The following is a 57671-nucleotide window of genomic DNA, read 5'->3' as shown; positions in this document are numbered from 1 at the left end:
ACCATTGCACGCATGCTGAGTGGCGAAAAACCTTCCGACTCTTCTTTGGTTACTGCAAGAGAGATGATTGCAGGATAAATTTCTTTTCCAACTTATTATTTACGGTTGCAACAACGCACTGCCAAACAAATGATCAAATTTCTGGCAATGGATGAGTGCATATTTGTACTGCGAAAAATCAGCAGCACCCGAAATACTATAAAGCTGATTACCGCTTGTTGATTTAAGTAAACCCAAATCAATAAAGTTGATCGGCTGCACTTCTTTTGATAAATATACGTGCAGATCAGGGCCACTGGAAATATTCACGTTTTGTAACGCTAACGTAAGCGCTCCAGTTGCAGTGCGAAGAATTCTGACTTGTCCGCTTACTGTACCCCATGGTCCGTTGTTGAATGTACCCGTCAATAAAATCGTTTGTCCAACTGAATCAATTGAATCCATTCCGGGAACGGCAGATGTTTCATTGTTCTTTTTACAGGAAATCAATAATAAAATTGTGATAACAAGAATTGTAAGTGATTTCATTTTTTTCTGCTTTTAAAAATGATAGGCTACACCAATACCAGCATTGTTTGCTTTGTTGCGGAAACGATCAACGATTGTTCCATCAGGTGCTGTTTGCTTTACATTGGTTGTTTTATACTCCACAAACATGAATTGATACACCGCTTTTACACTCCATTTATCATTCAGATTGTAGTAAACAAAAAACTCTGAGTTAAGCGAACCGAGATCGAGATCACCTGTAAGTAATAAATTAAATGGAGCCGGTTTAGCAGCCGGTTCGGTGGTGGTGGTTCCATTGCTTGTAAAAACAGCACTGCCGGTGCGTCCAACAGTAAAACCGATGAGATCAATATTAAAACCGGCATACCAACGATTACTGAGATGATAACCGAAGTTGGCTGATAGATTGAGTGAATTGGTGAACGGTCGCTGAACAGTAAGTGTATCCCAGTTTTCTGTTCGCTGTCCAGAAACAACTACAAGAAATGGAACACTGGAAGAACGGGCCACGTTTGCAGGTGCTGTCCAGAAATCTTTTTTAATGCCGAAGTAAGCTGTATTTCGCAGTCCAAGCCCTAATTCAAATTTTCGCTTCTTCCCTACCCGCCAATTATACACATACGAAGCAGCCAATGTTTGCTGTGAGGCACCAATGGTGGCAGAAAAATCAGCAAACCGATGTACACGTGGTACTTCTTTTTTCTCTTGTGCCTGTACAACAGTAACACACAGAACTATAACAATTACCGTTATCCATCTCATACCTGATCTGTTTAGCATACAACAAAACTATTTGGAGCCATGTAAGTGTTTTGTCTCTGATACGACATTGATCAAGAAATTGTGTTAAAAATCTTCTAACACATTTACTTAAATACAGCAGTTGGAAAAATGCAACTGTTTACACCGCTCCACTATATGTACGTGATTTTGCAGATTTGAGATGGCATATAAAAAGACTGAAGTAAGATCAATGAAATATCTGCATAAAAAAAGAGCGAAGTTTTCACTTCACTCTTTTATCTGTCGGGAAGACAGGATTCGAACCTGCGACCCCCTGGTCCCAAACCAGGTGCGCTACCGGCCTGCGCTACTTCCCGATCCTGATTGCCTTTCGGCAATTTCCCTATTGGGGTTGCAAAAATAGTTGTCTGTAGCTAAAGTGCCAAAAAAACAAATCCCGGATTTCAAGATTGAATCCGGGATCAAGTATTTTTTTGAATTTCTTTATTACATGGCGGCTAATTGCACTTTTTGCTGCAGCTCCAACACACTTTCTTTGAACATACTGTCAGTATCCATCAGATCCTTTACCGTTTGGCAGGAATGGATAACAGTTGTATGATCACGACCGCCAAAATGTTCACCAATGGTTTTGAGTGAATTTTTGGTAAAGGTCTTTGCTAAATACATGGTGATCTGGCGGGCCTGTACAATTTCACGCTTGCGTGTTTTTTGTAAAAGCTTCTCGTATGGCACGTCGAAATAATCGCACACCATTTTCTGAATGGCATCGATGGTAATTTCTTTAGATGATGTTTTGACGAAATTCTTCAACACTTTTTTAGCAAGATCCAGATCGATCTCCTTTTTATTAAGCGAGGATTGTGCCAATAATGAAATAAGGGCACCTTCCAGCTCACGAATATTCGTATTGATGTTGTAAGCAATGTATTTCACCACATCTTTGTGCATTTCCAGACCATCATTCTTCATTTTCTTTTCCAGGATCTCAATACGGGTTTCGTAATCCGGCATTTGAAGATCTGCACTTAAACCCCAACGGAAACGACTGAGCAAACGCTCCTGTACTCCTTCAAGATCTTTTGGTGGCTTATCAGATGAAAGGATCAACTGTTTTCCGCTTTGGTGCAGGTGATTGAAAATGGCAAAGAAAGCATCCTGTGATTTTTCTGCACGATTGAAGAACTGAACGTCATCAATGATCAACACATCTACCAACTGGTAAAAATGAATAAAATCGTTGATAGCATTGTTCCGGCTATGATCAACAAACTGGTTGATGAATTTTTCGGAGCTCACATACAACACCACTTTATTTGGATGCTGACGCTTTACCTCGTTCCCTACTGCTTGTGCAAGATGTGTTTTACCCAATCCAACTCCACCATAAATAACTAAAGGATTAAAAGAGGTAGCACCGGGTTTATCAGCAACTGTTTTACCGGCTCTGCGTGCAACACGGTTACAATCGCCTTCAATAAAAGAATCAAACGTATAATTTGGATTCAGCTGCGGATCGATCTGCACCTTCTTCAAGCCCGGTATTACAAACGGGTTCTTGACGGGGTTACTTATTACCAGCGGAAAATCCATTTCGTTATTTGTATAAGTTTTATAACCATGACCAGGAACATCCATGGTAATGGGTTGATTATTGTTATTACCGCTATCCATCATAATGCGGTATTCCAGGTTTGCATCTTTACCTAATTCACGTTTCAATGTTTTCGCAAGCAGCGTTACGTAATGTTCTTCCAGGTATTCAAAAAAGAATTGACTGGGCACCTGGATGGTAAGGATCTTATTCTTTAACTCAACAGGTTTGATTGGCTCAAACCATGTTTTAAAATGTTGCCATTCTACTATATCCTTAATGATGGTTAAACAACTTTTCCATACTTGATCAGCCGTTTTCGTCATTGTTCCAAAAGCAGTTTATATAATGAGTTAATAATGTTCCTGTTTTATCTCTCTGGTAATTTTCTAGAATGAGATTCATAATAGAAAATCTTAGTGGGGAGAGCGAATATCAACACTTTTTGTGGAAAAAAAAATTTTTTATTCACCTGTTTTTTTACCTATTAAAAGCGATTTCGCACCCGACAGATTATTCTGCTTATATCGCAGAAATTCATAATCCAACCGGCCCAGCTGAATACCACCCCAACCCACCTGATTGATCAATATATCGCCGCCATTTTTATTTTTCACTAACACTGGTTCATTTAAGAACGTATGTGTATGACCACCAATGATGAGATCAACATGTTCTGTTTCCTTTGCAAGGATCATATCACAAATACGATTTGCATTTTCACGGTATTGATATCCTAAATGCGACAAACAAATGACCATATCACAACCCTTTTCACGTTTCAACATTGCAGCTGTTTGATTCAGTTGCTGTATAGGGTCAAGATATTTTGTGCTGCCAAATAAATTATCCGGCACTAATCCCTTCATTTCAATACCTACACCAGTAACGCCAATCTTCAATTTTCCTTTCTTAAATATTTTATAAGGAAGCGATTTATTTTCCATGGCTGTTCCGGTAAAGTCGTAATTACATAATAAAACCGGAAACGAAGTTTTTGCCAACTGCGTAGCAAAATTTTCAAGCCCTGCATCAAAGTCATGATTTCCCATGGTACAGGCATCGTAACCCATTTGTTGCATCGCTTTCATTTCCGGCTCACCTTTGTATAAATTGAAGTAAGGTGTACCCTGAAAAATATCGCCCGCATCTAGCAAAAGCACATGCTGTTCTTTTGCCCTGATATCATTGATCATTTTTGCTCTCGCTGCCACACCACCTAACCCTTGGTTGCGGCTGCCATCCATTGGAAACGGATCAAGACGGCTGTGTACATCATTTGTATGCAGGATCACCAACCGCTGAACAGCAACATCTTCTGCTTCAACATATCTACCTGCTATCAATGCAGCCGTTGTAAATACCGATTGCTGTATAAATCTTCTTCTATTGAGCATTCGTTACTCTGTTTTGAATCGTCATTGTAATGGGTTTACCCTCTTTTCCAAACGATGTGAAATATTCAATTAAGGCATCCCTGAACAGGAATCCGTTATTCAACTGTGGGATAGTTCGCAGCATTGCACAATCATCTCCTCCATTTGCAACATAATCAGAGTTGGCGATGGTGTAAACAGCATTCAAATCCAATACCTTTCCGCCGATCATTATATTTTCAGCCTTTTTATTTTTGATCTGCATTGTAATCCCCGATACCGGCCATCCGCCTCTTCCGGCTACATGATCAAGAAATTCTTTCAAAACAGTGCCTTTCAATTTTTGCAATACAATAATATTATCAAAGGGCATCATCTCAAATACCTTGCCCCGGGTAATTGTTCCTGCTTTAACAGATGGAATACGAATACCTCCATAATTCACAAATGACGCATCAATGGTAGTTTTGTAATACTTCTCGCCAATCACTTTCATAGCATCAGCCATCAGGTTACCCAATGTACTTTCGGGCTGACGCTTGTCAACATCAACTGCTAATTGAGCAATCACCGCATTCATGCTGCTGTTCACACTGTCCGCATACGGCTGCAACATTACTTGTAAAAAAGAATCCTTCTGGAGATTGAGTACCTGGTAATCTTTATACTGCACCGATGAAGCACGGTACACTGGATTACAGGCGAAAAGAAATGCAACATTTATTGCAAGAATATAATGGGTAATTCTATTATTCATTTAAAGGGAGTAACTGATGAAAGGTAACTGTTTTTGTATGCACAAAAAAAATGTTTTTTAGTGATGAAATACATAATTTATTACTCCCTGTTTTGAGGTTATCTTTGCAAATAATCAACTGTTTTTAGGTTAACTGCCTGACACACATGCAACAACAAATCGCACTCCGTCTTCTGCCCTCCGAGGCAACAGATTCCATTCTTATTGCTGAGAAAATTGCAGCATCTGCCACAGTTCATGTTAACACTGTAAACGGATTTCATATTCTCAAACAGTCCATTGATGCACGAAGCAGGCAGCCGTGGGTAAATCTTACAGTAAAAGCTTTTATAAACGAACCGGTTCAAGAAAGAGAAACCACCTCTTTTACATTTCAGGATGTACATGCAGCTCCTGAGCAAGTAATTGTGGTTGGCGCAGGTCCGGCAGGTTTATTCGCTGCACTTCGTTTAATTGAATCGGGTATTAAACCAATTGTGATTGAACGGGGAAAAGATGTAAGGGCACGGCGTAGAGACCTTGCTGTCTTAAATAAAGAAGGCGAAGTAAATCCTGAAAGTAATTATTGTTTTGGCGAAGGTGGTGCCGGAACTTACAGCGACGGAAAGCTATATACACGCAGCAGTAAACGTGGAAGCATCGATCGTATTCTTCAATTATTTGTACGTTTTGGAGCAGAGGAAAAAATTCTGTACCAAAGTCATCCACATATCGGCACCAATAAACTTCCACATATCATTACCGCTATGCGGGAATTTATTTTGAGTTGTGGAGGCGAAATTCATTTCGAAACAAAGCTGACCAATTTTATTGTTGAGAAGAATGAATTGAAAGGAATTCAAGTGAATTCAAACTCGGTACTGCATGCAGATGCAGTGATCCTCGCAACCGGGCATAGTGCAAGAGATATTTTTGAATTGCTGCATCAAAATAACATACTGATCGAAGCCAAACCATTTGCGTTGGGCGTACGGATCGAACATCCGCAAGCGTTGATCGATTCCATTCAATACCGCTGCCCGTTACGTGATGAATTTCTTCCGCCCGCTTCTTATAGTTTAGTTGAACAGGTACAAGGAAAAGGTGTGTTTAGTTTTTGCATGTGCCCCGGTGGTATTATTGCGCCGGCTGCTACTTCGCCCGGCGAATTAGTGGTGAATGGATGGAGCCCTTCTAAACGAAACAATGCATTTGCCAACAGTGGAATGGTGGTAACTGTGGATGTAAAAGATGCAGTTGCGTACTTTAAAAAACAAAACACAAACCCCAGCGTACAAATAGATGACAACGATCCGTTGCTGCTGATGAAATTTCAGCAAGCAATTGAACAAAAAGCATTTACTGCAGGTGGTGGTAAATTTGTTGCGCCGGCACAACGCATGGTTGATCTGTTTGAAAAGAAAACATCTTCATCGCTTCCTGATTGTTCTTACCTGCCAGGTATTACAAGCACATCATTAGCTGCTGTGTTGCCTGATTTTATTTTTGAAGATCTCCGGTTAGCCTTTCAGGCTTTTGGAAAAAAAAAACGTGGCTATTTTACCAATGAAGCAATTGCTGTTGCCACTGAATCACGAACATCCTCCCCTGTTCGTATTCCACGTGATGCTGACAGTTTACAACATCCGCAGATCAAAGGTCTTTACCCATGTGGCGAAGGTGCGGGTTATGCAGGCGGTATTGTAAGCGCAGCAATGGACGGAGAACGGGTGGCCAATTTGATTGCTGTGCAGCTCGCCGTTCAGCCCTAATTCATGCATGATAAATTTTCAATGACTATCTTGTAACAAATCAACATTTCAGCACTCTAATACTGCGTATGAGTAAAATTTTGGAAGTTCAGAACCTGAAGAAATACTTCTCTTCACAAAAAGCTGTTGACGATATCAGCTTCAGCATTCAGCAAGGATCCATCTTTGGTTTGTTAGGGCCAAACGGTGCCGGTAAAACCACATTGATCCGTATGATCACCGGTATTTTTTATCCGGATGCCGGATCCATTCAACTGAATGGCAGAAAATTCAACCCGGTAGATGATGTGATCAACATCGGTTATATGCCGGAAGAACGTGGGCTCTATAAAAAAATGAAAGTGGGTGAACAGGCCATGTACCTGGCACAATTAAAAGGCATGAGCAAACAGGATGCTTTTGTAAAAGTGAAGGAGTGGTTCGAAAAATTTGAGATGGGAAGTTGGTGGAACAAAAAAGTAGAAGACCTGTCGAAAGGTATGGGACAAAAACTTCAGTTTGTTACCACTGTTTTGCACGAACCCAAGCTGGTGATCCTTGATGAACCGTTCAGTGGATTGGATCCGGTGAACAGTAATCTAATTAAAGATGAAATTTTCAACCTTGCACAAAAAGGAACCACCATCATTTTCAGTACGCACCGTATGGAACAGGTGGAGGAGATCTGCGACCATATTGTGCTGGTAAATAAAGGTGAGAAGATCCTCGACGGTAGTGTAAAAGAAATCAAACAACAATTCAAACAACACATTTTTAAAGCAGAAGTAGAACAACTGCCTGCTAATCTGCAACACCCATCGTTCTCTATTGCAGAACAAAAAGGAAATAACCTTACACTAAAGATCAACCAAGGTTATCAGTCAAACGATATTTTGTTGCATTTCATTAATCAGCAAAGTGTGATCGTTGCTTACCATGAAATTCTTCCTTCGTTGAATGAAATATTTATTCGTTTGGTGGAAGGAACACCAACCGCACGCCAATTTCAAACTGTTACTGCTTAATACCATATTATATGAACAAGATCTGGATCATCATTAAACGGGAATACATTACCAGAGTGCGCAACAAAACATTTTTGCTGTCTACTTTTCTGTTTCCCCTGCTCATTTTTGCACTCATCTTTGGTGGTGCATTTATTGGTGCAAACGGAACCGAACAACGCAAAATTGCAGTGAACGATGAAAGTGGCCTGTATAAAAATAATTTCAAAGAAGGCTCTGCTGTTACATTCGGTTATGCCGATGATGTGACAAGAATGAATTATAAAGACAAAGGATTTGAAGGAATTCTTGTTGTTTATTCTGCTGATAAGAAAGCACCTGATTCCGTTCGTCTTTATACCGAAAAACAACTTGGGTTAGCAACGGATGAAGCAATCAAAAATCAAATACAAAAGATCAATGAAGACCGTTTGCTGATGGAAAAAGGTGTTACAAGAAACACGCTGGACTCCATTAAAGAACAAAGTAAAAATTCTTCCTCACTTAACTACCGGTCGTATCAGGTAAAAGGCGAAGAGATAAAAGAAGACAATAAAATGCTTGCTCTGGCAATAGGTTATGCAAGTGGTTTCATCATCTATATTGTTCTGTTCATTTACGGTGCAGCCGTAATGCGTGGTGTAATGGAAGAAAAAACAAACCGTATTGCCGAAGTAATGGTGAGCAGTGTAAAACCATTCCAGTTGATGCTAGGCAAGATCATTGGTATTGCAGCGGTTGGTTTAACGCAACTTTTTTTATGGATCATACTCATCATCATTCTCTCTTCACTGAGCAGTCTTCTCATTGGGCCGGAAGCATTGGAACAGGCGCAGAAGATGAATGAATCAATGCCTGGCATGGCACAGAATAATACGATGGCGCTAAAAATATTGCAGGCAAAAACAACGGTGTTTAGTGCAAACTGGGCACTCATTATTCCTTGCTTTATTTTCTACTTCCTGTTTGGATATTTGTTTTATGCATCCTTATTTGCTGCAGTTGGTAGCGTGGTAAATGAAGATCCGCAGGAAGCACAGTCGTTGATGTTACCAATTACGATGCCGATCATTCTTGGAATTTTTATTATGATGAATGCGGTACAGAATCCAGCTGGCTCGTTGGCAGTTTGGGGAAGTATTATACCATTTACCTCTCCCATTGTAATGATGGCTCGTATTCCTTTTGGAGTACCCTGGTGGCAGTTGGGATTATCCATGATCTCACTCATTATTGGATTTTTATTTACAACCTGGATGAGTGCAAAAATTTACCGCACAGGTATTTTACTCTATGGTAAGAAAGTTACATTAAAGGAAATGGCGAAATGGGCCTTCCGGAAATCATAAGCTTGAAATGTAAAGGCAAAAAAAATCCCCTGATCAAAATCAGGGGATTTTTTTATAAATAAAACTTTAGAAAGAATGAATCGTAATTGGCGACATAAACGGCTGATGAATTTCATCTTCTGCAGGAATTACTTCAAACTCGATCTTTAATATAATTCCTTCTTTTACAAGTATCGCTTCCTTTTTTGTAGCACGATATCCAACTTTATCAATCACAATCGTATGTTCACCGATCGGAACATTATTCAATTTAAATCCGCCATTGGCATCGGTCACAATATCTTTTGAGAAGGATGCTTTTTTTATTGACGCACTAAATGTAGCATTGGCTACCGGTTTTTTTGTTTCTGCATCAAGAATAACGCCTTGTACAGAGCCTGTTTCGGTTCCTTTATCCGCATTTGCATAAGCACCAACTGAAACACCTGTCATGAACAGCGAAGCGAGAATTAGTTTCTTCATAACAATTGTTTTACGATGATAAGAGATTAAAGTTACAGAACTATAACAGTTTATTTAGATGTTTTATGACAACCTAACCTGTTAAATTGTTCTGAAAAAAGTTTTCATTTCAAATCTACGAACAAAATCGTAAACGAAACAAAAATTCTTCTACTCTAAAGTATTATTTCCAAGTGGATTGTTGCACGCTTCCAGAAATTCTTTCCAAAGATTTTCAGTAATGGTGGCCGCCGGTAAAATTTCGTCAAGCAAAGCACTCACCTGTCCGATCTCCAGCTCACCCTCCTGCATGTTTCCTTCAAACATGCCCCGTTTGGCCCGGGCTCTTCCTAACAACTGCTGCATTTCCTCTTTGGTAGCACCACGTTGTTCCGCTTCCTGTATTTGCTGATAGAACTCGTTTTTGATTAACCGAACCGGAGCAAGTTGTTTCAGCGTAAGCACCGTATCCCCTTCGTTGGTATTGATCACCGCCTGTTTAAAATTGAGATGACTGCTGGCTTCGTTACTTGCAACATATCTGCTGCCCACCTGCACCGCTTCCGCACCCAATACCATTGCGGCCAACATTTGTCGACCGGTTGCAATACCACCAGCTGCAATTAATGGAATATGAATTGCTTTTTTCACCGCCGGTATCAACACCATGCTTGTAGTTTCTTCCCGCCCATTATGTCCACCTGCTTCAAATCCTTCTGCCACTACTGCATCACAACCTGCATCTTGCGCTTTTAGTGCAAACTTGCTGCTGCTTACTACATGCACAACGGTTATTCCGTGTTCTTTCAACTTCGAAGTCCATGTTTTAGGATTTCCGGCGCTGGTGAAAACGATCTTCACGCCTTCTTCTATAATAATGCTGATGAGTTGATCAATATCAGGATATAGCAATGGCACATTTACTGCAAATGGTTTGGCAGTTGCTGCTTTGCATTTTTGAATATGTTCACGCAATACATCGGGGTACATACTTCCACTACCAATTATTCCCAAACCACCTGCATTGCTTACGGCACTGGCTAAACGCCATCCGCTTGCCCAGATCATTCCTGCCTGAATGATCGGTTTTTCGATGTTGAAGAGTTGTGTGATGCGGTTGGAAAACATAATCAGCAAATTTGCAAATTAGCCAATCAGCTAATTGCGATTATCCCAAATCAATTTCTGTATTATCACCAATATTGAGGCTTCTTGTTTCTCCTTTCACTTCGGTGTCGCTGCCAATGAGCGATTCTTCCAATACAATATCATACAGATCGGCGTACGAACCAATAATAGAGCCTTTAATAATTGAATAGTTGATCGTAGTATTATCACCAACAGAAACGTTGGGACCAATGATCGAATTTCTGATCTCACAATTTTTGCCAATGCTCACCGGCTCCACCACAATTACATTTTCAAACCGATGATCGGGTGAAATAGAAGTGCCGAATTTCTTAAGCAATGTTGCATTCGATTCAAGTAACGAGTCTTTATTTCCGCAATCGAACCAATTCAATACTTTAAACGATTGAAAAGGTGCTCCTTTCTCGATCATGCATTGCAGCGCATCTGTTAAACTATATTCATCCCTGTTCTTTACGCCTTCCCGAAAATTAACTTCGAGGCAATCGAACATCATATTTGAATTACTGATCTTGTAGATACCCACGAGCGCCATATTGCTTTTTGGTATTTGCGGCTTTTCAACCACTTTCAGCACTTTACCTTCTTCATCAATTTCGGCTACTCCAAAGTTGCGGGGATCATCTACTTTTTTTACCGCCAGCATCGAATCTTTATTGTCAAGTACCTCTTTGATATTGTATTCGCAAATGGTATCGCCCAATACAATGATCACATCATCACCATTCACCTGGTCTCTTGAAAGTAAGATGGCATGTCCCAAACCCTGTCGCTCACTTTGGTTTACAAATGTGCTTGTGATTGTTGGGAAAGACTCCTTGATGTAATCCTGTATTTTTTCGCCGAGGTAGCCGGTAATAAAAATAAACTCTTGCACACCTGCATCCTGTAGCTGTTCAATAATAATACTTAACACGGTTTTACCGGCTATGGGAATGAGTGCTTTGGGCTGTGTATATGTATGTGGCCGCAGTTTGGTACCTGCACCTGCCACTGGAATAATTGCTTTCATATTCAGAACGTGGTCTAAAATCGAAGCGGCTAAAGTAGGACTTTTTCAATTAACCCCCGTTGCAACATCTTTAAACTCTGTTCATAAAAATACGAACCGAAGTTCCCTTCACAACTCTTGTCGGCTTATTTTTGCACCTCATTTGAGAATTGAATAAGATAAGATGGCCGGCAGCCGTTCTTTTATCAGCTTCTGTTGTGTCACTCCCTTGTACGTTCAGTTCTTTATGCAACATTTACACATTAAACTTAGCAACCACTCATGCAACGGGACACGACCATTTTCAACCTCATCAACCAGGAATTAGAACGTCAGCGCCACGGTATTGAACTCATCGCTTCAGAAAACTTTACTTCATTACAGGTAATGCAGGCCATGGGCAGCGTATTAACCAATAAATATGCAGAAGGTTATCCCGGTCGCCGTTATTATGGTGGTTGCGAAATTGTAGATCAAACTGAACAGTTAGCCATCGATCGTTTGAAAGAAATCTTTGGTTGCGAATATGCTAACGTACAGCCGCATAGCGGTGCACAGGCAAATGCTTCTGTTACACAAGCCATCTTAAAGCCGGGCGATATTACATTGGGTCTTGATTTGAGCATGGGCGGACATCTTACGCATGGATCACCAGTAAACTACAGCGGTAAATTATACGAAGCACATTTTTACGGTGTGGTAAAAGAAACCGGTTTGGTTGATTACGAAACACTGGAAGAAAAAACAAGAACGCTGAAACCGAAATTAATTTATTGCGGTGCCAGTGCGTACAGTCGTGAGTGGGATTATGCACGCATTCGTAAAGTTGCGGATGAAGTAGGTGCATTTGTATTATGCGATATGGCACACCCGGCCGGCTTAATTGCAAAAGGCTTGTTGAGCTCACCATTTGAACATTGTCATTTCGTTACTTCAACCACACATAAAACCTTACGTGGACCAAGAGGTGGCATCATCCTTATGCATAAAGATTTTGAAAACCCATTTGGTTTGAAAGATGTGAAAGGCAATACACGTATGATGAGTAACCTCATCGATATGGGTGTGTTCCCCGGTCAACAAGGCGGGCCATTGGAACACGTGATCGCAGCAAAAGCAGTGGCGTTTGGTGAAATTCTTACAGATGAGTTTACAACGTATGCAAAACAAGTACAATTGAATGCGCAGGCTATGGCTTCTGCGTTTGTTAGCAGAGATTATAAATTGATCTCCGATGGAACTGACAATCATTTGATGTTGATTGATCTGCGCAATAAAAATATTAGTGGTAAAAAAGCGGAGCAGGTATTGGGTAAAGCAGAGATCACCACTAATAAAAACATGGTTCCGTTTGATGACAAGAGTGCGTTTGTAACAAGCGGTATCCGCACAGGTGTGGCAGCCATTACAACACGTGGCATGAAAGAGGAGCACATGGAATTTGTAGTGGATGTGATCGATCGCAGTTTGATGAATGCGGATGACGAAGCTATTCTTGCGGCTATCCGTAAGGAAGTAAATGCATTTATGGGTCAGTTTCCGTTGTACCCCGAGTTAGGTTAACTATTAAACTATTGAAACATATTATATGATTCAGCGTATACAAACTATTTGGCTTTTACTTGCTGTTGCGGCAGCACTTGTATCAATTGAGCTTTCGTTTTACAGCGGTAACAAAGACAATAATCTGTTTGAAAATTTAAATGGCAGCAGTACTTTTTTATTACTCATTCTTACGGTCGCTGTAGCCTTAACAGGATTGGTTACAATATTCCTGTTCAAGAACCGCAAACTGCAGATGCGGTTAACCTGGCTCGGCTTGTTATTACAATTAGGTGTGCTGGCGCTGTACTTTCAGCAAACAAAACAATTTGTACAGGGAAACTTCACCTTGACCTCAGCCATCAGCTTTATAATTCCTGTATTTTTCATCCTTGCCTGGCTGGGCATACGTAAAGATGAAAAGCTGATCAAGAGCATGGACCGGTTACGATAAATAGAAAATTTAAACCCCTTGTTAAAAAAGACCAACTGTTAAATCAGTTGGTCTTTTTTTGTTCCATACCCTATACAAAAGCCAGAAACCACGTAGTTCTACTAGTATGAAAGTGATATTACCTCCTACAACAAACTAGGGTTTATGCTCTTTTTAAACTAAGTGCATACTCTTAGTTTTGTTATTCCAAAATCCCGATCCATGAAAACGATTTTTACCGTTTCATTCTTTTTTATCGCCTGCTGCAGTTCCATTGCAGCCATACGTACAGCTGTTGGTAATGCAGGACAAGGTTGGAATAATGCAAGCAACTGGTCTCCTGCTGTTGTGCCGCAAAATGGCGACACCGTTGATATACCGGTTGGCCTCACTCTCAGCGTAAAAACAAATATTTATAATAACACTCCCAATCTTATCATTCGTGTACATGGTACACTCAACTTCTCTTCTGGTGGTAAACTTGACTTGGGCAACAATTCCAAGATCATTATATACACAACCGGGAGCATCACTACCGCCGGCACACCATCAGAAACAATTAAGATCGGCAATGTAACAAAGTACAAAGGCAATAGTGACGGCACAATCGTTGGACCTGCCTATACAGACTCTTTTTCAGGCGCATCGCCAAGCGGATTTTCATTAAGCATTTTACCGGTAAAGTTTCAATCGTTCATGGTAAAGCTGAACGGATTACGTCAAGTACAACTAAACTGGACCATTAGTGACGAGAGCCAACTAGCAGGATATACAGTTGAAAAAAGCACTGATGCAAGGTTATGGAAACAAGTGAACAAACAAGCTGTAAGCAATAGCAATCAAAACGTGAAAACCTATTCTGAAACCGACAGTTTCATAGCTGCTGGCACCACGTACTATCGTGTAAAAGCAGAAGGAAACAATGGTGAAACTTTTTATTCAAAAACCGAACTGGTGGAACAACGAAGCGTAAAAGGATTTACCATTTATCCAAACCCGGTTTCATCAAAACTTCGTATTAGTCTTGATCCATCAACGATACACGGTGCAGTTACCATAACGCTGTATTCATCTAACTCAATTAAAATAGAACAACTTCATTACGATCGTTTGCCTGCAAACGTAGAAATGAATGTGAGTCATTTGCCAAAAGGTATGTACCGTGTTGTATTAACTGATGCGGCAGGTACAAAGCAGGATCAATCGGTGATCATTTATTAATCAATGTACTTCGCTGTTTGACTTGCTTTTGATTTGCTCATGCCGGATGGCAAACCAGTGTAAACAACCTCACCACCTCCATCACCAGCCTCAGGACCGAGATCGATCACCCAATCTGCACGTTTGATCACGTCGGTGTTGTGTTCGATCACCAATACTGAATGTCCTTTTTCGATCAGTGCATGAAAACTTTTCAGCAGTTTATTGATGTCGTGAAAATGCAAGCCGGTTGTTGGTTCATCAAAGATGAATAAGATATTACCTTGCCCGTTTCCTCTTCCAAGAAACGATGCAAGTTTTACACGTTGTGCTTCTCCGCCGCTCAACGTATCGCTGCTTTGACCAAGTTTAATATAACCCAAGCCCACATCACTGAGCGGAGATAATTTCTTTACCAGATCCTTTTCAAAGCGGAAAAAATCCAACGCTTCATCTACGCTCATTTCCAAAACATCATAAATGCTTTTATCGTTGTACTTCACTTCCAGCACTTCTTCTTTAAAACGTTTGCCGCCGCATACTTCGCATATAAGATGCACATCAGCCAGGAACTGCATTTCAACCACCTGTTCGCCTTCACCTTTACAAGCATCGCACCGTCCGCCGTCAACGTTAAACGAAAAATGTTTCGGCATAAATCCTCTGATCTTACTTAACGGTTGCTGCGAATACACATCTCTTATTTCATCGTATGCTTTAATATATGTTACAGGATTACTACGGCTGCTTTTTCCAATTGGGTTTTGATCGATCATTTCAATCTGTGCAATGGAATCAACATCACCGGTCAATTGTTTGTGCATTCCTGCTTTGTCACCAAACTCTCCTTTCAATTTACTCATTGCAGGATACAAAATATTTTTAACCAGTGTTGTTTTACCACTACCGCTTACACCACTCACCACACACAACACATTCAATGGAAATTCAACCGTAATATTTTTTAAGTTGTGCTGTCTTGCACCTTCTACTTTAATACTGCGGTTCCACTTGCGTGGCTTTCCAAAATCATCAATGGTTAAAGCGCCACTTAAATATTTGCCCGTTAAACTTTTTTTGTTGCTGATGATGGCATCGTAATTTCCTTCGGCAATTACTTCCCCACCCAGATGACTTGCAAGCGGGCCCATATCGATAATATAATCTGCTTCACGCATCATCATTTCATCGTGCTCTACCACTACAACTGTGTTGCCTAAATCACGTAATTCTTTTAAAACAGAAATAAGATTGGCTGTATCTCTCGGATGTAAGCCGATGGATGGTTCGTCTAGAATATAAAGTGAGTCGGTTAAGTTGCTTCCTAACGAACGGGTGAGTTGTATACGCTGACTTTCGCCACCACTTAAACTATTGGCCAAACGATTTAATGTAAGATAACCAAGCCCGACATGTAGCAATGTTTGTACACGATTGTTGATCTCTAATAAAATGCGTTTGGCTACTTCAAGATCATACTTGCTCAACTTCAATTCATCAAACCAAACTTTCAGATCTCTAACCGGCATTTCGCAAAGTTCACCAATATGCTTTCCGGCTACTTTTACGTACAACGCCTCTTTACGCAACCGGTAACCTTCACACTCGGTACAAAGCGTACGTCCACGATAGCGACTCAACAACACACGGTATTGTACTTTGTATAAATTCTGTTCTACTTCTTTAAAGAAATCATCAATACCCAATGCAGTTCCAACACCTTTCCACAATTGCTGGTATTGCTCTTTTGTAAGATCCATAATAGCTTTGTGCACCGGGAATCCTGTTTTTGCTGTTGCTTTAATGAATTGCTCTCTCCACCAACCAAGCTTCTCTCCTTTCCATGGAGCCACGGCACCTTCGTACACACTTAAGCTTTTATCAGGTATCACCAGGTCTTCATCAATACCTAACACCTGACTAAACCCTTCACAAACCGGACATGCACCATACGGGTTATTAAATGAAAATAAATTCGGCACCGGCTCTTCGAATTTGATTCCATCCAGTTCAAACCGATTTGAAAAATGCACCAGCTCTTTCCCATCAATCTCCAAATACACTTCACCTTCACCTTCATAAAAACCTGTGCCGGCACTATCACCTATACGGTGCAAATCATCTTCATCAAATTCTTTTGCAATAAGTCGATCTATCAACACATATACTATAAAATCTGCACCAAACTCTTTTTTTAATGCTGCATCTGTTTGTTCCAGCAAATCTTCAATATGCAGCAGCTCTCCTTCGGCCAGCTTTTTTCCTTTCGGCTGCGGGCGTTTATAAATACGAGTTAAACCCTTCTGCAATAAAATGTTCAGCTCTTCCCGAATGCTGCGCCTTGCATGCATCGGAAATTTTACCAGCAATAATAATTTCGTTCCCTCTTTTTGTTGCTGAATGGCTTTGATCACATCAGCCACGTCATCTTTCTTCACTTCTCTTCCGCTAACCGGTGAAATTGTTTTACCCGCTCTTGCAAACAACAGACGCATATAATCGTAGATCTCCGTCATACTACCCACTGTACTGCGGGGTGTGCGGGTGATCACTTTTTGTTCGATTGCAATAGCCGGGCACAACCCTTTGATGAAATCGACATCCGGTTTATTCATGCGGTTGAGGAACTGGCGGGCATATGCACTTAAACTTTCTGCATAACGCCTTTGCCCTTCGGCATACAATGTATCGATAGTAAGTGAGGACTTGCCGCTGCCGGACACACCGGTTACAACGATTAATTTGTTACGAGGAATGTGTACTGATACATCTTTGAGATTGTGTACCCGTGCACCTTTTATAAAAATATCGTCCTTTTTGATTGTTGCAGAGAGATCAAGCTGCTTCTTTTTTACCGCTGTACCCATAGAAAAACAAATTTAACTGATAATCAAATCAGTTAAGAATCCATGTGGCATAGAAACTTCTTGAAGAGTTGTTTTTCCTAAACACGGGTTACGGACGACATCGTTGCCGTACTACAATCAGCGGAAAATACTATTAGCAAACTAGGGGGTAATACGTTAAATAATCCTGAATGTTGGAAAGTTGAGATATTTCGTTTATTTTTATTCCGAAATTCAATATCAAATCAGAAACCCAAATTTCTTCTGCCTATAGCATCAAACTTCTACACATTTATTTTTAGTATCGCTTATTAGCTGAATCCCTTTTTTGAAAACCATCAACCGTAGAAGTGTATGCATCTGTATCAACAATTTACCGATCAACAACTCGTCCACCTGTTTAAGGATGGAAACGCTGAAGCCATGGAAACATTAGTGCTGCGTCATAAAGACAAGCTCTATACCTCCATCTTCCTGCTGGTGAAAGACAAATATCTTGCCGAAGATCTCTTTCAGGATATGTTCATTAAAGTGATCGACACCGTTCGTGGCAACCGCTATACCGAAGAAGGCAAGTTCCTTCCATGGGCGATGCGTATTGCACACAACTTATGTGTGGATCATTTCCGCAGGGTAAAGCGTACCCCCACTATTAAAACAAGTGACAACCACGATATTTTCGAAGTACTGAATTTCAGCACGGAGAATGCTGAGGAAAAGATGATGAAAAACCAGAGTTACGACCGCATCCGCCGGATGCTTGATCTGTTACCTGAAGAACAACGTGAGGTGATCATTCTGCGCCACTACGCTGATATGAGTTTTAAAGAAATTGCTTCGCTTACCAACTGCAGCATTAATACTGCACTGGGCCGCATGCGCTACGGACTCATCAACATGCGTAAAATGATGACAGAAAAACAAATCGCTCTGTAAAAATCATTCCTACACGAGAACCTGACGAATAAAAAACCTCTGCATAAACGGAGGTTTTTTATTCGTTAATAAGTTCCAAAACACGGATTTCCTTTACCGAATCGATTATGCGATATTGATAGTTCGATTCAGGGTTAGCACCCCCTTCTGCATAAACAATGAGATCATACTTTTTATTCGGATCGAAATCAGATTTCTGAAACTGACTTTTATTTACATACAGCTGATAGGGATGATGAAGCAATTGAAGCCTGTACTCAATCATGGGCCTTATAAACTGATGATCCAGGTAAATGCTTTTCATCTTTTCCCCGGCAAATAAGTCAGCTGTTTTCCTTGCCGCAAAATTTCTATGTTTTTGATCAGTATAGTATCGTGCGTCGATGCTTGAACCAAGCTGCATCACATACGTAAAGACAATCGCTGCAATCAAAACTGCTTTCTGTTTTACCTGAGAGAAGGCAAAAGCATAGAATATTGACATAACAACCGTCATATAAATCCAGGTGCGATCAAACATCTTTTGTTGCAAAATTATTGTAACAGCAAGTGGCATCGCAGCCACAATGAGTATAAATAACAGAAACGCAGAGCCCCTCTTACGATAAGCGTGATAAACATAAACAATGCCTGTTAAAATGGGCAGCCCAAGTATAACCTTGAAAAAGATATTTGAGCTGATGTAAAAGTCAGTAAGTGACTTTAAATTTTGAATACCATTTTCGAATATGGTTCTTTTAATGCTTATATCACTTACAACCTGTTTCAGTGCGCTTAGGCCAGACACCAGAAAAACAGGGGTATACAAAAAACAAACAGCAAGGAATGAAAAGAACCCCGTTAGCAAAAGAAATTTCAATTGCTCCTTATTATGAATGAAGAAAAACACTCCCAGACATACATACACCGCAACCAGGAGATATCCAATAACAGGAATACTGTACGTTCCTAAAACTGATGCAAGAAAAAAAATAACCCAATATTTTCTTTGCGGCAACAGCAAGAGTTGTCGCAATGCCAATATACAAATCAGCGAAAAAAGAATAACCAACGAATAACCTCTTGCCATGAAGCTATAGAGATATACAGGTGTACTTGCAGCAAAAAAAGCCAACCCAATCAGTGCTTGATAAGGTTTTACAATTCTTTTGAGCAGCCCGAAAAGCAGAAAGCAATTCACGACAAGTATAAATAGCAAAGGTAGTCGCTGTCCTATTTCACCATTGGGGAAAATCAAACAGCTAATATAGCTCAGTATGTTGCTGAGAATATGGTTATTTGTTGTGTGGTAAAGGGTGCTGATTATTAACGGGCCCTTTGAGACAAAGTCGATATAACTACAAGCCTCATCATAGGAAATCGGAATTGTTGCAATATTATATGCCCCAACAAAAAAAGAGGTGCCAATGATGATCCAGAAAAGAAATTTCTCAACCAATTCCTTTGGTTGAACAAAGGCCAAAAAAGACGTTATGGTCAACCTCCCTTCTGATGCTATCCCATTAAAGTAGTGGATAACCTTTGTCCTCCGCCTGAACAGCCATACAATCAAAAAAAAGTAAATAACTGCAAGAAAAACTATCGCCTTTTGTAATAAATAAAATCGATCCTCACTAAAGTAAGCTGGAATAAAATTTACCAGGTGTGGCTTCTTCAGCACGTCTTCTGCCGCCCACTGAACAAACTCATTGTAAGAACTGCTGAATAAAAGGTTTAAAAGAAACAAAAATATAAAGGCACCCACTATTGCCCCAGAGAGTAAAACGGCTTTTACAAAAAATTTCATCTTACAAGATAATAAACATTCATTTAGCCAAAGTTACCCTGGGGGAGCTATTCATATACAGGTTTATCGTTGTCGAGATTTAAATGCGCTTAAACCACACTCGAGCCACAACTTAAATTCCGCCGGACTCGCTGTATATCCTTTTGTTTTTGTAAGCGCTGCTTCATCCAATCCAAGAATTGCATACTGTGGTTGCGCCACCGCATCAAAATTTTCACTTTGAAAGGTTGCCCATTTGTCGCCCACCGTTACAATTTCTTTCATTGCACCTGTTTTCGTGGCAACGGTTTGCTGCTGTGCCGATGGCAAAACCTTGCGTTCGTCCACATACAATGACACCACTACAAATTTATTCTTCATCAGATCCAATACTTCAGGATTGGTCCATACGTTTTCTTCCATACGTCTGCAGTTTACACAGGCCCAACCCGTGAAGTCGATCAACAATGGTTTATTCTGTTGCTTGGCTAACTCCAATGCTTCTTCATAATCACGCAAAGGCTCCAGTGAAGTTTCGCAATTCACAGGATGTTCATACATGCTGTAACACAACGGTGGCGGGAAACCACTGATGAGTTTCAGGTTTGCCCATTTTGTATTTGTAACGCCGGGAGCAATATAAATAGCTGCTGCTGCAAACAATACAATAAACGTCCAGCGTATGCCGCCAATCTTTACTTTTTTATCATCGTGCGGGAAACGAATTAACCCCAACAAATAGAGTACAAGCAATATGGCGATCACCAGCCAGATTCCGAGGAACACTTCACGTGGTAAGAGATGCCATTGTTTCACCAGATCCGCATTGCTTAAAAACTTTACGGCCATTGCCAATTCCAAAAAGCCCAATACCACTTTCACCGTATTCAACCAACCACCACTCTTTGGTAATGATTGTAACCAATTGGGGAACATTGCAAACAATGCAAAGGGCAATGCTAATCCAAGTCCAAAACCACCCATACCAAAACTCAACTGCATAGCCCCACCATCTTTGGTTAAAGCGCCTGCCAGTAAGGAACCGAGAATGGGACCAGTACATGAGAATGAGACAATTGCTAACGTTAACGCCATGAAGAAAATTCCAAGTGTACTGCCCACACTTGATTTTGAATCGGCCCGGTTGGCGATATTGCCCGGTAAGCTAATTTCAAAATAACCAAAGAACGAAATGGCAAACACCACGAAGATGATAAAGAAAATAATGTTGAGCCAAACATTGGTTGAGATATTGTTCAATATCTCCGGATCGGTTTGATCAAGCAAATGAAACGGAAGACTTAATAAAATATAAATGAGAAAAATAAAGAACCCGTAGATCATTGCATTACGAATTCCTTTTGCTCTGCTACCACTTCGCTTTGTAAAAAACGAAACAGTCAACGGAATCAATGGAAATACACAGGGCGTCAACAAGGCAATAAATCCTCCTACTAAACCTAACAAGAAAATACCCCACAAACTTTTTCCTTCTGTTCCCTCATCACCACAATCATTAACGGTGTTGTTCAAATCAATTGAATTGATCTTTATTCTTGCTGTTTGTAATACACCTCCTTCTAATTTTACATCAAATGCAAATTCCTGTGCCGGTAAAAATTCTTCGGCTGCACCTGTTGCATACACAATTGTTCCTTTTAGCTGCGCTGGTACAACGCCACCAATTTTTATTTTCTGCAGAAGGATCACTTCCTGCCTGGCGATTTCTACATTTTTATTATCGAAGATTGGATCAGCATAAGAACTGCCGCCCAGTTTCACTTGTACAGCACCATCTTTTACAATGGCACTATCGGTAAATTGAATGGAAATGGAGTCAAGTCCTTCAGCATCTTTCGTAAACAAATAAAGATATTTTCCGGCTGGCACCTTACCGGTAAGTTGCAATTGGTATTCGCCGGTGGCAAGTTTCTTGCTGCTCACCTGCCATTGAACGGCAGTTGAATCCTGCGCAAAAGATATAATTGAAAGAAAGCTGACGATGGTAACAAAAGCAGTGCGTAACAGTAATCTCATTCCAAATGAATTTTAAAAATCCCGTCTTTTTAAAGACGGGATCAAATTTTTTATCCTTCTAACTTAACGCTGAATTTTGCTTTATCGGGAGGCAAACACTGCTTATCATCACACACCATAAATTCAACATCACCGGTGAGCGAAGTTTTTACAGTTGACTTTACAGTAACTACCTGTACAAATTCTACTTTATTTGAATAAAAGCGTGAGCGTGATTGAGTGGCTTTATCAAATGCATCGGTAACCTTCCCGATTTCTTTGGGTTTACCGCTTACTACCAGCAATGGATTTTTGGCAAAATTGATGGTGGTAGGTAAAGCAATGGCATCAGCACTTTGGATTTGGCTATACAAATGCCAGCCGGGTTGAATATTGGCGATCATTCGCACCTCATATTTCTTATCGCCGATCTTTTTAACGGTGTAGTCCCATTTTACTTTTGTTCCGCTTTGTGCAAAAGCAGCAACCGAAACAAATAATAAGATGACTGCACTAAAGAATTTTTCCATGGATCTGTATATTTTCTAATTGTATTACAAAGATGCTTCCAAATCGTTTACTGAAATGTCAGCTAAGTCACAAAAGAGAACTTTATCAAATCATTTACGTTTGAAAAACCCTTTTCAGATTGCTACAGCCGCATTGATTAACAAAGCATTGAGAATTTTACGTCCGTCTGTATTGCCAAGAATGGAACTGGTAGCCCTTTCCGGATGCGGCATCATACCAAATACATTACCATCTTTGTTTACAATACCGGCAATATTACGGATGGCGCCATTTGGATTGGCTTCTGCAGTGATCAAGCCGTTCTCATCGCAATAACGATAGATCACCTGGCCATTTGCTTCCAGCTCGTCCAACGTTTTTTCGTCGGCAAAATAACGCCCTTCCCCATGAGCAATCGGAATTTTCAGCGCCGTGCCGCCTACCCCATCCAGGTAAATATTTTTACAAATAAACTTCTGATTGGCATTCCGCAGCAACGCTCCGGGAAGGAGGTGACTTTCGCACAAAATCTGGAAACCATTACACACTCCCAGCACCTTACCACCTTTGTTTGCAAAAGCGATCACACTTTCCATCATGGGGCTGAAACGGGCAATGGCACCGCAACGCAGGTAATCGCCATACGAAAATCCGCCGGGCAATACAATACAATCGTCGGTTGAAAACATGCTCAGGTTTTTGTCTTTATGCCATAGCATAACCACTTCCTGATTCATATCATTTTGCAGGGAATCCTGCATGTCTCTGTCGCAATTACTGCCGGGGAAAACAACGATACCAAATTTCACGTGTTACTTATTTAATTGATTTTGGTTCTATTTATCCGCTAAAAAGTATCAGGAGAAGCCCTCATGGCTTGCCGGAAATTTTTCAACGCATTTCAGACTAAAAAAGAAAGCGCAAAGGTAAGGATTGGGGTCGATTAGCTGTTCAACAGTGCATAATTTGCAACGATCCAAATAAGGCTGAGCCAGAAAATCAATTCAGGGAACCGTTTGTTTTTGGGATAAAAGTAAAAAGCAGCCTGAAACAGACTAATAGGCACTACCGCCAATATCCAATGCGTTAACCCCTGAAAGCTGTTAACAAATGGAATAAACAGGGCAATGATGAGGTAAAAGATCATGAAATTCCAGCTCTTTCGTATTTGCACAAGCAAGCGTGATGAATACCGGGAACTCATTAACAAACCGATGACTAGCGGAAAAACTACCAGGCTGAACGTAACCCAAAATTGCCAATCGAACAGCACATCAGGCAAACGAAGATATTGGGCAGGCACCACCGCTTCCACCATATGCCAGCGATCCCACACAAAGAAGTAAACCAACAGAAAGTAAAATGGTGTAAGAATACCCAGAATTGCCACCAACCATTCTGTAAGATAGAATGGGCGGAACAGGATGAGCGCCACGATCAGCAGCAACAATAGATATACAGAAGGAAAATAAAAGAAGGAACAAATGCCGAATCCAAAACCAATATTAAATAAAATGGTTTTTGGCTTGGGATGATTGTATAAGCCAACCATTCGTGGCCAAGCCCATACCAATATGGTGTTGATAATGAGTGCGGGCGATAACACATTCCACTCTGGCACAACACTGGTTACGACGAGATAGGATAATGCCAGTAAATAATTGGGCGATGAAAACAATTTCTGATCATTCACCAGTCCGTTGAAGGTAATAGCCTGTGTAAACAACAGTACAAATGAAATGATGGGATAAATAATAGGTACCGCTGCTCCGGTGGTTTGCAATGCTTTTAAAAATTCAATGTACAGAAAGCCATCTGTTACATTTGTTTGCGGAATAACGGGCGTAATGAAGTAAGGCAACTTAATGAGCAGCCCGATAAAAAAAAGAATAACAACATTCAGCGGATTATTGCCGGAGAAAAAACGAATCACGGTGATAATTAAATTCAGCCACAAACATTCCGAAAGAAATTCATTTCACCAAATAAAATACCGGAAGCAGGTGCTTCCGGTATTCGCAATATTGTCTATTCGCAAGTTTAAAACTCGATCCTGGCAAAGCTGAATGAGTTACGATACAAACAAGGCACGATCATTTCTCTTGCACTCACCTGCTTGCCAAAGCGGATCATAAACTCATACCCTTTGTCAAGACTTTTTAATGGTGGTTCTTTCCGTACACGGCCGGTTGGTTCCAGCGACTGTGCATTTAGCATTGGCGAACGCCGGTTCCATTCATTGTACATAAACAACAATTCTGCACCGCTGTTCATGATCTGGTAGCTGAGCATGTTATCGGTATTATCATCAAACTGCGATTTTGTGATCACATTATTCCATTGCATATTGGCATCTTTATCTAATGAGATCACCATTACATTGTCAGTATAGTATCTTGTTTGCTGCGTGTTGTTAAAGCCATACGGCGAACGCCAGCCACCAAAACCTCCACCCCAATTGTTGTAGGGACTCCAGCCCCAATAATTGCCTGGATAAAATGAATTGCCCCACATCCACGGATTATCCCAACGGTTGAAACCACCGCCTCTTGAATTACCGTAGGTATTTTCGCCGGTTATAAGCACACCCCCATCCTTTTTAACGATGAGATGTTTTAAAAAATAATCATTAAATGCAAGCTTGGCTGAATTATCGCCTTTCGCCAATGCACGGAACTCATCGTTAAACTCAATGGCCCTTTCAATATCTGTTCCGGTAAGGTCTTTGTTTACAATAGCTGTAAATAATCCATCAATATTCCCTCTTCTTGTTTTTGAATACAGTGATGTGAGAATATAACGGCCATTCAGGTTGTCCACTTTAATACGTAATTCGTCCAGCAATACTTTATCCAATGTAAGATCAAAGGATTTTACCTCATCGGAATAAGCAGGCAGAACAACCAACTTGGCTTTGTTAATATATTCCCGTTGCGCAGGGCGTGTTACATGACTGAACAGAAAGTTCCCTTCGTTGTCAAGATAAAAATCTGCAATTGCTTCCTTTGAATTTTCAAGATGATAGTTGAACGATGATTTACGAAGAGGCATCAGGTTATGACTGAGCAGAAGCGTTTGAATATTAAAATCATCACGCTGGCGGTTTTTCATTTTAAATACCATCAGCTTTTGTTTATCATCGCTGATAATGGTACTGTAAATTTTATTATCGCTGAAAATGCTTAACTGCGTTGTATCTAACTCCAACGGCTCACCGATTTTTTTACCGGCACCATCGATCATCACTCCCATACAATACACAATATTCTTTTTCTGGAATTGATAAATAATCATTGAATGATCTGGATGAGTAAATACATCCACATTAATGGCCCGGTCGGGAATAAAATCCAGTTCTACTTTATCCTTTTGTTTCATGGCAGCATCATACACCGAAACAAAATGCCGTGACCGGATGTTCTTATACACAAGATAGTTGTCACCATACTTGCCCAACACTTCAAATTTGAGTGAACGGAGATCATCACGGTCGGGTTCTGAATAAAAAATACGCTGTGCGGTTGCGGGCAAAACACCCAGCATCAACACAATTGAAAAAACTATGGCTTTAATCATCTTCATTTCTGTTCGTTGATTGATACTTAAAATTACGTTGAAAGCAAACATTTCGTATACAAGATGCGGTTAAAAATTAAATTGCATACATATTACTAAAAAGAGGAAACAATTCATGGCAACTATTTGTATAACGGGCGGCACAGGTTTAATTGGAAAGGCACTTACTAAGTATTTATCAGCCAAAGGTCATGCCATTATCATTCTCAGCCGTTCAGGCAAAGCAAATTCTAACAATTCTGTTACATATAAACAATGGGATCCTGCAAAAGGAACCATTGACAAGGATGCCATTGCACAAAGCGACTTTATTTTCCATCTTGCCGGTGCTGGCGTTGCTGATAAACGCTGGACCAAAGAGCGAAAAGAGGAAATCAGAAAAAGCCGGGTTGATGGCAGTGCTCTACTTGTAAAAGCATTAACTGAAATACCTAACAATGTAAAAGCTGTTATCTGTGCTTCAGGCATTGGCTGGTATGGACCGGATACAGGAAAGCCGTTTACAGAAACTGATAGTGCCTACGCTGATTTTCTCGGCAGCACCTGTTCCGACTGGGAAAACAGTATTGAACCGGTAACTGCATTAGAAAAACGACTGGTGAAACTCCGCACAGGAATTGTATTGAGTAATGATGGCGGTGCGTTCGTTGAATTTAAAAAAACGCTCAAGTTTGGATTAGCCTCTGTTTTAGGAAGCGGTAAACAGATCGTTAGTTGGATACATATTCATGATTTGATCCGTTTGTATGAATATGCAATGGATAATAATAAACTGAACGGTGTTTTTAATGCAGTGGCGCCCAACCCCGTTTCCAATAAAGACCTTACTGTTGCAATTGCAAAAAAAATGAGAGGTAAGGCATTTATTACACTCCCGGTTCCTTCGTTTGTATTACAGTTGGTACTGGGTGAAATGAGTATTGAAGTATTGAAAAGTGCAACCGTGAGTGCAACAAAAATTCAGCATTCCGGTTTTCAGTTTTCGTACCCAACAATTGAAGCGGCAATAAATGAATTAGTTGCTTAATTTTTGTTTTGCTGATCATTCGCTTTCATTACGGGCTGCTTCGGCGCAGGTATAACCAAGTCGGGACTTAATTCCGGCAGTTTTGCTTTTGCATCTTTTTGACGGAATAAGTTTGATTCAACAAAGTACCATGTTTTTCCATCGTTCGACAATGCTACTAACACCGATTCCATTTCAATTGATCCCATCATTGCTTCAACTGTTGTTGTTTGCGGTATTGTGCATTGCATCACATTTTTATACGTGATTACAGGTGATGGGTTACCGATCAATATCTGTTTTACTTTAATACCAAATTGCTCCCTGTATTTTTCTATTGAATCGATGCCTTGCTTTAAGCGCTGTTTTGATGCAGGTTCATTCATCAATGATGGATACATAAACTTGCTATAAGCTTCCATATCCATTACAGAAAGCGCTTTTGCCATTTTGAGTGCTTCCGTTTTAATAACGGTCGTCATATTCTGCGCCTGCAGCGACACGGCAAACATTGCCACTCCGATAAAGATGGTTGTAATTTTTTTCATGTTTATCAAAGGTCACGCTTTTTATAGATCCAGAAAACCAATCCCCAAAATATAAACAGATATGCAATGGTGATAAACACCTGCTGATTGATGAGACTGAGCGCATGTTCATATACTTTCGGATCGAGCCTGCCGAGAAAAGCAGGTACAGGTGTTAAAAGATCTGATGACTCAGTAGGTAAAAAACGACCGGTATCTGCATGTACATATTTGTTGAGCAACTCAGCCCCAATATTTTCAATAATGATCTTATAAAAAATAAATACCCCCAGTGCAATGAATGCTCTTTTTATAAGAAGCCCCAACAGAAATGCAAATGACAATTGAGCAAAGGTTTGCAGACTAAAAAGGGCTGCGTAATGTGCCAGCTGGAATTTATCTTTTACATCAGCACCGGTTGTGCTGAAGCCTATTGAGAGTGTAACGATGAGGTAAAGTGCAATTACAATGAGTGAAATAATAACAACGTTCAAAAATTTTGCGATCAGAAACTCGTTCCTGCTCCAGCCATCAATTACATTCTGGCGGTTTGTTTTGTACGTATACTCGTTGGTGATAAGCATGATCACAAGAATGGCTGGTATTACAACAAACATTGAAGAAGCAAAAGCAGTTGTACGAAATACTTCCGGAAATTCAAATGGATTACCGATGAGCATCTTCAGCATTTGTGCTGCGCTTTTTGAATTAGCAGTATTTTGTTTGTAAATGAAATAAAACATGCCATTAATGCCGGGATACGACAATACTGTAATGGCCATGATCCACCAAAAGCCAGGATAGTTCTTTAATTTAAGCCACTCTGTTCTGAATAAATGAAGCATAGATATAATAATTGATGGGTCAGGTTAATTATTGGTGAGTTCAAAGAATCGTTCTTCCAATCGCTTTTTCTTAATGGAGAGATATTGCAATGCAATACCGTTATTGAAACAATAACGATTTACTTCTTCGGCACTGGCAGTACCTTTCGGAAAATGCAATTGTATTGTTTGTGCATTAACGGTAGTTGCAGTTTTACCGGGATAGTTGCTGAGGATTGTTTTTAATTGCTCCATGTCTACTGCACCTAATTCCACCACATCTTCATCCACTAATACATCTTCTACCGAACCTGAAGTAACCAATGTGCCTGTTTTTAAAATAGCAACATGCGTACAAACTTTTTCCACTTCATCGAGTAAGTGACTGGCCATAATAATGGTATGACCTTTCTTACTTAGTTCAATGATCAGCTCACGAATTTCCATGATACCAACAGGGTCAAGTCCGTTTGTAGGTTCATCAAGCACCAATATCTGCGGGTCTCCTAACAAAGCTGCGGCTATAGCTAACCGTTGTTTCATACCCAAACTGTAACTGCTGAACTTACTATTACGTCGCTCAAACAATTTCACCTTCTGCAATACCGCATCAATTGCAGCTGCATCGCCACGGCCACTAATGCTGTTGGTGATCTTCAAATTATTTACAGCCGATAAGTAATGATAAAAATTCGGCGTTTCAAGCAATGAACCAATATGCTTACGAAGATCCGGTGATGCCGGCTTTTCAAACCAGGAGTATGTACCACTGTCTGCATTCAATACATCGAGGATAATGCTTAGCATGGTTGTTTTACCACTTCCATTGGGGCCGAGAATTCCAAATACAGCGCCTTGCGGTATCTCAAACGACACGCCTTTCAGCGCCTGTATTTTTCCGTACGTTTTTTTGAGATCCTGAACCTGTAATATGCTCATAGATTTGTTTGTGATGATAAATGAAAGCTAAATGTAATTGATTATTCTTTTGGCAGGTAATGTGCGTGATAAATACTTGTAAAATCTCCAAGAACGGCAAAGCCTGCTTCATCAAAATCCAGTTTATGGAGTTTGAGTTGTTGAATATCTTCTTCCAATACTTTCCGGTGTTTAGGATCTAATGTGCCGCCCTTTTGTCCCGGAGTAGCTGCAGGATCGTATTGAAAATGCGGATCGCACAAGGTGCCACGTGGGTACATGATACCTGGCGCTGAATGCTCACGAACATCCAATTCTTTGGGATGATGCAAACCGATCATATGTCCGTATTCATGTGCCGCAGTAGTTGATGTTTGTAAGAGATTAGCCAGTTTGAAATAACCGGTGTTGCTACCGATGCCATCTACAAATGAAATATCTAATGGCGAATACTCTTCGATGCGGAAGAAGAATAATTTAGGATCGGTATTGTACCACACGTCTTCCGGTTTCAGTTGTGGTTGATACACTGCTTTAATATCGAAGCTTAATTTATACCAGTCGTTCTTGTAAAGAATATTTGCTTTTGGTTCGTTCCAATGCTGCGAAATATCATTGCAGATCTGCTTCGTCAACATTTCTGTAGCCGCATCTCCATAAATGTAGAAATGAGAATGAATGATGAGTTGACTGGAGGATTGTATAAGTTGTGCAAGTGCCATAGGAAAGTAATTTGGAATCGATCAACTCCAGTAATCATACTGCATATACTTCGCTGTTTCATCTGCTACATCTTTGCCAAAGAGTTTACCAACGGTGTACAAACTCATATCGATGCCTGCAGAAATACCTGCTGATGTAATGACTGTTCCATTATCAACAAACCGCACATTTTCTTTTACATGAATTTGATCGGAGATCTCTTTTAGTCCATCAATCGCTTTGAAGTGTGTGGTTGCTTCCAGTCCCTCAAGTAATCCAGCCTTACCTAAAATGAGCGAACCGGTACAAACACTTAACACCAACTTCGCCTCGGCCGCTTGTTCTTTTACCCAATCGAGTACAACGGGATTGTTCATTTCTCTTCTGCTGCCAAACGGAGTTCCATCTGCATGTCGCCCTCCACCACCGGGAATAAGTATGATATCAGCTTTAGGTGCATTTGCCAATGTATACGTTGGCTTGACGGTTAAATGATTTCTTGCTTCGATGCTTTCAAACTGTGCAACGGTGAAAACATCAAAAGGTACTTCAGGCAATGTTCTTAAACCTGCTACACTGAATACCTCAAACGGTCCTGCGAAATCAAGTACCTCAACTTCGTTAAAAAGAAAAATTGCGACTTTGTATTGCATAAAAAAAGCGTTGATTAAAATTAACCAACGCTTTCTATTTCGAATGAATAATTATTTAATTCCTCACCGGCTTCCCACCTTTCAACACACTCTGTATGCGTTCCAGCGATTTCTTTTCACCGCAAAGTGATAAGAAAGCTTCACGTTCTAAATCGAGTAAGTATTGTTCAGTCACCAAAGTCGGTTCACTTAAATCACCTCCGCACATTACGTAAGCAAGTTTCTTCGCAACAACAGAATCATGTTCTGTTGCGTAACCTGCTGTTTTCATTCCGTTGATACCGGCAAGCAAAGCCCCAAGAGCAGACCGACCCAATACTTTTACATCGCTGCGTTGCGTTGGAGCAACATAACCACTATCATAAATTTCAATCACCGATTTTTTTGCTTCTGCAATTCTGCGACCTTGATTCATCACCACTTCATCCAGTCCTTTGCGGAACACACCCATTTCAAAACCTTCTTTCGCTGAGGTTGCCACCTTTGCTGTGGCGATGGATAAGAAACGATTTTTTAGTGTGATGGTTTCAGGTTCATCTTCGTGCATTTCATCAGCTGCACGTAAAACAAATTCTTTGGTGCCACCGCCGCCAGGAATCAAGCCAACACCTAATTCAACAAGCCCGATATAGGTTTCTGCAGCTGCACAAACTTTATCACTATGTAAACTCAATTCACATGCACCGCCTAATGTTAAACCATGTGGCGCTACTACTACCGGAATATAAGAATAGCGGGCACGCATCATGGTATTCTGGAACATACGAATAGCCATATCCAGTTCATCATATTCCTGTTCAATGGCCAGCATAAAGATCATACCCACATTGGCACCGGCACTGAATTGTGCAGCGTCATTCGCTATCACCAAACCTTTGTATTTGTCTTCTGCTAATGCAATGGACTTCTGAATACCTTCCAATACTTCGCCACCAATGCTGCCCATTTTGGTATTCCATTCCAGGCCCAACACATCATCACCTAAATGATAGGTTCTGCAGCTTGCATTTTTCCAAACAGTCTGATTCTCGAAATTCTTCATCACAATAAATGCATCGCCACCCGGAATTACTTTGTATGATTTACTTGCAGGATCGTAACAAACACGTTTGTTGTTTTCAACTTTGTAAAAACTTGTTGCACCGCTTGCAATCATCTCATCCACCCAAGCTGCTACTTTATAACCGGCAGCTTTCATGGCATCAACAGTTTTTGCAACACCTAACACATCCCAACTTTCAAATGCACCGATTTCCCAACCAAAGCCCGCCATCATTGCATCATCTACACGATACAACTCATCACTGATCTCCGGAATACGATGCGAGATATAAGAGAACAAACTATAATGAAACTGCTTGTAAAACTCACCGGCTTTATCGGTACTGCTGCACAACATTTTTAATCTCGTTTTGAGATCATCGATCGGCTTTGCAGCTTCCACACTTGCAAACTTTGGTTTTACACGTGGACCATACTCCATTGTTTGCAGGTTAAGTGTAAGAATTTCTTTCTCACCGCCTGCACCTTTATTCTTCTTAAAGAAACCCTGACCGGTCTTATCTCCCAGCCAGTTATTCTCGATCATTTTATTTAACCAGGAAGGAATGGCAAAAATTTCTTTTGCTTCATCATTGGGACAATTCTCTGCAACACCCTTTGCTACCTTCACCAATGTATCTAAACCAACAACATCGCCTGTGCGGAAGGTTGCAGATTTCGGTCGGCCAATGATTGGACCTGTTAATGCTTCGATCTCATCAATGGTCAACTTCATTTTATCCATCAAATTCATAATCGACATCATCCCAAACACACCAACACGGTTGGCGATGAATGCAGGTGTGTCTTTACACAACACCGTTGTTTTGCCGAGATAGAGATCGCCATAGTTCATTAAGAAATCAACTACTGATTGATCGGTATATTTTGTTGGAATAATCTCAAGCAAACGCAGATAGCGTGGCGGATTAAAGAAGTGCGTGCCGCAGAAATGTTTTTTGAAATCATCACTTCTTCCTTCGGCCATCATGCTGATAGGAATACCGGAAGTATTGGAAGTGATGAGTGTACCGGGCTTACGATATTTTTCTACCTGTTCAAAAATGAGTTGCTTGATGTCGAGACGTTCAACTACAACTTCAATCACCCAATCGCAGGAAGCTATGTCTTTCATGTTATCGGTGAAGTTGCCCGTTGTAATTTTCTTCACCACATCTTTTGTATAAACAGGCGATGGATTGCTTTTGATAGCCGCAGCTAAAGCATCGTTCACCAATTTATTTCGTTCGGCAGGCTTGGCACTTTCTTCAAAACCCTTCGGCACCATATCTAATAAGATCGTTTGTAAACCAACACCTGCAAAGTGACAGGCTATTCTGGAGCCCATGACGCCGCTGCCAAGAACAGCGACTTTCTTAATTGTACGTTTCATATTTCAAGCTTTATCAAAATTAGTTAGCTATGCAACTATTTGCATCGAAGATAGCATTAAAAGCTATTTCACAAAAGACTTGAAATGAAATTAACAGCTAAATTTTTGTAAGGAAAGATCAGCTCACTTTTCCGGCTACAACCAATGCGCTCAGGTCAGGAGTAGGTTTACCACCTTCGTCTTCAAGCGTAATAGCGAACATCTGTGCTCCCGGCTTGGTCTGCTTCATTTTTTGAATAGAAGCTACATCAGTTAAACTGATCATACCGGCATCGGTTGGTTGTCCATCAATGAGGAACCAAAGCTGGTACTGTTTCCCTTTTGGTGCGGGTGGTAATGAAGAAGGATCGATAAATAACTCGCCCGTTGTTTTATTCCAGAATACTTCAGCCTGTTGCTTTACTTCGGGCTTTACGGAAGCCAACGCAACAGAAGTCAGCGAAGGATCAGATTTCAACTGGCGGTATAATTCGTAAGAAGAAACTTTTTTATTGAGTTCAGCCACTTGCTGTTCAGAGGTCGTTGCGTTTTGTTGCAACGTAGCTACATCAGTTTTCAATTGCTGGTTACCATTATACAGGTACACTGCAAAAGCACCGGCCAGGAGGAACAAGCCCCATGAAGCAGCAATTGCCAACTTGCTGAAAGAAGAACGTTGTTCAGCAACAGGTTTCATCTCTACCACTTTTGCCGGGGAACCATTTGCTTCCGGTATAGCAACAACTCCTGATTTTGCAGGAAGCGATGCCATTAATTTGTCTTTAACAGAAGAAGATGGGGTAACGGCCATTTGCATAGCGCCTGCTTCAAATGTTGAAGCGATCGCATCCAGTTCTTGCTGAATTTCGGGGAACAATTGGGCAAGTGTTTCCACTTTGCTCGCCTCTTCGGGAGGAAGCATACCAAGAACATAAAGTTCCAGGTCACCGGATTGTATGATACAACTTAAATCCACGTCAGGTTACATTTAGTTTTTTACGTAATACAATTAAACTATTCCTGATTTTGGTTTTTACTGTTCCCAACGGCATATTTAATTCTTTGCTTATCTCTTCCTGGGTATAACCCATGAAATAAGCCAAACGCATTAACTGTCGGTTTTCTTCGGGCAGATGTAATAGCCAGTTTTGAACATCCATTGTATCAATACTTGCTCCTGCTGAAGGAACGGTTTCGCTAACATATACGGAATCTTCTAAAGAAGAGTTTTGCGAACTGTTCTTAAAATTTTTGGAGCGTGTTTTATCAATCGACTGGTTACGGGCAATATTGATCATCCACGTGAAAAGCCTGCCTTTTGATGTATCGAAGCTGCCGATATTGTTCCAGATCTTGAGCATTGTTTCCTGCAATACATCTTCAGCAGTAGCCTGATCGGTGATGATTTTCATGATGACACCAAGGATGGCACCTGAAAAACGATCATAGAGTTCAGACATCGCCTGCTGATCCCCGTTATTCAAACGGGTTACCAGATCTGTTTCATTATATGTTGCGGCAGTAAACAAAAAATATATAGCTGTTTAACAAATGTAGAAAATGACTCAACAAACAATTATCGTATTCAGGTTACAGAACACATCACAAAAAGAATTGTTTAAAGGTCATATCCAATTCGGTAACAATAATGTGACTTTTTTTTGAATTAAGCAAGATTAACTTACGCCTGCACCCGGATTGATCACCGTTTCCGGCTTTACAAAATGCAGTTTGCCTTCTTTGTCCTCTGCCATTAAGATCATTCCATTGCTTTCAATACCACGCATTTTACGTGGAGCAAGATTTGCAACTACCACTACTTGTTTGCCAACAATATCTTCAGGCGCAAAATGCAAAGCAATACCGCTTACAATCGTTCTCGTTTCAAAACCAAGATCAACCGAAAGCTTTAACAGCTTGTCCGCTTTCTCAACTTTTTCTGCTGTTACAATCGTTCCTACTTTGAGATCGATCTTAGCGAAATCATCGAATTGAATTTCGGATTTCAGATTGGCGACTTCAGATTTTACTTCTTCCACTTTATTTGTTGTTGTTTCAGGTTTTATAAGACCTGACTTTAATTTTTCTACCTGGTATTTTATTTCGTCGTCTTCAATTTTTCTGAACAGCAGTTCAGGTGCACGCATGGTATAACCAACACTCAGCAATTTCACCTTACCTGCATTTTCCCAATCGAGCATTTTCTCCACCACTTTCATCATACCCAACATTTTCTTAGCTGTGTTTGGCAAGAATGGATTGATGAGGATGGCAAGATTTGCACTTAACTGCAAACACAAATGCATGGTATTATCAATGCTCTTTTGTGCTTCGGGATCTTCAGCCAACTTTTTCGCAACGATCCACGGTTCTTTCTTCTGCATGTACTGATTACCCTTACGACTTAGATCGATCACTTCAAACAACGCTTCACGAAACTTATACTCTTCTAATAAATTTTCAACTTTCGCTTTTGCACTTTCGATTTCACTGATGATCCATCTATCATCTTCCACCAACACATCTTCATGAAGCTTCGGCACTTTACTACCGCAAAGTTTATGCATCAACACCCAAGTTCGGTTTACAAAGTTGCCGAAGATGTTTCCCAGTTCACTGTTCACAGCATCCTGAAAACCTTTCCACATAAACTCACTGTCTTTTGTTTCAGGAGCAATTTGTGTTAAGTAATAACGAAGCATATCAACCGCCTGCCCACCACCATTTTCTTTCTTCACGAAATCGTTGATGTAATCACGCATGTCGAGTTTCCAGTTGCGGCTGGTACTCATTTTATCGCCTTCAAGATTTAAGAACTCATTGGCCGGAACATTTGTTGGCAGAATATTTCCATGCAACTTCAACATGATCGGGAAAATGATGCAATGAAATACGATATTATCCTTTCCGATAAACTGAACAAGCTTTGTATCCTTGTCGTACCAATATGGTTCCCAATCTTTGTTGTTATCGATGGCCCATTGCTTGGTTGCACTTACATAACCAATCGGAGCGTCAAACCAAACATAAAGCACTTTACCTTCTGCATCTTTCAACGGCACTTTAATTCCCCAATCAAGATCTCTTGTAACAGCTCTTGATTGCAACCCACCTTCGATCCAGCTTTTACACTGCCCTACTACGGTTGCACGCCAATCATCTTTATGTTCTTTTAAAATCCACTCACGCAAAAACTCTTCGTGTTTGCCCAATGGCAAATACCAATGCGATGTTTTCTTTTTGATAGGCGCTTTACCGCTGAGTGTACTTACGGGGTTGATCAATTCATCCGGACTTAATGTACGTCCGCAATTTTCACACTGATCACCAAATGCACGATCGCTGCCACAATTCGGACAAGTACCTTTTATATAACGATCGGCCAAAAATGTTTTTGCCTCTTCGTCGAAATACTGTTCCGTTTCTTTTGTTTCCAGTTCACCACGTTCATGCAGGTATGTAAAAAACTCCTGCGCTGTTTCATGATGAATGGGCTCGCTGGTGCGGTGATAAATATCAAAGCTCATGTTCAGGTCTTCAAAATCCTGTTTCATGGCTTCGTGGTATTTATCAATAATGGCTCTCGGCGTTGTACCTTCTTTTGTTGCCTGAATAGGAATAGCAGTTCCATGCTCATCACTTCCGCAAACAAACACCACATCTCTTTTTTGTGCACGCAAGTAACGGGCATAAATATCTGCCGGGATATAAGCACCGGCCAAATGACCCACATGCTTTAAACCGTTGGCATAAGGGAGCGCACTAGTAATTAAATATCTTTTCGGTAAACTCATTTTGTAATCATCTTTAGTATTTCTGTTCATCGCCTGTTGTGTCACTCACTTGTACGCTTTGTAATTCTATGCGCCGAAGCCTCACAGCAGGGGATTGCAAAAGTACCATAAACAGCTTCATTACCCAAACATGCTGAAACGGCGATGCCAACCCATGGGTTGGCATCGTTTATCGGATAAATTCAATTATTTTTTTCGTTTCTGCCCAAACATCCATTTAAGAAAATCAGATTCGGCAAATGCACTATCCCAACTGTTGTGATTTACACCGGGATATTCTGTGTATTTTACCTTTGCTTTGATGGACTTCAGTTTTTCATGTGCGTCTCTCGACAATTTTACATTCACAACCGGGTCTGCATCGCCATGAAAAATCCAGAAAGGAGTTTTGCCCGTCCAATTGCTGTAACTGTTCAAGTCAGCACCGCCACAGATCGGCAATGCTGCTGCATATAATGTTGGATTACGATACACCGCTTCAAACGTACCCATACCACCCATGGATAATCCTGCAACATAGATGCGTCGATTATCAACGGCTTCTTCACTGGCTATTTTATGTACTAATTCATTGGCAGCAGTTAAAGGCCAGTTTGCTTCACCCGTGTAGTCGAATGCGAGTACACGTGGCTTCACTGATGTATCAATCTTTATCGATGCCCAAAAAGAATTGGCAGGACATTGTGGGAAGATCACAATAGCCGGAAACTTTTTCCGATTCTCTGCATCAAGAAAGAGTTTTGAACCATGTACTAATTGCTTCTCATTATCATTACCCCGTTCCCCTGCCCCATGCAGAAACAGCACAAGCGGATACTTCTTTGTTTTATCATAATTCTCCGGGTAGAGTATACGATAAGGAAGCACTTTTTCGTCGGCAAAATTGTATTCTTTCTTTTCAAATGAAACGGAAGTTTGTGCAGATACGATTCCGACAAACAAAAGAGCAACAAATGCAAGCAGTAAACGCATGGTATATTTTTTACTCTATGAATTTATAACCTTTCTGCCTTATGAGTATTTCTTATTTTTAAGGATGAACCGTCAGCAATTTGTTTCGTCGTTATTTGTGGCAGGTGCCGGATTGCCGTCTGTTGCATCACGTTTGGATCAGGAGTCAGAAGCTGCTTCCATTGTACCGCATTATTTGAAAGCAGGTGATATCATTGGCATAACTTCACCGGCCGGCTATATTACCGAGAAAGAAATTCAACCCGCCATTCAGCAAATTGAAAGCTGGGGGTTCAAAGTAAAGATCGGCAGCAGCATCGGCAAACGGGAATTCACGTTTGGCGGAACAGATGATGAACGAAGAGCAGATTTTCAACAGTTGATCGATGACCCCACTGTAAAAGCCATTCTTTGTGCAAGAGGAGGTTATGGTTTTGTACGCATTGTTGACCAGCTCGATTTTTCTAAAATGAAAATACATCCTAAGTGGATGATCGGCTTCAGCGATATTACGGTACTACATAGCCATCTTAACCGCAACTACGGTATTGCATCCATTCATTCAAAAATGTGCAACAGTTTTCCTGATGATTGGAGTAAAGCAGAACCAATTCAAATAGAAACCATTCTTTCTATCCGTGATGCATTAAAAGGAGTTGAAATGAAATATACAGCTCCTGCAAATGAAAAGAACCGGGCGGGAACCGCAACAGGAACATTGGTGGGTGGAAATTTAAAAACACTCGAATCGCTGGCAGGAAGTAAAAGCGATCTGCGCACCACCAACAAAATTCTGTTTGTAGAAGATACCGGTGAATATCTGTACAGCATCGACCGGATGTTCTGGAATTTAAAACGTAGCGATAAGCTTGATCATTTAGCCGGATTGATCGTTGGTGGATTTAAGATCAAAGCAAGCGAAGATGCCGCCGAAGAATTTGGCAAGAATCTGTACGAGATCGTAATGGAAAAAATAGCGGGTTGTACTTATCCTGTTTGTTTTGATTTTCCTGTTGGGCATCAGAAAAATAATTACGCATTGAAATGTGGCGTAAAACATAAACTCACTGTATCAAACACAGGAAGCTTGTTACAGGAACTATGACCTGACAAACCAAATCAACAAGACCCAGATCAAAAGAAATGCAGCGATGGTCAAAATATCATTTTGTAAATCACGTAAACGCTTTTTCTTTACAAATAACTGAAACAAGATCCAACCGATGAAAGCAAGTGGCACAGCGACAAACCGTAAAAACGAATAAACCATTCTTAAAATTTAGCGTAAAATAGTTTTTTATGATGAAACAGCCCCCCTACTTAAAAAAAGGCGATACCATTGCCATCACTTGCCCTGCAGGTTATATGCCGAAAGAAAAAGCAGAAACATGTATCACTGTGTTACAACAATGGGGATATGAAGTATTAGTGGGCAAAACGCTCGGCAGCAAATCAAAAACCTATTTCAGTGGAACGGATGAAGAACGTTTGAATGAATTCCAGGCAATGTTGGATGCGCCGGAAGTAAAAGCCATTCTTTGCGGACGTGGTGGTTATGGTGTCGGACGCATCATTGATCAATTGGATTTTACTGCGTTCAAAAAAAATCCAAAGTGGATCATTGGCTTTAGTGACATCACTATTTTTCATGCACACATCAACCGGAATTTTAAAATTGCTACACTGCATTCCTCTATGGCGTCAGCATTTAATGACGGTGGGCACAAGAACAAATATGTACAATCTATCAAAGCTGCACTGGAAGGAAAGAAAACAGCTTATAGCTGCAAACCACATCGCTTGAATCATACCGGAAAAACTACTGCTGAACTTGTGGGTGGTAATCTTGCATTGATCACACACCTAATCGGTACCAAAAGCGATTATCAAACAAAAGGAAAAATTTTGTTCTTAGAAGATATTGGTGAACAGCATTACAATATTGATCGTATGCTTCATCAATTAAAACGCAGTGGTAAATTAAATGATCTTGCAGGCCTCATTATCGGAGGCTTTACTGATATGCAGGATACAGAACGGCCTTTTGGAAAAAAAGTGCATAACATCATTCATGATCTCATCAATGAATACAAGTATCCTGTTTGCTTTGGATTTCCTGTAAGTCATGATAAAGAAAATCTTGCGTTGAAAGTAGGTGCGTCGTACCAGTTAAGTGTAAGTAAACAAACAGTTCTGCTAAAAGAACAATAATTCATTTCAGTTCAAGAAAAAGCCTGTAGAATATCAACTACAGGCTTTTTTTGTTTTAGATCAGTCCGGGCATCGCCCGCTGAAACCCTCTGCAGCAAAGCATTTGAGGAGTTTACATACTCCTTGCCTGACCCCCGTCACTTGCATATGTGACACAAGTCACTCGAAAACCTGTATGAAGTCATTCTACAGCAATCGTACCCTTCCAATATTTGTGGAGTCAATTTGAACACGAAACAATTAAACAACAAATTATGATACGCCAATCAATTCTTCTGTTTCTCGCTACACTGCTCATTGCAGGAACAGTAAGTGCACAAAGTAAATACAGCACCAAGTCTGTACAATTAACAATCAACGGCACATCTAACATGCACGACTGGAGTTCAAAAGCAACAAACGTTGTGGTAAACGGCGACTTTGGTTTAAATAATACAACGCTGGAAAAAATAAATGCAGCAACTGTTAAAGTGCAAACCAAATCACTTAAAAGCACAAAAGATTCTGACTTGATGGATGGTCGCACACACAGCACATTAAAAGCTGATAAGTTTCCTGAGATCACTTATGTATTTACAAAAGTGCTGAGTGTAAAACAGAACGGTGCCGAAACAATCATGAACATTACCGGTAACCTTACATTGGGCGGTGTTACAAAACCAACTGATCTTACTTTGCGGATCAAAACACTTGCAAACGGTGATCTGGAAGTAAAAGGCACACGCAAAATACTGATGAGTAACCACGGTATCAAACCTCCAAGCTTTATGTTGGGTGCCATGAAAGTGGGCGATGAAGTAACACTTACTTACGATGTAATTCTTAAAAAAGCATAATCAATAACCAATTCTCCAAAATTTTAAAAAAACAAATATGAAACGTTTCATCACAAACTGTCTGAGAAAATGTGCCGCAATCGCACTTCTTCTATCACCTTTAGCAATGCAGGGTCAGCAGGCAAAAATTCAAAACTGGCGTCCATACGATCAAAGTGGTATCAATGTATTCGAATCTCCTAAAGACAGTGCTACTTCTTTTGATGGCTTGAAAGTTCGCATCGGCGCAGGTTTCACACAACAGTTTCAATCATTAAAACATTCAAATACCGCAGGAAGTCCTGCTTTATATCCCCGTTTAAAATCCGGTTTTAACCTGGCACAAGCCAACTTGAATATTGATGTGCAACTGGCAGATGGTATCGCTTTGAACCTCGTTACTTATCTTTCAGCACGTCACCACAACGAAGCTTGGGTAAAAGGTGGTTACATCCAGTTCGATAAAGTTCCATTTAAAGGAAAAGTGTGGGACGATATCTTCAAAGTAGTAACCCTGAAAATAGGTCACATGCAAGTGAACTATGGTGATCAGCACTTCCGCAGATCAGATGGTGGACAAACTCTCTACAATCCCTTTATTGAAAACTATATCATGGACGCTTTTGCAACAGAGATCGGTGCTGAAGTGATCTTACGCAAGAATGGATTCACCGGTGTTTTAAGTGCAACCAATGGTTTGATCAACGGTGGCGTACAGCTTCCAACTGTTTCATCATCAAATCCCCAGACTTACAAACGTAACCCTTCATTAGTTGGTAAACTGGCTTACGACAAACAAATCAACAGCGATTTAAGAGTAAGAGTGTCTGGTTCTGTTTATCATAACAGCAGCTCTGGTCGCAGTACACTGTATGCAGGCGACCGTACCGGTAGTAACTATTGGATGGTGATGGAAAGTTCTTCAGCAACTGCAAAAGACAACTTTACCTCTGGCCGTATCAGTCCAAACTTTACAAACCAGATCACAGCATTACAATTCAACACATTGATTAAACTGCAAGGTTTTGAATTATTCGGTACTTACGAAAATGCGCAGGGACGCACCATCGCCGAAAAAGTTGCGAATACTCCTAAACGTAAAGTGAATCAGTTTGCAGTAGATGGCGTTTACAGAATTGGTGCAAAAGAAAACGTATTCCTTGGTGTTCGTTACAACCAGGTAAAAGGCGAATTGGTAAATGCAACAACTGAACAAACTATTGATCGTGTAGCATTTGGCGCAGGTTGGTTCTTAACTAAAAATGTACTTCTGAAAGGCGAATATGTTAATCAGAACTATAAAGGATATGCAACAGGAAACATACTGAACGGAGGCAACTTCAAAGGAGTGGTTGTTGAGGCAGTGGTAGGATTCTAATTGCACAAACTAACAAAGCCCTGTTGAACAAACGGGGCTTTGTTCATTCAAACCAATCATGTTACGTCTGCTGTTCATATTATTATCTCTTCTCTTCCTATCTGCTGATAAAGTAGTGCCCATTCGTGTGGCCTATCATATCGATGAAAAAAGCCAGCTCTTTCTCCTCGGCTCTACCAATGTGAACACATTTAAATGCGACTGCAAGGATAAATTTCAACCGGCGATTCTTGATGGTGATATCAATCCTTCTACCAGACTTATCAAGTTTAAAAATGCACGGCTTCGTGTAAAAACAAAATTACTCAGCTGCAGAAACAATGTAATGAACAGGGATATGCACAAAGCACTGAAAGCAGATGAATTTCCGTTTATTACAGTTGACCTGTTGAATGCCTTACCTCAACACAACGAAAAAGAAATGCAGCCCGGCAAAGTGTACAACTATAATGTAAACACTACCATCAGTATTGCGGGCATCAGCAAAGCACAACTCATCAACGTAAAAATGATGCGTACCAAAGACAATCTCTACCGGTTAACTGCCAGTAAAGACATTCTCATGAGTGAGTATGAGATCCGGCCAAGAACTCCGTTTAACATCATCAAGATCGACGACCTTATCAGTATTCACTTTGAAATGCTGGTAAATGCAGGTAATTGATTTTTCTTCTTCTTCTCATTTTTGATTTGTTATGACTGTAATTAATCAGTCTAATACAATCGTCATGTCGAGGCACGAGACATCTCTAAAGAATCAGGTGCTAAATAATTAATTCTTTCGCTCAGATTTTTAAACCCATTCTTTGTCGGTAAAATCATTTCATCGGAGAGATGTCTCGTGCCTCGACATGACGGACGAAGTGCTTGACTAAATGAGAGATTCTGTAAATGGGAAAACAAGAAGGTTATACGGACAACTGATATTATTACTTCAACAACAAACTATCAATTTTTTCATGAAACAAACTATACACCGCTAAATTGTTGTGTCTGCCCTTCGGAAGTGTAATGTACTCGTCGCCTTTTTTCAGCAATGGCTTTAAACGCAAACTATGTTTATATGGAATAACGCCATCGTTTGTACCATGAAAAATGGTAACAGGTGCTTTTACTAGCGGAAGAAATTGGTACAATGGAAAATCAAACCGCAACATGGAATGTGTTGGATAAAACGGAAAATGCGCTCCCGCCAATTCAGGTAAACTGTAATACGGCGTTTCAAGGATCAATTGCTTGCATGGTCGTTGACTGGCCAATTCTGTTGCAACGCCTGTTCCTAACGATCGGCCATAGATAACGATCTTGTCAGCAGCAAACCGTTTGCTCACCAGTTTGTACAAAAGAGCTGCATCATTGTACAAATGCTCTTCACGAAACTTACCGGTTGATTTTCCAAAACCGGGATAATCAGGCATCCACACTTCATAACCATTGCGTGTAAAATAACCGGCACAGTCGGCATAGCGATTAATATTTTCTCTGTTGCCATGGAAATACAATACAACACCTGCAACATCTGCAGTATCGTTCGGAAAAAATTTTACAACATTGAGAATACGGTTTTCAGCAATGGGAATATTCATTTCTTCATGTGGTTGTGTAAACGAAAACACATAACCCGCCCGCAACTGAATGGGATGAAGGAAAATTGAATCCTGTAAATACCACAATGCCAAACCACCCAGTACATAAATTACCGGAATGGTTTTTACTATCAGCCACAACCTTCGTTTTGTCTTTACCTGCATAATTATACTTTCAGAATATCACGGATAAAATTATGATACTCCGGGTAAGTTGGCAGATTATTATGTCCGCCACCATGAATACGGATGAGTGTAATACGACGTGGGTTAATGGCTTGCAGCCGTTCGCTGTGCCGTATGGGGATGAGCCAGTCTTTCGTGCCATGTATAATATAGGTATGACATTTTACTTCTTTGATCCACTGATCGGTTCGCAAATGAAACCGCAATACAAAACGGATCGGCAAAAAAGGTAAAAACCGTTCTACTACTTTTCGAAAGCTGTAATAAGGTGCATCAAGGATCAAATAACGGGGACGATTATCCGCTGCCAGTTTACTTGCAAACCCACTGCCCATACTTCGCCCGTAAACAAGAATATGATCTTCCGGAAACTGCAGACACAACTGATCGTACACAAACTGCATATCACGGAGCATCGCCACTTCACTTCGTTTGCCAATACTTTTTCCAAAGCCACGGTAATCGACCAACAACACATCATACCCAAACCGAAAAAAATCACGTGCATATTTTCCCCAGCCTTTTATACTGCGGGTATTGCCATGAAAATAAATGATGAGTCCGTGCGGATTTTTTACATTGAAATGAATACCGCTGATAGTAACACCCGGTTCGGGATTAAAACTTACCTCTTTGAAAGGAGCATCGTATTTAAATTCAAAATCGGCAGCCAGTTTCTCCGGCTTAAAAATAAATTTCTCCTGGATGAAATAAGCGATCACCATCAACAGGACATAACCGATAATGATATAGAGAAAAGTTGGCGACAAATTACAGTTTGTAGTTTATAGTTTGTGGTTTGTATTCATTAATGTAGAGCTATTTCAAGTTAGGCAGAATAACCGGATTAAATAAACTACAAACTATCAACTACTAACTATTCTTCTTCATCCCTGTAAATACGTTTGAGTTTTAAACTGCTGATGGGTGCTACAATGAGCGGGAATTTTTCAACCGCTACATTACTTTGATCCAAACCAAAGCCTTTTTCTTCGCTGAGCCCGATGCGTTTCACAAGGAAGTAAAACCGCATAATGATCCGCTCAAAGAATGGCAGCTCATTATCCTGGCTCAGGAATTTTTCCATCACCACAAATTGAAAATCACCTACTACATTATTACGTTGCAAACTTTCGTAACGGCTCGTAATATTTACTTCTTTGTTGCTCACCATATCTTCCACTACTTTACGGAACATGAGGTTGATACGTGGCTGCATACGGAAACCTAAACGGAATTCAACCCGAATCACTTCATTGGGGATAATGGTGGTTACTTCAAATTCGCAGGTATAAGGATCATCCAATGTATCCACATGCACAAACCAATAAATATCGGCACGCTTGGGTTTACGGTTGAGGATAGAGTAAATAATTTTATGCTCAATTTCCTTTGGATTGTTAGCACTGGAGAGGTACACCAAATGCGTTGCATGTTTGGTTACCGTCATATCATTGCTCAACTCCTGCAACATGGGCAGGTAATGATCAAGCCGTACAAACTCAACATACCGGTTTTTAATTTTGCGGGCACGGTACCATACGTACATTACCAGGAACATCATTAATCCAATGACCAGTGTAATATAACCGCCGTGCAGGAACTTATCCATGAGCGCTACCAGATAAGCCACTTCAATAATGAGATAACCGGCGAGGAAAATATAAATATAGATTGGCTTTACACGATGCAATACCATGTAATTCGCAAACAGCAATGTGGTCATGATCATGGTTACAATGATCGCCAAACCATAAGCTGCTTCCATTTTTGATGATTCACGGAAATACAATACCACGAACGCACAACCGAAGAACATAAACAGATTCATACCGGGTATGAACAACTGTCCTCGCTCTTCACTGGGATAATTAATTTTTAAACGGGGCCACAGGTTCAAACGCATGGCTTCACTTATGAGTGTAAACGCACCGGCGATCATTGCCTGACTGGCGATAATAGCAGCCGAAGTTGCAATTACCACACCTGCAATAATGAACCAATGCGGCATAAGATCGTAAAACGCATGAATACCGGTTTCGGCTTTGAACGTACTATCGATCAGTTTGCCGTTGTATTTTGACAAGAGTGACGCCCCTTGTCCGAAATAGTTAATGAGCAAACAGGTTTTTACATACACCCACGACAAACGAATATTATCTTTTCCGCAATGTCCCAGATCACTGTACAATGCTTCTGCACCCGTGGTACACAGAAACACCGCTCCCAACAGCCAGAACCCTTCCGGATAATTGGCGAGGAAATCATAGGCATAATACGGATTCACCGCTTTGAAAATGCTGAGATCATCAAACACATGTACAATACCCAGCACCGCCAGCATGGTAAACCAAACCATCATAACGGGGCCAAACAAACGACCGATTGAACCTGTACCAAACTGCTGCATGAAAAAGAACAGCGAAAGAATAATAAGTACGATCGTTACAATGGTGTTCACCGGCAGATCACGCAACTGCGGCAATACTTTCAAACCCTCAATGGCAGATGTAATAGAGATGGGCGGTGTAATAATACCATCGGCCAGCAATGAAGCACCACCGATCATGGCAGGGATCACCAGCCATTTTCTTCTTCGCCTTACCAATGCATATAGTGAGAAAGTGCCGCCTTCACCTTTATTATCGGCACGCAGCACCATGATCACATACTTAATAGTTGTTTGCAAGGTCAATGTCCAGATGATACAAGACAGTGCACCAACAATTAAAGTTTCTGATACAACTCTGCCACCAATGATAGCATTGAAAACGTACAGGGGAGAAGTTCCGATGTCGCCATAAATAATGCCTAATGCAATTAATAAACCTGCCGTTGTAACTTTTGACGTGTGCTTTCCCACAAATAGAATTTAAGTGAGGATACGAACCAATTTGGTTGATTGGTTTTCGAACTACAAACCAAAGGTAGTGCTTGGGTTGAAATGGACAAGAAAAAAGCTTGCAACTCTCAGCTATTAGATGTTAGTAAAGACAATAGCCGAATTCGTTTCCACTAACATCGATTGGCTGGAGACTACCTAACTGCATCTTTCCATAACAAGCTCCCATCGCCATAACTCAAAAAACGAAAATCGTTTGCCAGCGCATATTCATAGATTTTCTTCCAATCATCACCCAGCAAAGCAGCGACCAACAACAACAATGTAGAATTGGGTTGATGAAAATTGGTGATAAGGGCTGTAGCAATGCGAAGCCGGTAACCCGGAGCAATTAATATTTGTGTATGGCAGATGAGTTGATCTGTTTTTTGTTGTTCCATCCAACCCAGCAATGCTTTTAATGCCTCTGCTGCGGTGGCGGTTTGTAACGGCAGATCATACGCTTCCCACTGTTGCACTTCCAGTTGTTGCAAGGTAGCTGCAGGATTGAGCATTGCTTTTACACCCATCCAGTACAAACTTTCAATGGTGCGAAGCGATGTAGTACCAACAGGAATAACAGGATCGTTGACATGTTGTATCAAATTTTCAATATCAGCTTTTGTGATCTCGATCCACTCCCGGTGCATGGGATGATCCTGCATTCGTTCACTCTTCACGGGCTGAAACGTGCCTGCTCCTACATGCAATGTTACAAACTGGTGTCGGATACCTTTTTCCTGCAATTGATGCAATAGTTGTGGTGTAAAATGCAAACCGGCGGTTGGTGCAGCCACACTACCTTCGTGCCTTGCATACACGGTTTGATAACGGTCATAGTCAGCCGCTTCTGATTGGCGTTGCAGATACGGTGGCAACGGTAATATACCTGCATGGTGCAGCAATTCTGCAAACGTGAATTGTGGATGATCCCAACTCAATTCGATCTCAAATGTGCCTTGTTCCTGCTTGAGTTTTTCAGCTTTCAACAACACATCCCCTTGCTGTGTGCTGAGATGTTTTTCTAAAAACGGTTGCTTCCACTTACCGGCACCACCTACAAGACAGGTCCAGCGTACCGCCCCCCGGCTTGTCATCGCTTCTGTTACCTCTGCTCCTGCTGCCGGTTCCAGACAAAAAATCTCAATGGTACCACCTGTTGATTTTTGAAACATGATACGTGCTTCAATTACCTTGGTATTATTGAAAACGAGAAACGCATTATCGGGCAGATGTTGCGGCAGATTACGGTACACATCCGTTGCAATGGTTCCTTCTTTGTAAATAAGCAGTTTGCTTAAATCCCGTTCAGTTAAAGGATAACGGGCTATTCGATCGTCTGGTAAATCGTATGTAAAATCGTTGATCTGAAGCTGCGAAGGGTGCATGCTGCAAAGATGAGAGAATTTGCCTGAAACGGAATCACTTGTGCTGCAATGAGCCTCTCTTCTTTATCTGCAAACTTACACGCCGCTTTACGAACACTACCTTTGCACATCTTTTCAAAAAAATACATGAAACGAAAACTATTCATTTTTATAAAACGACTTATGATCTTTGTATTCGCTACCACATTGGTACTGTCAACAGTTACTTTTTTCTACATCCGGCAGGATAAATTCGGAAAGGCTCCTTCAGGCGAACGGCTAGAACGTATGAAACAATCACCCAATTTTAAAAACGGAAAGTTTCAGAACCTGAGTTTTACACCTTCACTCACCAAAGGATACAGCATGACCGGTGTACTGTACAACTTTTTTTTCAGGAAGCATCCAAACAGGGCTCCGATCGATAGTATTCCGCATATAAAAACAGATCTCTTTAAACTCAATAAAGAAGAAGATGTTTTGATTTGGTTTGGACACTCTTCCTATTTTATGCAACTGGAGGGCAAGCGTATTTTGGTTGATCCGGTGTTTAGTGGAAATGCGTCGCCGATACCCGGCACTACCAGATCGTTTATTGGAACAGAGATGTACACAGTAGATGATCTGCCTGCTATCGACTATCTCTTTATTACACATGATCATTATGACCATCTGGATTATGAAACCATACTGAAGCTGAAAACAAAAGTGAGCAAGGTGATCTGCGGATTAGGTGTAGGATCGCACCTTGAACAATGGGGTTTCGATACATCAATGATCATCGAAAAAGATTGGCATGATGCGTTTCAGTTAGACAGTCAGTTCAAGGTTACCGTAACACCTGCCCGTCATTTTTCCGGACGAAGTTTTACCCGCAACAACACACTTTGGTGTTCGTATATTTTACAAACACCATCGATCAAACTTTTTATTGGCGGCGATAGTGGATACGATACTCACTTTAAAAGCATCTTTGAAAAATACGGAGCGGTTGACTTAGCCATTCTTGAAAACGGGCAATACAATGTAGCCTGGCAGGCCATTCATACCTTACCACACGAAGTATTGCAGGCAGCAAAAGATCTGGGTGCAAAACGGGTATTTCCTGTTCATTCATCCAAATTTGCATTGGCAAATCATTCCTGGGATGAACCTTTAAAAAAGATTACTGAATTGAATCAACAACTTTCGATCCCTTTAGTAACACCCATTATTGGGGAGCCTGTACGATTGAAAGACAGTACGCAAACATTCCGTCAATGGTGGACGGATATTAAATAAGCCGGGAGTATTTTAATCAAGCGCTTCGATCTGCTCTTCTTTCCTCTCTTATCTTTGCATTCAAAATAAACGAATATGGAGTTAGGTGTAGGCATGTTTGGCGATAATCATTTCGATAAGAATGGTAAAGCACTACCGGTGGGTCAGCGGTTGCGGGAGTTGATCGAAGAAATTAAACTGATGGATGAGTTGGGTATCGACTTTTACGGCATTGGTGAGCATCACCGTCCTGACTATGCGGTATCAACGCCTGAAATTATTCTGGCCGCCGCCGCAACTGTTACAAAAAATATTAAACTCGGCAGTGCGGTTACGGTATTAAGCTCAACGGATCCGGTGCGTGTGTATCAACAGTTTGCTACCATCGATCAATTGAGTAATGGCCGTGCAGAGATCACCGCCGGACGTGGAAGTTTTATTGAATCGTTCCCCTTGTATGGTTATAACCTCAACGATTACGATGGATTGTTCGAAGAAAAATTAGACCTCTTACAAAAAATAAATAACGAAGACCGTATAACCTGGAAAGGCAAGTATCGCCCAGCATTGAAAAATCAGGAAGTGTTGCCACGTGCTGTAAATAATCATCTCAACATTTGGGTAGCAGTAGGCGGCACACCGGAGTCGGTAGTACGTGCAGCCAAAGCAGGCTTACCGGTGATCTTTGCAATTATTGGCGGCAGCCCTGCACAGTTTCAACCGTTGTTCAAGTATAACAAAGAAGTGTATCAACATTTCAAACACGACATGAACAAGTTTGAAGTAGGAGTACATATGCATTGCTTTTTTGGTGAAGACAGTAAACAAACAGCAGACGAATATTATCCGTTATATGCCGGACAGATGGATCGTGTAGGCCGCAGTCGTGGATGGCCTCCTTATCAACGCAATCAATATGATTATGGCAGAGGTAAAGAAGGTGCATTAATTATTGGTGATGCAGACGAAGCTGTTGATAAAATTCTGCAGATGCAGGAGTTGTTTGGGTTAACACGTTTCTCCGCACATATGGATGTGGGTGGACCATCGCATGCATCGTTGATGAAATCAATTGAAATTTATGGAACGAAGATCGTACCGAAAGTGAAGGAGGCGTTGAAGAAGTAATACAATTGCCGCATTATTACTTTAGCAGGACCAGCCTTGGTTCATATGAGCCAAGGCATAGAACAAACTATTTGATCTTAACAACCACCTTTCCTTTTGCTCTTCCTGTTTCCACATACGCCATCGCTTCATTCGTTTGTTCAAATGGAAACACTTTATCCATCACAGGTTTTATAATTCCTTGCTCAATCAGTTTTGTAAGTTCACTTAATTGTTCGCCCTGTGCCCGCATAAAAAGAAATGAATAGTTTACGCCAAGCCGTTTCGCCTTTTTCCTGATTCCGGAACTTAAAAATTTCAATACCGTTTTTAAAAACCAATTCGCATTTATTTGCTTTCCAAATTCCGGATCGGGAGGACCAGAGATAGAAATAACTTTCCCTTTTGACTTTAATATCCGTAACGACTTTTCAAGTGTTTTTGTGTCCTGACTATTCAACACTACATCGTAATCTTTTAATACGGTTTCAAAATCTTCCTTTTTGTAATCAATAACAACATCAGCACCGAGGCTTTTTACTAAATCAAAACTGCCTGCACTTGCTGTTGTGGCCACAGTTGCACCCAAATGTTTTGCTAACTGAATGGCGAATGTGCCTACGCCGCCTGAGCCTGCCTGAATAAAAACCTTTTGCCCTTTTTTCAGGTTTGCTTTTTCAACAAGTGCCTGCCATGCTGTTAAACCAACCAATGGAATAGAAGCAGCTTCTTCCATCGAAAGATTTTTTGGTTTAAGCGCCACATCGTTTTCATTCATCGCAATAAATTCTGCAAATGTACCAATGCGATGATCGGCAGGTCTTGCATAAACCTCATCACCAACTTTAAATTTTTGAACGTTTCCACCAACTTTTGTAACCACACCTGCCACATCGTGCCCCAACGTAAATGGAGTTTTATAAGGCAAGATCAGTTTGAATTCACCATCCCTGATCTTTGAATCCAACAGGTTTACACCTGCTGCATGTATTTGTACCAATACATCATTTGCCTTTACAGCAGGTTCTGCTATTTCAGTTAGTTGTAATTTTTCTTTTTTACCGTAGTGTTTTAATACGAATGCTTTCATTTCTATATTTTTTAGTTTACTAAAAACCTTAATGCCTGTGTGATAAATTCTTCGTGATATTGAAAAATACCACCATGTCCTGAATTAGGGTAAATTACAATTTCTGCATTTGGAAAACGCTTTGCCAAATCATACGAGTTGGTTGTTGGCACCATTCTGTCATGATCACCATTTGCTACTAATACAGGATGTTTAAAAACGCTTAAATCGGCAGGGGTATCGTTCCCCCAGGCAGCAATAGCTTGCAGTTGTTTTTTCAATACACTCAGTTTTACTTTCTTATCCCGGTTTTCTGTTCTTTCGTTTAAACGTTTCAGAAAATCTCGGGCTGCTTCTTTCCCCACTTTGTTTTGTGTAAAGAACAAATAAAACTTGGGGTCTCTGAATGTGAAGATGCCTTTAAAAATATCCTTGTACGTTAAGCCAACCACATCGCTAACTCCCTCTCCACCTCTAGGGCCTGTACCTGCAAGTATTATTTTACGTACCAAAGCCGGTTCAATTAAAAGTAGTTCCTGCGTAATAAAACCTCCCATAGAAAAAGCCACAATATCAACTTGCTTGTATCCCAACGAATCAATAAAAGCAATCGCATCTTTTGCCATGTCAGCAATACTTGTTCCCTGCTCGCCGCTTGTTGCACCGACGCCTCTGTAATCAAAGGAAATAATATGACGATGTGCTGCAATTGCATCCATAATTCTTGGATCGCAATTATCAAGGTTTGCTGTTAAGTGATTGAAATAAATAACAGGTATATCGCCTTCTTTGCCATAGGAACGATAGGCGATCTTTATTCCGTTAGCCTCCACAAACTTAGTGGGAACTGTTGCATAAGTGTAACCGGCATTCGTTGCATTTCCACTTTGCAGATTTGTTGTTGCCATGATTGAAATAGTTTGATTGGTTGTTTGTGAAAATGAACTGTTAGTAAAGCCTGTCAGTAGCAATACTGCTATTGAATACGCTTTCATTTTATAAACTGTTTAATTGTTTAAGAACATTTTTTTCCAGAATACCATACGCAAAATGTTGCAGATTGATCAAAGCAGAAGTGCCCTTGCCAACGATGTTCCTGAATTTGGGATTTTCTGATTGAACTACTTTAAGCACTTTTTCTGCAACCATTGCCGGGTCTTCGGCTTTTTCGGCCAGGTCGTTAGTGAAGCTTTTAATTTTACCCCTTAACGTATTGTAGTCTTCAATTTTTGTGAAAGGTGAAGATGAATTATCCAGGATGCTTGTTTTAAAAGCAGAAGGTTCAATCATCGCAACACTGATATTAAACCCGTTCAATTCGTAACGTAATGATTTGAAATATCCTTCCAATGCATGTTTGGAAGCTGCATAGTAAGCAGCATTGGGAAACGATACAAGACCAACTATTGAGCCTACCGTTATTATTTTACCAAACTTCTGTTTTCTGAAATGTGGCAATACAGCATTGGTTACCTTAATCGTTCCCCAAAAGTTTGTTTCCAATTGTTGCCTGCCTAAATCAATGGGCGTTTCTTCTGCAATCCCTGAAACCAAAAAGCCTGCATTGTTAATCAGAACATCCAACTGACTTATTTCCTTATAAATTCTTTCTGAAAAAGTGTTGATTGATTCTTCTGAATCAAGGTCTAATGCGATCATTTTGAAAGGCAACTTTGCTGCATACCTTTCCGGGTCACGACTTGTTCCAATTACAGTATACCCACTTTGGTGGAGCTTTTTGGCAATCAGTAACCCAAAGCCTGAAGAAGCACCGGTTACCAGAATTGTTTGTTTCATTTCTTATTGTTTTGTACTTTTACTTGCATTTTGCAAGTGCAATATACAAATTACTTGCAAAATGCAAGTGGTTTTTAAAAATATTTTTATGCCCAAACTCAAAAAAAGATCAGATTGTCCTGTTAGCAGTTCACTTGATATATGGGGAGATAAGTGGTCGCTGTTGATTATCAGGGACCTTATGTTTGCAAAAGAGTGTACCTATGGTGATTTTCTAAAAGCCCCGGAACATATAGCCACCAATATTCTGGCTTCAAGATTACAGATACTTGAAGAAAGCAAAATCATTGAAAAATTAGAGCATCCTGAGAGTAAAGCAAAAGTGTTATACAGGTTAACCAAAAAAGGAATTGATCTGCTTCCTTTAATGATTGAAATAAACTTATGGGCTGAAAAATATTTCACTATTCCGGCCGACAGAAAAGCAATGTTGAAAGAGGTGAAAAAAGATAAAGAAGGATTTATAAAGGCAATGACGAAAGAATTGGAGAAATAAGATGATCAGAATATCTGCTACCCGAGGCAGGTAAAGGATTAGTTTATATTCGATTTTTATTACTGATACTTTATCGATTGCTCCGAAGTTTAGAGAGGCTTTGAGGATGTAAGCAGGTATTGCAACCGGGGTTCAACTTCCACACAACGCAACTGCTTTTATAAAAAAACCTATCTTGAAGCAATAATCAATCAACCATGTCAGAAACAATCATCGCCCTTATTTCACTTATTGCATTAGAGGTAATTCTTGGTATTGATAATATCATCTTTATTTCCATTCTTGCAGATAAGTTACCGGAAGATCAACGGAACAAACTCCGCTATTGGGGTATTGGCCTGGCCATGATCATGCGGTTGTTATTACTTGCCGTAATATCGTGGATACTACGACTTGACCAAACGTTGTTTACATGGTTTGATATTGCGTTCTCCGGCAAATCGCTGATCCTGATCGCAGGTGGTTTATTCTTACTCTACAAAAGCACGAAAGAGATCTATCACAAAAGCGAAATCGCTGATGAAGAAACACCACGCATTCCCGTTAAAAGCAGCTTTGGTAAATTATTGGGCGAAGTAATTTTGCTTGATCTTGTTTTTTCTGTTGACTCGATCATTACGGCTGTGGGTATGGTGAGTGAATTATGGGTGATGTACACTGCGGTGATCGTAACAGTGATCATTATGCTCATTGCATCAAAACCCATCAGCGATTTTATTTACAAACATCCTTCGTTCAAAATACTGGCACTTTGCTTTTTAATGATGATCGGCGTATCGCTGCTGGCGGAAGGGTTCCAGTTTAAAATTCCGAAAGGTTATATTTATTTCTCAATGGCATTCGCCTTTTTAGTGGATGTGATACAGATGAAAACGGTAAAGCACAAATAAGAAGCAATGTTTCATTCAAAAACAAAACCCTTTCGATGATCGAAAGGGTTTTGTTTTACTTTTTAATCGATTGCCTGTTTATTTCTTTAACTCGAAATCAATTTCTTTTACATCCCTGCTGTTGCCGCCAATGTACAATTTGAATTTACCCGGCTCATAGATGTATTGCAACTGATCGTTGTAAAAACGAAGATCGTTTACTGTAAGTACAAACTGAATTTGTTTTGATTCTCCTTTCTTCAACCTGATCTTTTGAAAGCCTTTCAACTCTTTTACCGGACGAACAACAGAACCGGTGATATCACGGATGTACAATTGCACCACTTCTTCCCCATCATAATTACCGGTATTGGTTATGGTTACAGTTGCCGTTAATTTTTCATTTGCACGGATCGTTGCTTTATTCAGTTTAATAACACTGTATTGAAAATTTGTATAACTCAATCCGAAGCCAAACGGATACTGCGGACTGTTGCGTAGATCGGTATAAGCCGATACATAGTTTACATCCGTTTCTGTTTTTGCAGGGCGACCTGTATTGTAATAGTTGTAGTAGATCGGAATTTGTCCTTCGCTGCGTGGAAACGTCATTGGTAATTTACCGGAAGGATTGTAATCGCCAAACAATACATCAGCAATGGCATCCGCTCCTTTGGTTCCCAACCACCAGGTATAAACAACGGCTGGCACATGTTCTGCTGTCCAATTAAACACCAACGGACGACCAGCTGCAATTAAAACGACCACCGGTTTACCAGTTGCCATTACTGCTTTGATCAATTCTTCCTGTACACCAGGCAAATGAATATTGCTGCGGCTCTTTGCTTCGCCACTCATGTTTCTTGTTTCGCCAACATACATGACCACAACATCGGATTGATTTGCAGCAGCCACTGCTTCTGCAAATCCTGCACGGCTAGTATCTGTCAACTCACATCCTTTTGCATAGAACAGTTGTGTATTGCTGCCTGTTTTATTTTGTATAGCTTGGTGCAGGCTGGGTATGCGTGCTGAATCATCATCCCAATCATAACTCCAGAAACCAAGATGTTCTTTCACTGCTTTTACCAACGGACCAACCACTGCGATCTTTTTCGTTTGTTTCGAGATTGGTAATAATTGTTTGTCGTTCTTTAACAACACAATACTTTTCTGCGCCATTTGTTTGGCCGCTTCCAGATGTTGCGGATTGTTCCACTGTTGTTTTTCACGTTCTACGTTGCTGAACTTGTAAGGATCAGCAAACAAACCCATTTCATATTTTTTTTGAAGGATGCGACGCACGGCATCATCGATCACACTCATTTTTACTTTTCCTTCACGTACCAGTCGTGGCAAATGCTGAATGTATGCACGGCTTTCCATGTCCATATCACTGCCGGCATTCGCAGCCAACATGGCGGCTTCATAACTATCGGCTGCATATCCATGATTCACCATTTCACCTACACTACCCCAATCGCTTACCACAAAACCTTTGTAGCGCCATTTGCCTTTCAGCAGATCACGTTGTAAATAGCGGTTACCCGTTGCCGGTATTCCGTTGAGATCGTTAAATGAATTCATGAATGTAGCGGCACCTGCATCAGCAGCAGATTTGAATGGAGGTAAATAAATTTCATGCAGCATGCGTAAACTCATATCAACCGAGTTATAATCCCTTCCTCCCACTGCTGCGCCATACGCTGCAAAATGTTTTACACAAGCCATCACTGCATCGGTATACCCTAACCCTTTTCCCTGGAAACCATTTACTCTTGCTTTTGCAATGAATGAACCTAAAAAAGGATCTTCACCTGCACCTTCCATTACACGGCCCCAACGGGGATCACGACCAATATCAACCATTGGAGCAAACGTCCAGTGAATACCGGCTGCACTTGCTTCAACAGCTGCAATACGTGCACTCAATTCAATTGCTTCCATATCCCAACTCGCTGCTTCAGCTAATGGCAATGGAAAAATTGTTCTGTACCCGTGGATCACATCCTGCCCAAATAATAATGGAATTTTTAACCGTGACTGAATTGCGATCTGCTGCAACGACCGTGTACGTTCTGCGCCGGTTACATTGAGATAAGAACCGATCAAACCCTTTCGCACCTGTGTTTGCTTATCACCATCCTGCGTAATAGGACCGGTAGCAGCAAAGTCGCTGCTGTATTGATTCATTTGCCCGATCTTTTCTTCTAGCGTCATTAGCTTGATCAATGAATCCAGAAAGCGATCCATTTTTGCTGCATTGCTTAGTTGTGAAAAAACAGAACTGCTGATGCAACAAATCAAGAGGACAAGGAAATGCCGTTTCATATTGTGTGGTTGAATAGCGTTAACAAGAATTCGACTACTAAAAGCGAAAGAACAAAACAAT

General features: G+C 40.6%; 51 protein-coding genes and 1 tRNA gene (1 of these 52 running past the window's edge). 18 read left to right on the top strand and 34 right to left on the bottom strand.

What is annotated here, in order from left to right; all coding sequences use genetic code 11:
* Positions 1 to 78, top strand: the 3' end of a protein-coding gene (recN, locus tag WG989_RS10845; protein WP_340429369.1) for a DNA repair protein RecN. 1578 nt of this gene lie to the left of the window's left edge; 78 of the gene's 1656 nt are visible here — the last part of the coding sequence; its start codon lies off the left edge, out of view; the stop codon is at positions 76 to 78.
* Positions 79 to 99: 21 nt separating this feature from the next.
* On the opposite strand, the gene WG989_RS10840 is transcribed toward recN, so the two are convergent.
* The 6 genes from WG989_RS10840 to WG989_RS10815 all read right to left on the bottom strand — a co-directional run bounded on the left by WG989_RS10840 (position 100) and on the right by WG989_RS10815 (position 4981).
* Complete coding sequence (locus WG989_RS10840) at positions 100 to 528, bottom strand: DM13 domain-containing protein (RefSeq protein WP_340429367.1); 429 nt, start codon at positions 526 to 528, stop codon at positions 100 to 102.
* 12 nt (positions 529 to 540) lie between these two features.
* On the bottom strand, positions 541 to 1272 hold the full coding sequence (locus WG989_RS10835; RefSeq protein WP_340429365.1) for a hypothetical protein: 732 nt from the start codon (positions 1270 to 1272) through the stop codon (positions 541 to 543).
* 264 nt (positions 1273 to 1536) lie between these two features.
* Positions 1537 to 1610 (bottom strand) — tRNA-Pro (locus WG989_RS10830).
* Between the two features lie 130 nt (positions 1611 to 1740).
* Positions 1741 to 3174 (bottom strand): chromosomal replication initiator protein DnaA, encoded by a 1434-nt coding sequence (gene dnaA, locus WG989_RS10825; protein ID WP_182804895.1) that lies wholly within the window; start codon positions 3172 to 3174, stop codon positions 1741 to 1743.
* Positions 3175 to 3312: 138 nt separating this feature from the next.
* Complete coding sequence (locus tag WG989_RS10820) at positions 3313 to 4245, bottom strand: bifunctional metallophosphatase/5'-nucleotidase (protein WP_340429363.1); 933 nt, start codon at positions 4243 to 4245, stop codon at positions 3313 to 3315.
* Positions 4235 to 4981 (bottom strand): 5'-nucleotidase C-terminal domain-containing protein, encoded by a 747-nt coding sequence (locus WG989_RS10815; protein ID WP_340429362.1) that lies wholly within the window; start codon positions 4979 to 4981, stop codon positions 4235 to 4237. The genes WG989_RS10820 and WG989_RS10815 overlap by 11 nt, the downstream gene beginning before the upstream one ends.
* Positions 4982 to 5127: 146 nt before the next feature.
* On the opposite strand from WG989_RS10815, the gene WG989_RS10810 reads away from it, so the two are divergent.
* From WG989_RS10810 to WG989_RS10800, 3 genes are all read left to right on the top strand, one after another.
* Positions 5128 to 6732 (top strand): NAD(P)/FAD-dependent oxidoreductase, encoded by a 1605-nt coding sequence (locus WG989_RS10810; RefSeq protein WP_340429361.1) that lies wholly within the window; start codon positions 5128 to 5130, stop codon positions 6730 to 6732.
* 68 nt (positions 6733 to 6800) lie between these two features.
* Positions 6801 to 7736, top strand: coding sequence for an ABC transporter ATP-binding protein (locus tag WG989_RS10805; protein WP_340429359.1), 936 nt, complete (start codon positions 6801 to 6803; stop codon positions 7734 to 7736).
* An 11-nt stretch (positions 7737 to 7747) separates the two neighbouring features.
* Entirely contained in the window at positions 7748 to 9064 is a 1317-nt protein-coding gene (locus WG989_RS10800; RefSeq protein WP_340429358.1) for an ABC transporter permease, read from the top strand.
* A 66-nt stretch (positions 9065 to 9130) separates the two neighbouring features.
* On the opposite strand, the gene WG989_RS10795 is transcribed toward WG989_RS10800, so the two are convergent.
* From WG989_RS10795 to WG989_RS10785, 3 genes are all read right to left on the bottom strand, one after another.
* Positions 9131 to 9526: a carboxypeptidase-like regulatory domain-containing protein gene (locus WG989_RS10795; RefSeq protein ID WP_340429356.1), complete on the bottom strand. Its 396-nt coding sequence runs from the start codon at positions 9524 to 9526 to the stop codon at positions 9131 to 9133.
* A gap of 150 nt (positions 9527 to 9676) precedes the next feature.
* Entirely contained in the window at positions 9677 to 10633 is a 957-nt protein-coding gene (locus WG989_RS10790) for an NAD(P)H-dependent flavin oxidoreductase (protein ID WP_340429355.1), read from the bottom strand.
* A gap of 40 nt (positions 10634 to 10673) precedes the next feature.
* Positions 10674 to 11666, bottom strand: a complete 993-nt coding sequence (locus tag WG989_RS10785) for a sugar phosphate nucleotidyltransferase (protein WP_340429354.1) — start codon at positions 11664 to 11666, stop codon at positions 10674 to 10676.
* A gap of 261 nt (positions 11667 to 11927) precedes the next feature.
* Here WG989_RS10785 and glyA point away from each other — a divergent pair, with 261 nt between their 5' ends.
* From glyA to WG989_RS10770, 3 genes are all read left to right on the top strand, one after another.
* A complete protein-coding gene (gene glyA / locus WG989_RS10780; protein ID WP_340429353.1) occupies positions 11928 to 13208 on the top strand; it encodes a serine hydroxymethyltransferase in 1281 nt (426 codons plus the stop codon).
* Positions 13209 to 13233: 25 nt separating this feature from the next.
* On the top strand, positions 13234 to 13641 hold the full coding sequence (locus WG989_RS10775) for a DUF4293 family protein (protein WP_340429352.1): 408 nt from the start codon (positions 13234 to 13236) through the stop codon (positions 13639 to 13641).
* Between the two features lie 201 nt (positions 13642 to 13842).
* On the top strand, positions 13843 to 14841 hold the full coding sequence (locus WG989_RS10770) for a T9SS type A sorting domain-containing protein (protein ID WP_340429351.1): 999 nt from the start codon (positions 13843 to 13845) through the stop codon (positions 14839 to 14841).
* Here the strand turns inward: WG989_RS10770 and uvrA are convergent.
* Positions 14838 to 17687 carry an excinuclease ABC subunit UvrA gene (gene uvrA / locus WG989_RS10765; protein WP_340429350.1) on the bottom strand — a complete coding sequence of 950 codons (2850 nt, stop codon included), beginning with the start codon at positions 17685 to 17687 and terminating at the stop codon, positions 14838 to 14840. The genes WG989_RS10770 and uvrA overlap by 4 nt on opposite strands.
* Positions 17688 to 18020: 333 nt before the next feature.
* On the opposite strand from uvrA, the gene WG989_RS10760 reads away from it, so the two are divergent.
* The gene (locus WG989_RS10760) at positions 18021 to 18602 is read left to right on the top strand and encodes an RNA polymerase sigma factor (RefSeq protein ID WP_340429349.1); all 582 of its coding nucleotides are present in this window, start codon (positions 18021 to 18023) and stop codon (positions 18600 to 18602) included.
* Between the two features lie 58 nt (positions 18603 to 18660).
* Here WG989_RS10760 and WG989_RS10755 read toward each other — a convergent pair whose 3' ends face one another.
* The 6 genes from WG989_RS10755 to WG989_RS10730 all read right to left on the bottom strand — a co-directional run bounded on the left by WG989_RS10755 (position 18661) and on the right by WG989_RS10730 (position 26475).
* Positions 18661 to 20388: a glycosyltransferase family protein gene (locus WG989_RS10755; protein WP_340429348.1), complete on the bottom strand. Its 1728-nt coding sequence runs from the start codon at positions 20386 to 20388 to the stop codon at positions 18661 to 18663.
* 63 nt (positions 20389 to 20451) lie between these two features.
* Positions 20452 to 22404 (bottom strand): protein-disulfide reductase DsbD family protein, encoded by a 1953-nt coding sequence (locus tag WG989_RS10750; RefSeq protein WP_340429347.1) that lies wholly within the window; start codon positions 22402 to 22404, stop codon positions 20452 to 20454.
* 50 nt (positions 22405 to 22454) lie between these two features.
* The gene (locus tag WG989_RS10745) at positions 22455 to 22913 is read right to left on the bottom strand and encodes a protein-disulfide reductase DsbD domain-containing protein (RefSeq protein ID WP_340429345.1); all 459 of its coding nucleotides are present in this window, start codon (positions 22911 to 22913) and stop codon (positions 22455 to 22457) included.
* A 114-nt stretch (positions 22914 to 23027) separates the two neighbouring features.
* On the bottom strand, positions 23028 to 23702 hold the full coding sequence (gene purQ / locus WG989_RS10740) for a phosphoribosylformylglycinamidine synthase subunit PurQ (RefSeq protein WP_340429344.1): 675 nt from the start codon (positions 23700 to 23702) through the stop codon (positions 23028 to 23030).
* 134 nt (positions 23703 to 23836) lie between these two features.
* Positions 23837 to 24826 (bottom strand): hypothetical protein, encoded by a 990-nt coding sequence (locus WG989_RS10735; protein WP_340429343.1) that lies wholly within the window; start codon positions 24824 to 24826, stop codon positions 23837 to 23839.
* A 107-nt stretch (positions 24827 to 24933) separates the two neighbouring features.
* On the bottom strand, positions 24934 to 26475 hold the full coding sequence (locus tag WG989_RS10730; protein ID WP_340429342.1) for a hypothetical protein: 1542 nt from the start codon (positions 26473 to 26475) through the stop codon (positions 24934 to 24936).
* Between the two features lie 109 nt (positions 26476 to 26584).
* On the opposite strand from WG989_RS10730, the gene WG989_RS10725 reads away from it, so the two are divergent.
* Positions 26585 to 27496, top strand: a complete 912-nt coding sequence (locus tag WG989_RS10725) for a TIGR01777 family oxidoreductase (protein WP_340429340.1) — start codon at positions 26585 to 26587, stop codon at positions 27494 to 27496.
* Here the strand turns inward: WG989_RS10725 and WG989_RS10720 are convergent.
* The 10 genes from WG989_RS10720 to WG989_RS10675 form a co-directional block, all read right to left on the bottom strand.
* Positions 27493 to 28023, bottom strand: coding sequence for a hypothetical protein (locus tag WG989_RS10720; protein ID WP_340429338.1), 531 nt, complete (start codon positions 28021 to 28023; stop codon positions 27493 to 27495). The genes WG989_RS10725 and WG989_RS10720 overlap by 4 nt on opposite strands.
* A gap of 5 nt (positions 28024 to 28028) precedes the next feature.
* Complete coding sequence (locus WG989_RS10715) at positions 28029 to 28847, bottom strand: DUF2705 family protein (RefSeq protein WP_340429337.1); 819 nt, start codon at positions 28845 to 28847, stop codon at positions 28029 to 28031.
* A 24-nt stretch (positions 28848 to 28871) separates the two neighbouring features.
* Entirely contained in the window at positions 28872 to 29765 is an 894-nt protein-coding gene (locus WG989_RS10710) for an ABC transporter ATP-binding protein (RefSeq protein ID WP_340429336.1), read from the bottom strand.
* Between the two features lie 41 nt (positions 29766 to 29806).
* On the bottom strand, positions 29807 to 30466 hold the full coding sequence (locus WG989_RS10705) for a peptidase M10 (RefSeq protein ID WP_340429335.1): 660 nt from the start codon (positions 30464 to 30466) through the stop codon (positions 29807 to 29809).
* A gap of 21 nt (positions 30467 to 30487) precedes the next feature.
* Positions 30488 to 31099: a DJ-1/PfpI family protein gene (locus tag WG989_RS10700; protein ID WP_340429334.1), complete on the bottom strand. Its 612-nt coding sequence runs from the start codon at positions 31097 to 31099 to the stop codon at positions 30488 to 30490.
* Positions 31100 to 31154: 55 nt separating this feature from the next.
* Positions 31155 to 33533, bottom strand: coding sequence for a 3-hydroxyacyl-CoA dehydrogenase NAD-binding domain-containing protein (locus tag WG989_RS10695; protein WP_340429333.1), 2379 nt, complete (start codon positions 33531 to 33533; stop codon positions 31155 to 31157).
* A 118-nt stretch (positions 33534 to 33651) separates the two neighbouring features.
* Positions 33652 to 34488: an anti-sigma factor gene (locus WG989_RS10690; protein WP_340429332.1), complete on the bottom strand. Its 837-nt coding sequence runs from the start codon at positions 34486 to 34488 to the stop codon at positions 33652 to 33654.
* Position 34489: 1 nt separating this feature from the next.
* On the bottom strand, positions 34490 to 35041 hold the full coding sequence (locus WG989_RS10685; protein ID WP_340429331.1) for an RNA polymerase sigma factor: 552 nt from the start codon (positions 35039 to 35041) through the stop codon (positions 34490 to 34492).
* 147 nt (positions 35042 to 35188) lie between these two features.
* On the bottom strand, positions 35189 to 37336 hold the full coding sequence (metG, locus tag WG989_RS10680; RefSeq protein WP_340429330.1) for a methionine--tRNA ligase: 2148 nt from the start codon (positions 37334 to 37336) through the stop codon (positions 35189 to 35191).
* A 156-nt stretch (positions 37337 to 37492) separates the two neighbouring features.
* Complete coding sequence (locus tag WG989_RS10675) at positions 37493 to 38278, bottom strand: carboxylesterase family protein (RefSeq protein ID WP_340429329.1); 786 nt, start codon at positions 38276 to 38278, stop codon at positions 37493 to 37495.
* Between WG989_RS10675 and WG989_RS10670 the strand changes: the two genes are divergently transcribed.
* The 5 genes from WG989_RS10670 to WG989_RS10650 all read left to right on the top strand — a co-directional run bounded on the left by WG989_RS10670 (position 38277) and on the right by WG989_RS10650 (position 43325).
* A complete protein-coding gene (locus WG989_RS10670) occupies positions 38277 to 39362 on the top strand; it encodes a S66 peptidase family protein (RefSeq protein WP_340429328.1) in 1086 nt (361 codons plus the stop codon). The two genes, WG989_RS10675 and WG989_RS10670, sit on opposite strands and share 2 nt — an antisense overlap.
* A gap of 194 nt (positions 39363 to 39556) precedes the next feature.
* On the top strand, positions 39557 to 40468 hold the full coding sequence (locus WG989_RS10665; protein ID WP_340429327.1) for a S66 peptidase family protein: 912 nt from the start codon (positions 39557 to 39559) through the stop codon (positions 40466 to 40468).
* Positions 40469 to 40722: 254 nt separating this feature from the next.
* Positions 40723 to 41304, top strand: coding sequence for a YceI family protein (locus WG989_RS10660; RefSeq protein ID WP_340429325.1), 582 nt, complete (start codon positions 40723 to 40725; stop codon positions 41302 to 41304).
* Between the two features lie 37 nt (positions 41305 to 41341).
* Positions 41342 to 42661 (top strand): hypothetical protein, encoded by a 1320-nt coding sequence (locus WG989_RS10655; protein ID WP_340429324.1) that lies wholly within the window; start codon positions 41342 to 41344, stop codon positions 42659 to 42661.
* Between the two features lie 58 nt (positions 42662 to 42719).
* Positions 42720 to 43325, top strand: a complete 606-nt coding sequence (locus WG989_RS10650; protein ID WP_340429322.1) for a hypothetical protein — start codon at positions 42720 to 42722, stop codon at positions 43323 to 43325.
* 265 nt (positions 43326 to 43590) lie between these two features.
* Here the strand turns inward: WG989_RS10650 and WG989_RS10645 are convergent, their stop codons facing one another.
* The 4 genes from WG989_RS10645 to WG989_RS10630 form a co-directional block, all read right to left on the bottom strand.
* Positions 43591 to 44412, bottom strand: coding sequence for an alpha/beta hydrolase (locus WG989_RS10645; RefSeq protein ID WP_340429321.1), 822 nt, complete (start codon positions 44410 to 44412; stop codon positions 43591 to 43593).
* A 2-nt stretch (positions 44413 to 44414) separates the two neighbouring features.
* Complete coding sequence (locus WG989_RS10640; protein WP_340429320.1) at positions 44415 to 45203, bottom strand: alpha/beta hydrolase; 789 nt, start codon at positions 45201 to 45203, stop codon at positions 44415 to 44417.
* Between the two features lie 107 nt (positions 45204 to 45310).
* Positions 45311 to 47296 (bottom strand): KUP/HAK/KT family potassium transporter, encoded by a 1986-nt coding sequence (locus tag WG989_RS10635; protein WP_340429319.1) that lies wholly within the window; start codon positions 47294 to 47296, stop codon positions 45311 to 45313.
* Between the two features lie 173 nt (positions 47297 to 47469).
* Complete coding sequence (locus WG989_RS10630) at positions 47470 to 48702, bottom strand: S-adenosylmethionine:tRNA ribosyltransferase-isomerase (protein ID WP_340429318.1); 1233 nt, start codon at positions 48700 to 48702, stop codon at positions 47470 to 47472.
* A gap of 126 nt (positions 48703 to 48828) precedes the next feature.
* On the opposite strand from WG989_RS10630, the gene WG989_RS10625 reads away from it, so the two are divergent.
* The gene (locus tag WG989_RS10625) at positions 48829 to 49962 is read left to right on the top strand and encodes an MBL fold metallo-hydrolase (RefSeq protein WP_340429317.1); all 1134 of its coding nucleotides are present in this window, start codon (positions 48829 to 48831) and stop codon (positions 49960 to 49962) included.
* A gap of 75 nt (positions 49963 to 50037) precedes the next feature.
* The gene (locus WG989_RS10620; RefSeq protein WP_340429316.1) at positions 50038 to 51069 is read left to right on the top strand and encodes an LLM class flavin-dependent oxidoreductase; all 1032 of its coding nucleotides are present in this window, start codon (positions 50038 to 50040) and stop codon (positions 51067 to 51069) included.
* Between the two features lie 67 nt (positions 51070 to 51136).
* On the opposite strand, the gene WG989_RS10615 is transcribed toward WG989_RS10620, so the two are convergent.
* Genes WG989_RS10615 through WG989_RS10605 form a run of 3 tightly spaced genes read right to left on the bottom strand, consistent with a single transcriptional unit; the run spans position 51137 to position 53914 of the window.
* Positions 51137 to 52138, bottom strand: a complete 1002-nt coding sequence (locus WG989_RS10615; RefSeq protein WP_340429315.1) for an NADP-dependent oxidoreductase — start codon at positions 52136 to 52138, stop codon at positions 51137 to 51139.
* An 11-nt stretch (positions 52139 to 52149) separates the two neighbouring features.
* A complete protein-coding gene (locus WG989_RS10610) occupies positions 52150 to 53112 on the bottom strand; it encodes an alpha/beta fold hydrolase (RefSeq protein ID WP_340429314.1) in 963 nt (320 codons plus the stop codon).
* A 1-nt stretch (position 53113) separates the two neighbouring features.
* Positions 53114 to 53914 carry an SDR family oxidoreductase gene (locus tag WG989_RS10605; RefSeq protein WP_340429313.1) on the bottom strand — a complete coding sequence of 267 codons (801 nt, stop codon included), beginning with the start codon at positions 53912 to 53914 and terminating at the stop codon, positions 53114 to 53116.
* Positions 53915 to 54002: 88 nt separating this feature from the next.
* Between WG989_RS10605 and WG989_RS10600 the strand changes: the two genes are divergently transcribed.
* Positions 54003 to 54410, top strand: a complete 408-nt coding sequence (locus WG989_RS10600; RefSeq protein WP_340429312.1) for a winged helix-turn-helix transcriptional regulator — start codon at positions 54003 to 54005, stop codon at positions 54408 to 54410.
* A 197-nt stretch (positions 54411 to 54607) separates the two neighbouring features.
* Positions 54608 to 55300, top strand: coding sequence for a TerC family protein (locus tag WG989_RS10595; RefSeq protein ID WP_340429311.1), 693 nt, complete (start codon positions 54608 to 54610; stop codon positions 55298 to 55300).
* A 78-nt stretch (positions 55301 to 55378) separates the two neighbouring features.
* On the opposite strand, the gene bglX is transcribed toward WG989_RS10595, so the two are convergent.
* Positions 55379 to 57610 carry a beta-glucosidase BglX gene (gene bglX, locus WG989_RS10590; protein WP_340429310.1) on the bottom strand — a complete coding sequence of 744 codons (2232 nt, stop codon included), beginning with the start codon at positions 57608 to 57610 and terminating at the stop codon, positions 55379 to 55381.
* Positions 57611 to 57671 lie beyond the last annotated feature (61 nt).

It is taken from the genome of Lacibacter sp. H407 (genome assembly GCF_037892605.1).
Taxonomy (GTDB): Bacteria; Bacteroidota; Bacteroidia; order Chitinophagales; family Chitinophagaceae; genus Lacibacter.
This window is presented reverse-complemented; position numbering and strand designations above follow the sequence as displayed.

Coding starts and splice junctions, on each gene's coding strand:
- WG989_RS10615 (WP_340429315.1), bottom strand. CDS start 52,138: ATGAAAGCATTCGTATTAAAACACTACGGTAAAAAAGAAAAATTACAA.
- WG989_RS10750 (WP_340429347.1), bottom strand. CDS start 22,404: ATGAGATTACTGTTACGCACTGCTTTTGTTACCATCGTCAGCTTTCTT.
- WG989_RS10820 (WP_340429363.1), bottom strand. CDS start 4,245: ATGCTCAATAGAAGAAGATTTATACAGCAATCGGTATTTACAACGGCT.
- WG989_RS10625 (WP_340429317.1), top strand. CDS start 48,829: ATGAAACGAAAACTATTCATTTTTATAAAACGACTTATGATCTTTGTA.
- WG989_RS10790 (WP_340429355.1), bottom strand. CDS start 10,633: ATGTTTTCCAACCGCATCACACAACTCTTCAACATCGAAAAACCGATC.
- WG989_RS10655 (WP_340429324.1), top strand. CDS start 41,342: ATGAAACGTTTCATCACAAACTGTCTGAGAAAATGTGCCGCAATCGCA.
- WG989_RS10650 (WP_340429322.1), top strand. CDS start 42,720: ATGTTACGTCTGCTGTTCATATTATTATCTCTTCTCTTCCTATCTGCT.
- WG989_RS10725 (WP_340429340.1), top strand. CDS start 26,585: ATGGCAACTATTTGTATAACGGGCGGCACAGGTTTAATTGGAAAGGCA.
- WG989_RS10805 (WP_340429359.1), top strand. CDS start 6,801: ATGAGTAAAATTTTGGAAGTTCAGAACCTGAAGAAATACTTCTCTTCA.
- metG (WP_340429330.1), bottom strand. CDS start 37,336: ATGAACAGAAATACTAAAGATGATTACAAAATGAGTTTACCGAAAAGA.
- WG989_RS10745 (WP_340429345.1), bottom strand. CDS start 22,913: ATGGAAAAATTCTTTAGTGCAGTCATCTTATTATTTGTTTCGGTTGCT.
- WG989_RS10775 (WP_340429352.1), top strand. CDS start 13,234: ATGATTCAGCGTATACAAACTATTTGGCTTTTACTTGCTGTTGCGGCA.
- WG989_RS10670 (WP_340429328.1), top strand. CDS start 38,277: ATGGTATATTTTTTACTCTATGAATTTATAACCTTTCTGCCTTATGAG.
- WG989_RS10795 (WP_340429356.1), bottom strand. CDS start 9,526: ATGAAGAAACTAATTCTCGCTTCGCTGTTCATGACAGGTGTTTCAGTT.
- WG989_RS10665 (WP_340429327.1), top strand. CDS start 39,557: ATGATGAAACAGCCCCCCTACTTAAAAAAAGGCGATACCATTGCCATC.
- WG989_RS10610 (WP_340429314.1), bottom strand. CDS start 53,112: ATGAAAGCGTATTCAATAGCAGTATTGCTACTGACAGGCTTTACTAAC.
- WG989_RS10695 (WP_340429333.1), bottom strand. CDS start 33,533: ATGAAACGTACAATTAAGAAAGTCGCTGTTCTTGGCAGCGGCGTCATG.
- WG989_RS10700 (WP_340429334.1), bottom strand. CDS start 31,099: ATGCAATACAAAGTCGCAATTTTTCTTTTTAACGAAGTTGAGGTACTT.
- WG989_RS10785 (WP_340429354.1), bottom strand. CDS start 11,666: ATGAAAGCAATTATTCCAGTGGCAGGTGCAGGTACCAAACTGCGGCCA.
- uvrA (WP_340429350.1), bottom strand. CDS start 17,687: ATGGGTACAGCGGTAAAAAAGAAGCAGCTTGATCTCTCTGCAACAATC.
- WG989_RS10605 (WP_340429313.1), bottom strand. CDS start 53,914: ATGAAACAAACAATTCTGGTAACCGGTGCTTCTTCAGGCTTTGGGTTA.
- WG989_RS10645 (WP_340429321.1), bottom strand. CDS start 44,412: ATGCAGGTAAAGACAAAACGAAGGTTGTGGCTGATAGTAAAAACCATT.
- dnaA (WP_182804895.1), bottom strand. CDS start 3,174: ATGACGAAAACGGCTGATCAAGTATGGAAAAGTTGTTTAACCATCATT.
- WG989_RS10620 (WP_340429316.1), top strand. CDS start 50,038: ATGGAGTTAGGTGTAGGCATGTTTGGCGATAATCATTTCGATAAGAAT.
- WG989_RS10600 (WP_340429312.1), top strand. CDS start 54,003: ATGCCCAAACTCAAAAAAAGATCAGATTGTCCTGTTAGCAGTTCACTT.
- WG989_RS10760 (WP_340429349.1), top strand. CDS start 18,021: ATGCATCTGTATCAACAATTTACCGATCAACAACTCGTCCACCTGTTT.
- WG989_RS10770 (WP_340429351.1), top strand. CDS start 13,843: ATGAAAACGATTTTTACCGTTTCATTCTTTTTTATCGCCTGCTGCAGT.
- WG989_RS10720 (WP_340429338.1), bottom strand. CDS start 28,023: ATGAAAAAAATTACAACCATCTTTATCGGAGTGGCAATGTTTGCCGTG.
- WG989_RS10715 (WP_340429337.1), bottom strand. CDS start 28,847: ATGCTTCATTTATTCAGAACAGAGTGGCTTAAATTAAAGAACTATCCT.
- WG989_RS10755 (WP_340429348.1), bottom strand. CDS start 20,388: ATGAAATTTTTTGTAAAAGCCGTTTTACTCTCTGGGGCAATAGTGGGT.
- WG989_RS10660 (WP_340429325.1), top strand. CDS start 40,723: ATGATACGCCAATCAATTCTTCTGTTTCTCGCTACACTGCTCATTGCA.
- WG989_RS10835 (WP_340429365.1), bottom strand. CDS start 1,272: ATGAGATGGATAACGGTAATTGTTATAGTTCTGTGTGTTACTGTTGTA.
- WG989_RS10800 (WP_340429358.1), top strand. CDS start 7,748: ATGAACAAGATCTGGATCATCATTAAACGGGAATACATTACCAGAGTG.
- glyA (WP_340429353.1), top strand. CDS start 11,928: ATGCAACGGGACACGACCATTTTCAACCTCATCAACCAGGAATTAGAA.
- WG989_RS10810 (WP_340429361.1), top strand. CDS start 5,128: ATGCAACAACAAATCGCACTCCGTCTTCTGCCCTCCGAGGCAACAGAT.
- WG989_RS10730 (WP_340429342.1), bottom strand. CDS start 26,475: ATGAAGATGATTAAAGCCATAGTTTTTTCAATTGTGTTGATGCTGGGT.
- WG989_RS10705 (WP_340429335.1), bottom strand. CDS start 30,466: ATGGCACTTGCACAACTTATACAATCCTCCAGTCAACTCATCATTCAT.
- WG989_RS10840 (WP_340429367.1), bottom strand. CDS start 528: ATGAAATCACTTACAATTCTTGTTATCACAATTTTATTATTGATTTCC.
- WG989_RS10675 (WP_340429329.1), bottom strand. CDS start 38,278: ATGCGTTTACTGCTTGCATTTGTTGCTCTTTTGTTTGTCGGAATCGTA.
- WG989_RS10595 (WP_340429311.1), top strand. CDS start 54,608: ATGTCAGAAACAATCATCGCCCTTATTTCACTTATTGCATTAGAGGTA.
- WG989_RS10710 (WP_340429336.1), bottom strand. CDS start 29,765: ATGAGCATATTACAGGTTCAGGATCTCAAAAAAACGTACGGAAAAATA.
- WG989_RS10815 (WP_340429362.1), bottom strand. CDS start 4,981: ATGAATAATAGAATTACCCATTATATTCTTGCAATAAATGTTGCATTT.
- bglX (WP_340429310.1), bottom strand. CDS start 57,610: ATGAAACGGCATTTCCTTGTCCTCTTGATTTGTTGCATCAGCAGTTCT.
- WG989_RS10630 (WP_340429318.1), bottom strand. CDS start 48,702: ATGCACCCTTCGCAGCTTCAGATCAACGATTTTACATACGATTTACCA.